At 69.3% G+C, this 55,184-nt stretch carries 51 protein-coding genes and 8 pseudogenes (2 of these 59 running past the window's edge); 37 read left to right on the top strand and 22 right to left on the bottom strand.

Features of this window, described 5'->3' with window-relative positions:
• A protein-coding gene (locus ACZ4WQ_RS36955) for a serine hydrolase domain-containing protein (protein ID WP_398375100.1) crosses the window boundary here: on the bottom strand, positions 1-1,111 show its 5' portion. The gene continues 8 nt to the left of window position 1, outside the view; only the first 1,111 of its 1,119 coding nucleotides appear in the window; it begins with the start codon at positions 1,109-1,111; the stop codon falls past the left edge of the window.
• Between the two features lie 237 nt (positions 1,112-1,348).
• Here ACZ4WQ_RS36955 and ACZ4WQ_RS36950 point away from each other — a divergent pair, with 237 nt between their 5' ends.
• Complete coding sequence (locus ACZ4WQ_RS36950; RefSeq protein ID WP_398375098.1) at positions 1,349-1,570, top strand: hypothetical protein; 222 nt, start codon at positions 1,349-1,351, stop codon at positions 1,568-1,570.
• A gap of 13 nt (positions 1,571-1,583) precedes the next feature.
• On the opposite strand, the gene ACZ4WQ_RS36945 is transcribed toward ACZ4WQ_RS36950, so the two are convergent.
• On the bottom strand, positions 1,584-2,426 hold the full coding sequence (locus ACZ4WQ_RS36945; protein WP_385338178.1) for a LysR family transcriptional regulator: 843 nt from the start codon (positions 2,424-2,426) through the stop codon (positions 1,584-1,586).
• A gap of 72 nt (positions 2,427-2,498) precedes the next feature.
• On the opposite strand from ACZ4WQ_RS36945, the gene ACZ4WQ_RS36940 reads away from it, so the two are divergent.
• Together ACZ4WQ_RS36940 and ACZ4WQ_RS36935 are read left to right on the top strand one after the other, a co-directional pair.
• Positions 2,499-3,722 (top strand): MFS transporter, encoded by a 1,224-nt coding sequence (locus ACZ4WQ_RS36940; RefSeq protein ID WP_385338181.1) that lies wholly within the window; start codon positions 2,499-2,501, stop codon positions 3,720-3,722.
• Positions 3,723-4,318: 596 nt separating this feature from the next.
• Positions 4,319-4,888 (top strand): hypothetical protein, encoded by a 570-nt coding sequence (locus ACZ4WQ_RS36935; RefSeq protein ID WP_385338184.1) that lies wholly within the window; start codon positions 4,319-4,321, stop codon positions 4,886-4,888.
• A gap of 113 nt (positions 4,889-5,001) precedes the next feature.
• On the opposite strand, the pseudogene ACZ4WQ_RS36930 reads toward ACZ4WQ_RS36935, so the two are convergent.
• Positions 5,002-5,124, bottom strand: a pseudogene (locus ACZ4WQ_RS36930) (DUF4097 family beta strand repeat-containing protein); the annotation flags it as partial.
• Positions 5,125-5,274: 150 nt separating this feature from the next.
• Between ACZ4WQ_RS36930 and ACZ4WQ_RS36925 the strand changes: the two are divergent.
• From ACZ4WQ_RS36925 to gap, 5 genes are all read left to right on the top strand, one after another.
• On the top strand, positions 5,275-5,805 hold the full coding sequence (locus tag ACZ4WQ_RS36925) for a pyridoxamine 5'-phosphate oxidase family protein (protein WP_385338187.1): 531 nt from the start codon (positions 5,275-5,277) through the stop codon (positions 5,803-5,805).
• 109 nt (positions 5,806-5,914) lie between these two features.
• The gene (locus ACZ4WQ_RS36920) at positions 5,915-6,619 is read left to right on the top strand and encodes a cytochrome P450 (protein WP_398375096.1); all 705 of its coding nucleotides are present in this window, start codon (positions 5,915-5,917) and stop codon (positions 6,617-6,619) included.
• Positions 6,620-6,696: 77 nt separating this feature from the next.
• Positions 6,697-7,665, top strand: coding sequence for a GlxA family transcriptional regulator (locus ACZ4WQ_RS36915; protein ID WP_398375095.1), 969 nt, complete (start codon positions 6,697-6,699; stop codon positions 7,663-7,665).
• 143 nt (positions 7,666-7,808) lie between these two features.
• Positions 7,809-8,729 carry a GlxA family transcriptional regulator gene (locus ACZ4WQ_RS36910; RefSeq protein ID WP_398375093.1) on the top strand — a complete coding sequence of 307 codons (921 nt, stop codon included), beginning with the start codon at positions 7,809-7,811 and terminating at the stop codon, positions 8,727-8,729.
• Between the two features lie 105 nt (positions 8,730-8,834).
• Positions 8,835-9,833: a type I glyceraldehyde-3-phosphate dehydrogenase gene (gene gap, locus ACZ4WQ_RS36905; protein ID WP_311724092.1), complete on the top strand. Its 999-nt coding sequence runs from the start codon at positions 8,835-8,837 to the stop codon at positions 9,831-9,833.
• A 92-nt stretch (positions 9,834-9,925) separates the two neighbouring features.
• Here gap and ACZ4WQ_RS36900 read toward each other — a convergent pair whose 3' ends face one another.
• Positions 9,926-10,849, bottom strand: a complete 924-nt coding sequence (locus ACZ4WQ_RS36900; protein ID WP_311724091.1) for an oxidoreductase — start codon at positions 10,847-10,849, stop codon at positions 9,926-9,928.
• 79 nt (positions 10,850-10,928) lie between these two features.
• Between ACZ4WQ_RS36900 and ACZ4WQ_RS36895 the strand changes: the two genes are divergently transcribed.
• A complete protein-coding gene (locus ACZ4WQ_RS36895) occupies positions 10,929-11,522 on the top strand; it encodes a TetR/AcrR family transcriptional regulator (RefSeq protein ID WP_311724090.1) in 594 nt (197 codons plus the stop codon).
• Between the two features lie 253 nt (positions 11,523-11,775).
• Positions 11,776-12,528, top strand: coding sequence for an SDR family NAD(P)-dependent oxidoreductase (locus ACZ4WQ_RS36890; protein ID WP_311724089.1), 753 nt, complete (start codon positions 11,776-11,778; stop codon positions 12,526-12,528).
• An 84-nt stretch (positions 12,529-12,612) separates the two neighbouring features.
• On the opposite strand, the gene ACZ4WQ_RS36885 is transcribed toward ACZ4WQ_RS36890, so the two are convergent.
• Both ACZ4WQ_RS36885 and ACZ4WQ_RS36880 read right to left on the bottom strand, forming a co-directional pair.
• Positions 12,613-13,791, bottom strand: a complete 1,179-nt coding sequence (locus tag ACZ4WQ_RS36885) for a GDSL-type esterase/lipase family protein (protein WP_385338201.1) — start codon at positions 13,789-13,791, stop codon at positions 12,613-12,615.
• A 445-nt stretch (positions 13,792-14,236) separates the two neighbouring features.
• A complete protein-coding gene (locus ACZ4WQ_RS36880) occupies positions 14,237-16,258 on the bottom strand; it encodes a family 20 glycosylhydrolase (protein WP_398375090.1) in 2,022 nt (673 codons plus the stop codon).
• Between the two features lie 97 nt (positions 16,259-16,355).
• Here ACZ4WQ_RS36880 and ACZ4WQ_RS36875 point away from each other — a divergent pair, with 97 nt between their 5' ends.
• The 6 genes and pseudogenes from ACZ4WQ_RS36875 to ACZ4WQ_RS36850 all read left to right on the top strand — a co-directional run bounded on the left by ACZ4WQ_RS36875 (position 16,356) and on the right by ACZ4WQ_RS36850 (position 21,756).
• Complete coding sequence (locus ACZ4WQ_RS36875; RefSeq protein ID WP_398375089.1) at positions 16,356-18,347, top strand: alpha-L-fucosidase; 1,992 nt, start codon at positions 16,356-16,358, stop codon at positions 18,345-18,347.
• A gap of 63 nt (positions 18,348-18,410) precedes the next feature.
• Positions 18,411-18,818 (top strand): YciI family protein, encoded by a 408-nt coding sequence (locus ACZ4WQ_RS36870; protein WP_311724086.1) that lies wholly within the window; start codon positions 18,411-18,413, stop codon positions 18,816-18,818.
• Between the two features lie 8 nt (positions 18,819-18,826).
• Positions 18,827-19,972, top strand: coding sequence for an RNA polymerase sigma factor (locus tag ACZ4WQ_RS36865; RefSeq protein ID WP_468022748.1), 1,146 nt, complete (start codon positions 18,827-18,829; stop codon positions 19,970-19,972).
• A 9-nt stretch (positions 19,973-19,981) separates the two neighbouring features.
• Positions 19,982-20,521: a GNAT family N-acetyltransferase gene (locus ACZ4WQ_RS36860; RefSeq protein WP_311724085.1), complete on the top strand. Its 540-nt coding sequence runs from the start codon at positions 19,982-19,984 to the stop codon at positions 20,519-20,521.
• A gap of 40 nt (positions 20,522-20,561) precedes the next feature.
• A pseudogene (locus ACZ4WQ_RS36855) lies at positions 20,562-20,861 on the top strand (transposase); the annotation flags it as partial.
• Positions 20,862-20,991: 130 nt separating this feature from the next.
• Positions 20,992-21,756 (top strand): class I SAM-dependent methyltransferase, encoded by a 765-nt coding sequence (locus ACZ4WQ_RS36850; RefSeq protein WP_398375088.1) that lies wholly within the window; start codon positions 20,992-20,994, stop codon positions 21,754-21,756.
• 84 nt (positions 21,757-21,840) lie between these two features.
• Here the strand turns inward: ACZ4WQ_RS36850 and ACZ4WQ_RS36845 are convergent.
• A pseudogene (locus ACZ4WQ_RS36845) lies at positions 21,841-22,077 on the bottom strand (GNAT family N-acetyltransferase); the annotation flags it as partial.
• Positions 22,078-23,581: 1,504 nt separating this feature from the next.
• Here ACZ4WQ_RS36845 and ACZ4WQ_RS36840 point away from each other — a divergent pair.
• Positions 23,582-24,159: pseudogene (locus ACZ4WQ_RS36840) on the top strand (helix-turn-helix domain-containing protein); the annotation flags it as partial.
• A gap of 282 nt (positions 24,160-24,441) precedes the next feature.
• Here ACZ4WQ_RS36840 and ACZ4WQ_RS36835 read toward each other — a convergent pair.
• On the bottom strand, positions 24,442-25,059 hold the full coding sequence (locus ACZ4WQ_RS36835) for a hypothetical protein (RefSeq protein ID WP_398375086.1): 618 nt from the start codon (positions 25,057-25,059) through the stop codon (positions 24,442-24,444).
• Between ACZ4WQ_RS36835 and ACZ4WQ_RS36830 the strand changes: the two genes are divergently transcribed.
• The gene (locus ACZ4WQ_RS36830) at positions 25,050-25,400 is read left to right on the top strand and encodes a hypothetical protein (protein ID WP_398375084.1); all 351 of its coding nucleotides are present in this window, start codon (positions 25,050-25,052) and stop codon (positions 25,398-25,400) included. The genes ACZ4WQ_RS36835 and ACZ4WQ_RS36830 overlap by 10 nt on opposite strands.
• A 38-nt stretch (positions 25,401-25,438) precedes the next feature.
• On the opposite strand, the gene ACZ4WQ_RS36825 is transcribed toward ACZ4WQ_RS36830, so the two are convergent.
• On the bottom strand, positions 25,439-26,065 hold the full coding sequence (locus tag ACZ4WQ_RS36825; protein WP_398375083.1) for a LysR substrate-binding domain-containing protein: 627 nt from the start codon (positions 26,063-26,065) through the stop codon (positions 25,439-25,441).
• 74 nt (positions 26,066-26,139) lie between these two features.
• On the opposite strand from ACZ4WQ_RS36825, the gene ACZ4WQ_RS36820 reads away from it, so the two are divergent.
• Positions 26,140-26,331 carry a hypothetical protein gene (locus ACZ4WQ_RS36820; protein ID WP_398375081.1) on the top strand — a complete coding sequence of 64 codons (192 nt, stop codon included), beginning with the start codon at positions 26,140-26,142 and terminating at the stop codon, positions 26,329-26,331.
• Complete coding sequence (locus tag ACZ4WQ_RS36815; RefSeq protein ID WP_398375080.1) at positions 26,324-27,910, top strand: multicopper oxidase family protein; 1,587 nt, start codon at positions 26,324-26,326, stop codon at positions 27,908-27,910. The genes ACZ4WQ_RS36820 and ACZ4WQ_RS36815 overlap by 8 nt, the downstream gene beginning before the upstream one ends.
• A gap of 289 nt (positions 27,911-28,199) precedes the next feature.
• Here ACZ4WQ_RS36815 and ACZ4WQ_RS36810 read toward each other — a convergent pair.
• Positions 28,200-28,406, bottom strand: a pseudogene (locus ACZ4WQ_RS36810) (VOC family protein); the annotation flags it as partial.
• Positions 28,407-28,522: 116 nt separating this feature from the next.
• Between ACZ4WQ_RS36810 and ACZ4WQ_RS36805 the strand changes: the two are divergent.
• From ACZ4WQ_RS36805 to ACZ4WQ_RS36795, 3 genes and pseudogenes are all read left to right on the top strand, one after another.
• Positions 28,523-29,089: a GNAT family N-acetyltransferase gene (locus tag ACZ4WQ_RS36805; protein ID WP_311724076.1), complete on the top strand. Its 567-nt coding sequence runs from the start codon at positions 28,523-28,525 to the stop codon at positions 29,087-29,089.
• Positions 29,090-29,306: 217 nt separating this feature from the next.
• Positions 29,307-29,399, top strand: a pseudogene (locus tag ACZ4WQ_RS36800) (SAM-dependent methyltransferase); the annotation flags it as partial.
• A 13-nt stretch (positions 29,400-29,412) separates the two neighbouring features.
• Complete coding sequence (locus ACZ4WQ_RS36795; protein ID WP_398375077.1) at positions 29,413-30,618, top strand: TDT family transporter; 1,206 nt, start codon at positions 29,413-29,415, stop codon at positions 30,616-30,618.
• Positions 30,619-31,520: 902 nt separating this feature from the next.
• On the opposite strand, the gene ACZ4WQ_RS36790 is transcribed toward ACZ4WQ_RS36795, so the two are convergent.
• A complete protein-coding gene (locus tag ACZ4WQ_RS36790) occupies positions 31,521-32,558 on the bottom strand; it encodes a GlxA family transcriptional regulator (protein ID WP_398375075.1) in 1,038 nt (345 codons plus the stop codon).
• A 392-nt stretch (positions 32,559-32,950) separates the two neighbouring features.
• Here ACZ4WQ_RS36790 and ACZ4WQ_RS36785 point away from each other — a divergent pair, with 392 nt between their 5' ends.
• The 4 genes from ACZ4WQ_RS36785 (at position 32,951) to ACZ4WQ_RS36770 (ending at position 35,476) form a co-directional block, all read left to right on the top strand.
• A complete protein-coding gene (locus tag ACZ4WQ_RS36785) occupies positions 32,951-33,088 on the top strand; it encodes a hypothetical protein (protein ID WP_398375074.1) in 138 nt (45 codons plus the stop codon).
• Between the two features lie 26 nt (positions 33,089-33,114).
• Positions 33,115-33,840, top strand: coding sequence for an SDR family NAD(P)-dependent oxidoreductase (locus ACZ4WQ_RS36780; protein WP_385338240.1), 726 nt, complete (start codon positions 33,115-33,117; stop codon positions 33,838-33,840).
• A 67-nt stretch (positions 33,841-33,907) separates the two neighbouring features.
• Entirely contained in the window at positions 33,908-34,789 is an 882-nt protein-coding gene (locus ACZ4WQ_RS36775; protein WP_398375072.1) for an ABC transporter substrate-binding protein, read from the top strand.
• Between the two features lie 204 nt (positions 34,790-34,993).
• Positions 34,994-35,476 carry a nitroreductase family deazaflavin-dependent oxidoreductase gene (locus ACZ4WQ_RS36770; RefSeq protein ID WP_311724071.1) on the top strand — a complete coding sequence of 161 codons (483 nt, stop codon included), beginning with the start codon at positions 34,994-34,996 and terminating at the stop codon, positions 35,474-35,476.
• 239 nt (positions 35,477-35,715) lie between these two features.
• Here the strand turns inward: ACZ4WQ_RS36770 and ACZ4WQ_RS36765 are convergent, their stop codons facing one another.
• On the bottom strand, positions 35,716-36,621 hold the full coding sequence (locus ACZ4WQ_RS36765) for a LysR family transcriptional regulator ArgP (protein ID WP_398375221.1): 906 nt from the start codon (positions 36,619-36,621) through the stop codon (positions 35,716-35,718).
• A 70-nt stretch (positions 36,622-36,691) separates the two neighbouring features.
• On the opposite strand from ACZ4WQ_RS36765, the gene ACZ4WQ_RS36760 reads away from it, so the two are divergent.
• Entirely contained in the window at positions 36,692-37,318 is a 627-nt protein-coding gene (locus tag ACZ4WQ_RS36760) for a LysE/ArgO family amino acid transporter (protein WP_311724070.1), read from the top strand.
• Positions 37,319-37,483: 165 nt separating this feature from the next.
• Here the strand turns inward: ACZ4WQ_RS36760 and ACZ4WQ_RS36755 are convergent, their stop codons facing one another.
• Together ACZ4WQ_RS36755 and ACZ4WQ_RS36750 are read right to left on the bottom strand one after the other, a co-directional pair.
• Positions 37,484-39,112, bottom strand: a complete 1,629-nt coding sequence (locus ACZ4WQ_RS36755) for a VWA domain-containing protein (RefSeq protein ID WP_398375068.1) — start codon at positions 39,110-39,112, stop codon at positions 37,484-37,486.
• Positions 39,113-39,167: 55 nt separating this feature from the next.
• Positions 39,168-39,314 (bottom strand): annotated as a pseudogene (locus tag ACZ4WQ_RS36750) (AAA family ATPase); the annotation flags it as partial.
• Positions 39,315-39,486: 172 nt separating this feature from the next.
• Between ACZ4WQ_RS36750 and ACZ4WQ_RS36745 the strand changes: the two are divergent.
• The 3 genes from ACZ4WQ_RS36745 (at position 39,487) to ACZ4WQ_RS36735 (ending at position 41,136) form a co-directional block, all read left to right on the top strand.
• Positions 39,487-39,918: an Rrf2 family transcriptional regulator gene (locus ACZ4WQ_RS36745; protein WP_398375067.1), complete on the top strand. Its 432-nt coding sequence runs from the start codon at positions 39,487-39,489 to the stop codon at positions 39,916-39,918.
• A gap of 106 nt (positions 39,919-40,024) precedes the next feature.
• Positions 40,025-40,441, top strand: a complete 417-nt coding sequence (locus ACZ4WQ_RS36740) for a nuclear transport factor 2 family protein (protein WP_385338249.1) — start codon at positions 40,025-40,027, stop codon at positions 40,439-40,441.
• A gap of 248 nt (positions 40,442-40,689) precedes the next feature.
• The gene (locus ACZ4WQ_RS36735; RefSeq protein WP_311724067.1) at positions 40,690-41,136 is read left to right on the top strand and encodes a nuclear transport factor 2 family protein; all 447 of its coding nucleotides are present in this window, start codon (positions 40,690-40,692) and stop codon (positions 41,134-41,136) included.
• A gap of 148 nt (positions 41,137-41,284) precedes the next feature.
• On the opposite strand, the gene ACZ4WQ_RS36730 is transcribed toward ACZ4WQ_RS36735, so the two are convergent.
• The 4 genes and pseudogenes from ACZ4WQ_RS36730 to ACZ4WQ_RS36715 all read right to left on the bottom strand — a co-directional run bounded on the left by ACZ4WQ_RS36730 (position 41,285) and on the right by ACZ4WQ_RS36715 (position 44,140).
• Entirely contained in the window at positions 41,285-41,692 is a 408-nt protein-coding gene (locus tag ACZ4WQ_RS36730) for a hypothetical protein (RefSeq protein ID WP_311724066.1), read from the bottom strand.
• The gene (locus ACZ4WQ_RS36725; protein ID WP_398375064.1) at positions 41,682-42,842 is read right to left on the bottom strand and encodes a hypothetical protein; all 1,161 of its coding nucleotides are present in this window, start codon (positions 42,840-42,842) and stop codon (positions 41,682-41,684) included. Before ACZ4WQ_RS36725 ends, ACZ4WQ_RS36730 begins: the two co-directional genes overlap by 11 nt.
• 32 nt (positions 42,843-42,874) lie before the next feature.
• Positions 42,875-43,090: pseudogene (locus ACZ4WQ_RS36720) on the bottom strand (AAA family ATPase); the annotation flags it as partial.
• A gap of 378 nt (positions 43,091-43,468) precedes the next feature.
• Positions 43,469-44,140 (bottom strand): hypothetical protein, encoded by a 672-nt coding sequence (locus ACZ4WQ_RS36715; RefSeq protein WP_385338255.1) that lies wholly within the window; start codon positions 44,138-44,140, stop codon positions 43,469-43,471.
• Positions 44,141-44,392: 252 nt separating this feature from the next.
• Here ACZ4WQ_RS36715 and uppS point away from each other — a divergent pair, with 252 nt between their 5' ends.
• Positions 44,393-46,018 carry a polyprenyl diphosphate synthase gene (uppS, locus tag ACZ4WQ_RS36710; protein WP_398375062.1) on the top strand — a complete coding sequence of 542 codons (1,626 nt, stop codon included), beginning with the start codon at positions 44,393-44,395 and terminating at the stop codon, positions 46,016-46,018.
• 21 nt (positions 46,019-46,039) lie between these two features.
• Here the strand turns inward: uppS and ACZ4WQ_RS36705 are convergent, their stop codons facing one another.
• The 3 genes from ACZ4WQ_RS36705 to ACZ4WQ_RS36695 all read right to left on the bottom strand — a co-directional run bounded on the left by ACZ4WQ_RS36705 (position 46,040) and on the right by ACZ4WQ_RS36695 (position 48,162).
• The gene (locus ACZ4WQ_RS36705; RefSeq protein ID WP_311724059.1) at positions 46,040-46,693 is read right to left on the bottom strand and encodes a hypothetical protein; all 654 of its coding nucleotides are present in this window, start codon (positions 46,691-46,693) and stop codon (positions 46,040-46,042) included.
• 255 nt (positions 46,694-46,948) lie between these two features.
• Entirely contained in the window at positions 46,949-47,236 is a 288-nt protein-coding gene (locus ACZ4WQ_RS36700; RefSeq protein ID WP_311724058.1) for a YiaA/YiaB family inner membrane protein, read from the bottom strand.
• 179 nt (positions 47,237-47,415) lie between these two features.
• Complete coding sequence (locus ACZ4WQ_RS36695; RefSeq protein WP_311724057.1) at positions 47,416-48,162, bottom strand: hypothetical protein; 747 nt, start codon at positions 48,160-48,162, stop codon at positions 47,416-47,418.
• A gap of 548 nt (positions 48,163-48,710) precedes the next feature.
• Here ACZ4WQ_RS36695 and ACZ4WQ_RS36690 point away from each other — a divergent pair.
• From ACZ4WQ_RS36690 to ACZ4WQ_RS36680, 3 genes are all read left to right on the top strand, one after another.
• On the top strand, positions 48,711-49,721 hold the full coding sequence (locus ACZ4WQ_RS36690; RefSeq protein WP_398375059.1) for a helix-turn-helix transcriptional regulator: 1,011 nt from the start codon (positions 48,711-48,713) through the stop codon (positions 49,719-49,721).
• Positions 49,722-49,891: 170 nt separating this feature from the next.
• A complete protein-coding gene (locus tag ACZ4WQ_RS36685) occupies positions 49,892-50,695 on the top strand; it encodes a DNA/RNA nuclease SfsA (protein ID WP_398375057.1) in 804 nt (267 codons plus the stop codon).
• Between the two features lie 435 nt (positions 50,696-51,130).
• Positions 51,131-52,672 (top strand): MFS transporter, encoded by a 1,542-nt coding sequence (locus ACZ4WQ_RS36680; RefSeq protein ID WP_358842734.1) that lies wholly within the window; start codon positions 51,131-51,133, stop codon positions 52,670-52,672.
• A 190-nt stretch (positions 52,673-52,862) separates the two neighbouring features.
• Here the strand turns inward: ACZ4WQ_RS36680 and ACZ4WQ_RS36675 are convergent, their stop codons facing one another.
• Entirely contained in the window at positions 52,863-53,315 is a 453-nt protein-coding gene (locus ACZ4WQ_RS36675; protein WP_311724051.1) for an Lrp/AsnC family transcriptional regulator, read from the bottom strand.
• A gap of 157 nt (positions 53,316-53,472) precedes the next feature.
• On the opposite strand from ACZ4WQ_RS36675, the gene ACZ4WQ_RS36670 reads away from it, so the two are divergent.
• Together ACZ4WQ_RS36670 and ACZ4WQ_RS36665 are read left to right on the top strand one after the other, a co-directional pair.
• Entirely contained in the window at positions 53,473-54,411 is a 939-nt protein-coding gene (locus ACZ4WQ_RS36670) for a DMT family transporter (protein ID WP_311724049.1), read from the top strand.
• A 262-nt stretch (positions 54,412-54,673) separates the two neighbouring features.
• Positions 54,674-55,184: the 5' portion of a PQQ-dependent sugar dehydrogenase gene (locus ACZ4WQ_RS36665; RefSeq protein WP_398375055.1), read on the top strand. 1,934 nt of this gene lie beyond the right edge of the window; only the first 511 of its 2,445 coding nucleotides appear in the window; it begins with the start codon at positions 54,674-54,676; its stop codon lies off the right edge, out of view.

Genomic DNA, 55,184 nt, shown 5'->3' with positions numbered 1-55,184 from the left:
ACATCGCCACGCGGTACAGAGTCGCAAGCGCGTCGTCGATGGGATGGGGCTGCGGCTTGCCGAAGGAGTCGAGCCTGTTCCACCTCTGCATGTTCACCGCGACTGCCATCTGCCGCGTGCCGTCGGCACGGGTCATGGCCAGGGCTCCACCGCCCCAGACCGTGCCGCCATGGCCCCAGAAGGTGCCCTGACCGGGACCCTCCATTAGGTGCAGGCCGAGGCCATAATCGATCGTCTTCCCCTCTTGGGAGACGACCGGGACAGTGCGCTGCATCTGCGCCAGCGATGACGGACTGACGATCTTCCCGGCCAGCAGCATGCCGTAGAAGCGGTTGAGGTCCGAGACGGTTGATATCAGCGAGGCCGACGGCCCCACCCACGACATGTCGTAAACGCTGTAGTCGCGCGGCGGGTCGATCATGCCGAACCAGGCCTCATAGAGCTGCGAGTGCGGCCCGTTGACGTGCGGTCCGGCGGGGAGTTCGGTGTCCCGGAGTCCGGCGCGCTCGATGACGTTCCGGGTGATGTACCGCTCCGCCGTGATGCCGGTCGCCTGTTCCAGCAGTTGGACGAGAAGCAGGTAGTTGGTGTTGGAGTACACCCCCGGAGTGCCGCCCGGGGCGCCGACGGCAGGTGCGGTGACCCCCATCTCGATCAGTTCAGTGGGGTCGAACCGCGTGAGCCGGTGGTCGTCCAGGCTCTGGGGTCCAGTGTCCGCGAGGACGGGGTACGCCTTGAGTGAGGGGTAGGCGTACGGGAGGTACTCGGCGAGGCCGCTGGTGTGGTTCATCAGCATCCGGACCGTGATCGCGTCACCGCGTTCTCCGGGAACCAGCTTCGGGAGGTATCGGCCGATCGGTGTGTCGAGCCCGATGTGGCCGCTCTCGACCTGCTGTAGGACCGCGGCGGCGGTGAAGGTCTTGGTGATGCTGCCGACGCGGTGCCGCATGTCGGCGGTGACGGGGCGGCCGGTGGCCACATCGGCGACCCCGGCGGCGCCGCGCCAGACCTGGTTGCCGTCTCGCACCTCGGCGAACAGGCCCGGCATCCTGGCGCGGTGGACGATTTCGATGGCCGCGTCCAGCGCCGCGGAATCCAGTGGGTTCTTCACGTCATGCGTCCTTTCGTAATCCCCGGGGTGAGCTACGCATCGGCCGCCTGACCCCCGGATAACAGGGCACGAGTGGCATGCCGGCCCACCTCCTGCCGGACTGTCCGGCATACTCATGCCTTCATGCCCTCATTATGCACGCGGTGCGTGCAACGCCAAGCGCATAGGTCAGGCTGAGAACCGTCGAAAGGAGCGAGATGGCAGGCCGAAGGTGCTGGTCGACCGAGGAGATCCTGGATGCGGCAGCGGAAGCTCGCCGTGATCGGGGGGCGTTACGCGTCAAGCGGCACCGGTTCCCGGCTGGTCAACGAAGAGGTGCTTCAGGCGCTGCGGGCGTCGGGCCTGCCCGACGAGGTCCGCCCCCTCGGGGCGGACCGCCGCGCCGCATTCGCAGAGATCCTCGCGGCCCGCACCTGGCCAGGTGCACGAGAAGGCGTCCCGCCACGGAACTGGTACTGAGAAGCCGCGAAACTCAGATCATGCGGCGTAGCGCGGTCTCCACGGCATCGATCAGCGGATCACCTTCGGATCGTGGGTGCCGTGCGAGACCGAGTTCGATGTCCGGCAGGGTGGGCAGGGCGTCCGCGTCGTGGCAGACCATGGCCGGTTCGAGGTTCGTCGGCAGGAGCGCCGCGACGCCGAGTCCGGCCCGTATCGCGGCGAGCACACCGACCAGGCTGTTGCTTTCGAATGCCACCCGCCAGGGCCGATCGGCACGTTCCAGCGTTTCCAGCACCGACGTACGCCAGGAGCACGTGTTCGAGAACAGCACCACCGGCAGCGGATCGGCAGCCACGTCCACACCCTGGCCGATCGCCCAGACCAGCGGGCGGCGTACCGTCCAGCGCGGCGGTCCGGGAACGGCCGGCACCTCGTTGAGCACCAGTTGGACGCGGCCCTCGTCGTAGGCCTCCCGCATCGCGGCGCTGGACATGCTGAGCACCTCCAGCGTCGCGCTGGGGTGCAGCCGGGCGAGGTCGGCGAGGGCCTGCGGAAGCTGGGACGCGGCGAGGTCTTCGAGCAACCCGACGCCGCAGCGGCCGCTGAGCGTGCGCCCGGTTTCGCTGAGTGCCTGTGCGGAGAGCGAGAGAATGCGTTCGGCGTACGGCAGGAGTTCCTCCCCCGCCCTGGTCAGCGAGACACCGGACGGTGATCGGTGAAGCAGCGGACGGCCGATGGCCCTCTCCAGCTTGCGCACTTGCTGGCTGAGCGCGGGCTGGGTATGTCCAAGCGTGGTCGCGGCGCGGCTGATGCTGCCCGCCTGCACGATGGTGACGAAGGACCGCAGCAATGCGGTTTCAAGATCCCTGGCCATAAACGTTCATTATGTCGGCTCCAGCAAATGAACCACTACCTATGGCATGACGGAGGATCTAGCGTCACGCAGGTGACCGGATACCGACAGATACTCGCCATGCCAGGGATGGCATCGCTGTTGGGCGTTTCCTTCCTCGCCCGTACCGCGATCACGGCTGTCGTGATGGCGCTGACGATGTATGTCGTGCTGGGCCTGAACATGAGCTACGCGGCAGCCGGCGGTGTCGCGGCAGCTCTGACCACCGGGCTGGCGCTGGGCGGGCCGCTGCTTGGCCGCATGATCGATCGGCGGGGCCTGCGCACGGTGCTGCTGGTCACTGTCGCAGTGCAGTTCGTGTGCTGGCTGAGCGTGCCGATCCTGCCGTACAAGGCCCTGCTGGGTGCCGCTTTTGCGGCGGGTCTGCTGATGGTGCCGACCCAGTCGGTGACCAGGCAGGCGATCGCCGCGATGACGACGGCGGGACAGCGCCGGGCGGCGTTCGCGCTGGAATCGGTGCAGGGCGAGCTGTCGTACATGGTGGGCCCGGCAGTCGTGATCCTGTGCGCCGCGACGGTGTCCCCCGGTGTGGTGGTGTGGGGGCTCGGCGCCGCGATCGTGGCCGGCGGAACCGGGGTCGCCTTGCTCAACCCGCCGCTGCGCGCCGAGGACGAGGCGGATGCCGGCACGGCCGGACGGCCCCCGCGACGGGAGTGGCTGGGCATCGACATGATTGCCGTACTGGCGATGGCGTTCGGTACCACGACGCTGCTCAGCGGCGTCGACCTCGCCATCGTCGCCACGCTCGAAGAAGCAGGTCAGGTGTCCTGGGCCGCTGTGGTCGTGGCCGTGCTCGGCGTGACCTCTGTCGTCGGCGGGCTGATCTACGGCGCGCTGTCCCGGTCGCTGCCCATGTGGTTGCTGCTCGGCTTGCTCGGGCTCGTGACGATTCCCGCCGGGCTTGCCCACGACTGGCCCTGGTTGTGTGTGGCCGTTGTCGGCACTGGGCTTTTCACCGCGCCGACCCTTTCCGCGGTGGCCGACGCGGTGAGCCGGCTGACGCCAGCCGGCGTGCGGGGTGAGGCGACAGGTCTGCAATCCTCAGCGCAGAGCGCGGGTTTCGCGCTCGGATCCCCGATCGTCGGGGTGGCGATCGACGCCTCCGTGCCGGCGGGCGGCTTCGCGGCAGCCGGGCTGGCCGGCCTCGCCGCCGCGCTGACTGGATGCCTGCTGTCCCGCCGCCGTCCCTCGCCCCGGCCGCCCACTCCGGCTCGTGGCGAGTCGGTGAGAAGAACAGAGGCGACTCACGTGCAGTGATCGGCCAAACGCCTCCTGCCGGGGCCCGGGGGCCGGATGGTCTTGGCAGCAGCGGCAATGCCGACAGCAGCCGTGAAGCGGGCCGCGAATCGCCACCTGGACGGTACGCGGGGCATTAAGTTCAAGAGTTCGTCTCTCCCCCTCGTGTGGGGCCTTGAGGGGTCGCGGGCGGCGCGTGAGGCCTCCGTGACGTGTACGCGCTGCCCGAACACCGTAGCCCCCACGAGCCCCAAGCACACCTGCCAGCCGCGCCCACTCGACCTCGTTCGCCTCCTCGTCCAGGTCGACGCCGGCATTGTCCGGCATCCAGCCCTTGAAGTCCAGGGAGGCGATCAGCTTCGAGATGAGCTGTCTTCTCCTCCATTCAGGTGCGCCGGTTCATCCGATGTATTGATGATCGGCGCGCTCCGGCCGTGCCCGACGGCGAATCCGGCCGTTCCCGCGCCAAGCTCCCCCTCGGAAGGAGCACGTACATGAGCCCTGAGTGCAGGTCAGCGTCCCGGCTGGGACCGCCGCCCCGTCGCCGCGCGTGGACGACCAGCGGGGCGCGAGCCTCGCTCGCGCTGGTTCTGGCGGCCGGGGTGGTCAGTCCGGCCATGGCGGCGGGGCAGGCCGTGGGCCACCACGCGAGGGCGGTGAGCCGCGTGGGTGACGAGGGCAAGCGGGGCCCGGTCGGCGCCACGGAGGCGACCAGGGCAATCGGGACCTTCGCCAATGTCGGCGCGAGCATCTTCGCCGATACCAGCCAGACGATCCCGACCAACATCCCCACCAAGATCAATTTCACCGGTGCGGACTTCGACACGGACATGATGTTCGATCCGATGAACTCGACCCTGGTGGTCCACACCGCCGGGCGGTATCTCCTCAAGGGAAGGATTCTCTGGGCCAACCTCATCCCGATCCCGACTGAGGGAGCGAATCGGGAACTCCTCATCAACCTCAATGGCAACGCCATCGCCGGAGACGCACAGAACACCGTGGACCCCGGCGGCTTCGAACTGTCGCAGGACGTGTCCACGATCGTTCAGCTGAACGTTGATGACGTGATCTCCCTCAGCGCCTTCCAGACCACCGGACACGACGCCACCTCGTTGCACTCCGGCGGAGGGATGTCGGGGAAAACACTGGCCCCGCAGCTCGTGGCGGAATGGCTCGCCCCATAGTCAGCGTCCCCTGAACCGAAGGCGAGCACCGGCCAAACGGCCAACGCCCCCTTCCATCACGTGCCATCAAGCCGCCTTCAGGGTGCACGGGACACGGCGAGGGCCGCCTTCGCCTCGATGCGCAGGACGCCGTCGCCGTGTGCAACCCGGGTCTGCTCCGCAGCCTTCACGTCGCGGTCCTACGAGGCGTCTTCGGACAGGATCTCGACCGTGGTGTCGGCCCGGTCGGCGGGGATGTCGAGGACAGCCGAGTTAACCCGGTGACATCCACACGACGGATGAAAAGAATACCGACACAGGATGTCGGGTTTCGGGTCGACCATGGCTTCACCGGTCGGCGCCGAGGGTGGACGCGGTCCGGGCCCCACAGACAGACAAGGACCTCCATGCGCGAAACGCCAGAAGATCTCAAAGAGCTCCAGGCCCTCCTTGACGCCTCCCTCTCCCGCTCCACTTCGCACCTCCGCTCGATCATCAACACCGCGAGCACACTGACCGCGGATCAACTCACCCGCGTCCTCACCGGCATGTGCACCCTCGCCCTGTCCACCGTGACAGCGAAGGGTGAACCGCGGATCAGCGGCGTGGACGGACACTTCCTGCATGGAAAGTGGCACTTCGGCACGGCGCGCGGCGCTGCCAAGGCCCGCCACCTCGCCGCGCGGCCCGCCGTCAGCGCCGCGCACATGCGCGGTGAGGACCTGGGCGTGTTCACGCACGGCACGGTGGAGATCCTCAACCCCCAGGGCGGTGAGCCAGCCGCGGACTGGCCGGACCTGCTCGCGTACTTCAAGGACTTCTACGGCGACGACCTCTTCGACTGGGACAACGACGTGGTCTACTACCGGCTGCATCCGCACTGGATGGCCGTCTACGCCCCCGACATCGCCAGGCTCACGCCTGCGTCTTCCTCCTGATCCACGGCACGGCCCGCACCGCGACCGGCCACGTGATGAGAGACCGGTGAAGCGGCCGCTGGGCGCCATTGATGACGAGCGGCCGCGGCACCGAGAGGGCGGACGAAGGTTGGCCGTAATCGTCCGGGGCCGACCGGGCGAGGGCATCCACGCGAAGTCGCTGGCAGGGATGAACTTCATGTTCGCCGAGACCGAGCGGTACGTGCGGGAGAAGCAGACCGCCGAGGAGCCGGGAAACGGGCTGGTCGATGAGCTGCTGGCGGCACACGAGCGCGGCGAGCTCACGTGGCGTGAGGTCCTGGAGACCACGGTGCTGCTGTACATGTCGGGCGGCCCGAATCCCGCCTACCTCATCGGTGCCGGGTTCAAGCTGTTCGCCGAGCGACCGGACCTGATGAAGCAGTTCAGGGAGAGGCCGGAGATCCGGGACGCGTTCACCAACGAACTGGCGCGCCTGAACCCGGTGGAACTCATCATCACGCGGTTCCCGAACCAGGACATCGAGATCCAGGGCGTGCACATCCCCGCAGGATCGTGCATCAAGTACCCGATCGGCGCCGCGAACCGGGACCCCGCGGTGTTCGAGAACCCGGACGCGTTCGACTACAACCGTCCGCCGGACGCGAGCCGCAACCTGACCTTTGGGCTCGGTACCCACGCGTGTGCCGGGCAGCTGCTGGCGCGGGCCGAGACGAACGTGATTCTCGGCCTCGTCGCCGAGCGGTACTCCTCGGTCGAGCTCGCCGGCGAGCCGCTCGAGGTCCGCACCGACCGCCTGGTCGCGTTCGACAAACTGCCGGTCCGGCTCTCCTGAGCCGGGCCGCCGGCCCTCCTTGCGCCGACCACTCCCCCACACGTGGCAGGAGTGCCTGCTTTCGTTAGAATACCGCCATGACCGTCCATCGAGTGGCTGTGCTGGCGCTGGACGGGATGGCCCCGCTCGACCTGGCCATCCCTTTGCAGATCTTCGGCCCGCGCACGGAGACCCCCTACGAGGTCTCCGTGTGCGGACCGAGCAGTCCCGCCTCCACCACCAGCGGCTTCCCGCTGGCCGTCACCAGCGGACTGGACGTCCTGAGCGGAGCCGACACGCTGATCGTGCCGGGGTTCGGTCCGGGGTTCCGGTCACACCCCGGGCCATTGCCGCCGGCGGTGCTCGACGCGCTGGCCACGGCCCGCGACCGGGGCCGGCGGGTGGTGTCCATTTGTACCGGCGCGTTCGCGCTGGCCGCGGCCGGCCTGCTCGACGGGCTGCACGCCACCACACACTGGCAGCACACGGACGAACTCGAACGGGACTACCCCTCCGTGCGCGTGGATCGTGACGTGCTCTACGTGGACGAGGGCAACGTCCTCACTTCGGCCGGGGTGTGCTGCGGCATCGACCTGTGCCTGCACATCGTGCGCCGCGACCTGGGTGCCGTCGTGGCCAACCGGATCGCCCGGGGCATAGTCGCCGCTCCCCACCGCGAGGGCGGCCAGGCCCAGTACGTACCCGCACCCGTCGCGGTCACCGGCGACACCGCGCTGGCCGACACCCGGGCCTGGGCTCTGGAACGCCTCGGGCAGTCGCTCACCGTGACCCAACTCGCCCGCCACGCCGGCATGTCCGAGCGCTCCTTCATGCGCCGTTTCGTCGAGGAGACGGGCACGACGCCGCTGCAATGGCTGGTGGGCGCCCGGCTCGGCCTGGCACGCGAACTCCTGGAGACCACCGACCGCTCCATCGACCTGGTGGCGCGCGACTCCGGCCTGGGCTCGGCCGCCAACCTGCGCCTGTATTTCCGGCGCGCGCTCAACACCACTCCGACCGCTTACCGGCGCGCTTTCACCCGCCACGTCCCGCACCCACCCACATGACGTCCGATCGAGCAGGCGAAGTGAGTCACGTGCCCCGGAACACCACCGTGGCCGGCACTGTCGGTGAGGACGAGCGGACCGGCCCATGCCCTCGTCCCCCGTTTCCCGTACCGTCCTCCCGCCTGCGTCGAGTCGCCGTCCTTGTGCTCGAGGGTGCGAAACCGCTCGACGTCGGCATTCCCGCGCAGGTGTTCACGACCCGGGCGAGTATGCCGTACGAGGTGCGGGTGTGCGGTGCGGCACCGGGGCTCGTGGCCGGCGGCGACGGCCTGGCGCACCACGTCGCCCACGGCCTCGACGCGCTCGCGTGGGCCGACATTGTCTTCGTCCCCGGCTATCGGTTCCCGGACCGCGACGACCCGCCCCAGGCCGTGGTCGATGCGCTGATCGCCGCACACGACCGGGGCGCACGGCTTGCCGCCATCTCGACGGGCGCCTTCGCGCTCGCCGCCACGGGCCTGCTCGACGGCAAGCGCGCCACGACGCACTGGCACTACACGCGGGCGCTCACGGCGAAGCATCCGCTCATCCGGGTCAACGAGAACGTTCTGTTCGTCGACGAGGGCAGCGTGCTGACGTCGGCCGGCGCCGCCTCGGGCATCGACCTGTGCCTGCACATTCTGCGCGGCGACCTCGGGGTGGCCGCGGCGAACCACGCGGCCCGGCGCCTGGTCGCGGCCCCCTACCGCAGCGGCGGCCAGGCGCAGTACGTGCCGCGCAGCGTGCCCGAGCCGCTCGGCGAACGGTTCGCCGCCACCCGCGAATGGGCCCTGCACCGGCTCGACGAACCCCTCAGCCTCGAGGCCCTCGCCCGGCACGCGGCGGTCTCGCCGCGCACGTTCTCGCGGCGCTTCGTCGAGGACACCGGGTATACGCCGATGCAGTGGGTCATGCGCGCCCGCATCGACCTGGCCCGTGAGCTGCTCGAGCGTTCGGAGCGCAGCATCGAGCAGATCGCGAACAACGTCGGCCTCGGCACCGGCGCGAATTTGCGCACGCACTTCCAGCGCATCCTGGGGACCACACCGAGCGAGTACCGGCGGACCTTCACCCGGGGAGAGTAGCCCGCCGCCCGGCCTGGCGCGATCCTTTCGAACCATGGCGCTCACGCCACAGCCGCGGCCGGATCGCGCACGCGAGGCTGGTGCCGAACCGAAGGGACACCACTCATGACTCGCATCGCCATCAACGGATTCGGCCGCATCGGGCGCAACGTGCTGCGCGCCCTGCTCGAGCGCGACAGCGACCTCGAGATCGTCGCCGTCAACGACCTCACCGAGCCGGCCACCCTCGCCCGGCTTCTCGCCTACGACACCACGGCCGGACGGCTCGGGCGTCCGGTGACCGTCGACGGCGACACCCTCGTCGTCGACGGCCGCCGCATCAAGGTGCTCGCCGAGCGCGAGCCGGCGCAGCTGCCGTGGGCCGAGCTCGGCGTCGACATCGTGCTGGAGGCGACAGGCCGCTTCACGTCGGCCAAGGCCGCCCGCGCCCACCTGGACGCGGGCGCGAAGAAGGTGCTGGTCAGTGCGCCGTCGGATGGCGCCGACGTCACGCTCGCGTACGGGGTCAACACGGAGACGTACGACCCGGCCGTGCACACGATCGTCTCGAACGCCTCCTGCACGACCAACGCGCTCGCGCCGCTGGCCGCGGTGCTCGACGAGCTCGCCGGCATCGAGCACGGCTTCATGACCACGGTGCACGCCTACACGCAGGAGCAGAACCTCCAGGACGGCCCGCACCGCGACGCCCGCCGCGCCCGCGCCGCCGCCGTCAACATCGTGCCGACCACGACGGGCGCCGCCAAGGCCATCGGCCTCGTGCTGCCCAACCTCGACGGCAAGCTGTCGGGCGACTCGATCCGCGTGCCGGTGCCGGTCGGCTCGATCGTCGAACTCAACACCACCGTCGCCCGCGACGTGACCCGCGACGACGTGCTGGCCGCGTACCGCGCCGCCGCGCAGGGCCCGCTCGCCGGCGTCCTCGAGTACTCCGACGACCCGCTCGTTTCGTCCGACATCGTCGGCAACCCCGCCTCGTCGATCTTCGACGCGGCCCTCACCCGCGTCGAGGGCCGCCACGTCAAGGTGGTCGCCTGGTACGACAACGAGTGGGGCTTCTCCAACCGCGTCATCGACACGCTGGAACTCCTCGCCGCACGCTGACCGGGCCCCGAGCCTGCCGGGGCGCGCCTACGGCGCAGGCGGTCTTGTGGGCTTCGTAGCCCACAAGACTGCCGTGATCCCGGCCCGGGTTTTCAGCCGCGCGCCGTGGTGGCGGGTTGAGGGAAGGTGACGCCGGTCAGTTCCTCGGAGACGGTCCACAGGCGACGGGCGGTGACGGGGGCGCTGGCAGCGGGCGAGCGGCCGACCAGGGTCGGGGCGCCACGCATTTCGAGCCTGCCGTCGGGGCCGACGTAGCTCCCACCGGGCAGATCCTGGACCGCGGCGTACAGCGTGGGCAGCGCACCGGCCTGGCTGTCCTGGGCGATGAGCCGGTTGCCCAGACGCATGAAGAGGCCGCGCAGGAGGCTGGCGTCGTGGCCCTGGAGGTTGGTGGCGGCCCAGCCGGGGTGCGCGGCCAGGGCGCGTACGGGCGAGCCCGCCTCGGTGAGCCGTCGCTGGAGCTCCAGTGTGAAGAGCAGGTTGGCGAGCTTGGACTGGCTGTAGGCGGCCATCGGGCTGTACTCGCCGGTCAGGTCGAGATTGTCGAAGTGGATGCGAGGGCTTCCCGGGGTTTTGTGCGCTGCGGAGGACAGCGTCACCACGCGGTCGGTGATGCGCGGCAGCAGCAGGTTGGTCAGGGCGAAGTGGCCCAGGTGGTTGGTGCCGAACTGCATCTCGAAGCCGTCCTTGGTGCGGCCCTCCGGGATGTTCATGACGCCGGCGTTGTTGATGAGCAGGTCCAGGTCGCCGTCCCAATCGGCGGCGAACTCGCGCACGGACGAGAGGTCGGCCAGGTCGAGGCGGCGTACCTCCACGCTGCCGTTCATGCTCGCGGCGGCGTCCTCGCCGCGCTTCGGGTCCCGTATGGCGAGCACCACGTGGGCACCAGCGCCGGCCAGTGCCTTGGCGGTGGCGAGGCCGAGCCCGCTGTTGGCGCCGGTCACGACGGCCGTACGGCCACTCTGGTCGGGAATGTCACTGATGGTCCAGGGCTGTGTATTCGCGTTCTTTGCCATGCCCTCAATGTATGCGGTGCCCACAATGTTTGCAACGACTACAATGTGGGCGTTGCTCACACCGGGCTAGGCTGAGGGCATGAAGAACCGCCGTTACCACCATGGAGACCTCCCTGCCGCCCTGCTCGCCCGCGCCGAACAGACCCTGCGCGAGCGGGGAGCGGGCGCGCTGTCCCTGCGGGAACTGGCCCGTGACATCGGGGTGAGCCCCGCCGCGCCCAGCCGCCATTTCAAGGCGAAGCAGGACCTCCTGGACGCCCTGGCGCGGACCGGCTTCGAGCGGCTCGCCGAGGCCATCGCGGACTCCCAGGAGGGTGCCGGCGAGTCGTTCCCCGAGAGGCTGGATGCCGCTGCTCGCGCCTACGTGGGCTTCGCAGTGGACAACGCCGCGCTGCTTGATCTGATGTTCTCCGTCAAGCACTGCCCGGAGGCATCAGAGGCGCTGGGGGCGACAGCCCACCGCTGGTCGGAGCGGCTCCTCGAACTGATCAGCTACGGGCAGCGCAGGGGCGAGGTGCGCGAGGGGCCCCTGGAGCGGGTCGCTCTGCCTCTCTTCGCGGGGCTGCACGGCTACGCCGGCCTGAGCGTGAGCGGCATGCTGCCACCACAGGTGGCCGAGCACGGACTGGACGACGTGATCGCCTCCCTCCTGCGCGGCTGCGAGCCGGATTAGAACCGTGCGGGACGAGCGGGTCGGCCCTGGTCAAGGTCGGCCCTGGTCAAGGTCGGCCTTGGCTGCGAAGGCCACGGCGGCGGAAAAGGGCGGCTGCGCTGATGGTCGCTCCAGGAATCGCCGATGGGGCGGCCGGAATCGCACAGTGGAAGGGGGCGGTTCCAGGCACGTCGGCTCGCGGAGGAGTTGACGGGCAAGCGGGTGCGGCACCGCCGCACCCGGCCCTCACCTCTCCGATACGGAGGACGACCTCATGGGTTCTCTTGATCTGACCGGACGCGTGGCCCTGGTCACCGGAGCGACCAGCGGCATCGGCGCCGCCACTGCGGCGCTGCTGGCCCGGCGGGGCGCGCATGTGCTGGTCGCCGGCCGGGACGCCTCCCGCGGCGAGTCCGTGGTCGCCGCCATACGCGACCGCGGCGGCAGGGCCGACTTCATCGCCGCCGAGCTGGGCCAGGCGCAGTCGGTACGGCAGCTGGCGCGCCGGGCCATGGAGCTCGGCGGCGGCCGGGTGGACATCCTGATCAACAACGCGGGCATCTACCCCTTCGGGCCCACCGAGCAGGCGACCGAGAGTGAGATCGACACCGTCTACGCGCTGAATGTGAAGGCGCCGTTCCACCTGGTGGCGGAACTCGCGCCCGCCATGGCCGAGCGCAACACAGGCGCTATCGTCAACGTGAGCACCCAGGTGGCCGCCTACGGGGCGCCGGGCATGGCCCTGTACGGGTCGAGCAAGGCGGCCGTGGAACTTCTGACCAAGGCGTGGGCCGCGGAGTACGGCCCGCGCGGGGTCCGTGTCAACGCCGTCCGGTCCGGGCCCGCCCGGACGGAAGGCACGGCGGGCATGGGCGAGGACCTCGGCGCGCTGGCCGCCCAAGCCCCGGCGGGCCGCCCGGCCGAGCCGGAGGAGATCGCCGAGGCGATCGCCTACCTGGCCGGCGACGCGGCAAGCTTCGTCCACGGCGCCGTACTGCCCGTCGACGGCGGCCGCACCGCCGTCTGACCTCCCGCCAGGACACCGCACGGCGGTCGGCTGGTCGAACCGGACCGGGCTGCCCGAGCGCGGGAACTGCGGGAACCCGTCTGGTCAGCCGGTTACGTTGGCGAAGGGGCGGCCATCGCCGAACGCGAGCCGCGCGAAGTTCTCGCCGATGCGGCGGTGTCCTGCGGGATCGGGGTGGACCTCGTCGGGCAGCGGGAATTCGGCATAGTCCCCCTCGCCGTACAGGTCGCGGCCGTCGAGGTAGTACAGGTTCGGGTCGTCGGCCGCACGCTGGTGGACGACCCGGGCGAGTTCGTCGCGGATGACGTTGAGCGTCAGGCGCCCGGCGGCGCGTTCGGCCGGATCGCCCGTCGCCCTGAACCGCAGAGTGCCCCCGTCGAAGTCGGGCGCGAGGGGGCCGGGGGTGTCCTCCTGGACCGGGCACAGGATGGCGGACACGAGCAGCAGCGGCGTGGCCGGATGTCCCTCGCGGAGGGTGTCGAGGAAGCCGTGGACCGCGGGGGCGAAGGCGCGCAGGCGCATGACGTCGGAGTTGACGATATTGATGCCGACCTTGACGCTGATCAGGTCCGCGGGGGTGTCCCGCATCGCGCGGGCGGTGAACGGGTCCAGCAACGCGCCGCCGCCGAACCCCATGTTGACCAGCTCCACTCCGCCCAAGGCGGCTGCCAGGGCCGGCCAGGTGGCGGTCGGATGCGTGGCGTTCGAGCCGTGGCTGATGGAACTGCCGTGGTGCAGCCACACCCTGCGCCCGCTGTCCGGCGCCCGCTCGACTGGGGCGTCGGTGCGCAGGGCGATCAGCTCGGTGATCTCCGTGTGCGGGAGCCAGATCTCGACATCCTTGTCACCCGCCGGCAGCCCGGTGAACCGGGCGGTGCGGGCCGGCCCCTCCGACAACTCGGAGGACTGGGTGACCATGTCGGTGATCATGCGCACATTACCGCCGGCCACCGTGGCCTGAGCAGCGAGACGGCCGTCGACCAGCAGGTCGTACACGCCGTCCGCCGGGGCCGGGAAACCTCGGTAGATCCGCTTGGTGGGCAGCGTGTCCAGTTCGATCGTGGTGGCCCGGGTACGGAAAACCAGCCGCACGCCGGAGGGCTGGGCCTCGGCCACGGCCAGTTGGTCGTCAGGGATCTGCCGACGCGCCCGGGCGGGCAGCCGATGCGGGAGCAGACCGTGCGCGGTCGCTTCCACGTCGAGATGACCGCGCAGGATGTCGGCGGTGACGGGTGTGGTGATCGTGTCGTGCTCGGTCTTCATCGCTTCAGCCTGTTGATCAAGATTTCCGGATTGTGCATGTGCGCCGCCGCGCGGCGCGGCGAACCTCCTCCGGCGGCCCTCCGGCCGGCTCCAGGCCGACGTAGCCGTGGAAGACGCTGCCCAAACAGCCGGACGGCGTGTGTCCCGTCAGACGGTCCGGGGTCGGCTCGGCTCTAACCATAACCCTCCCCCTATGCGGCGACAACCATAATGCAATCGCCTAATAGCTTTAGGCAAGGTTTACTCATCGCCGAGTTCACCGCCGCCGGAACGCTGGGAGTGGTGCGGGAGGCGGCGGTGGTGGCCGCGGGAGGCGGCGGTGGTGGCCGCGGGAGGGACGGATGAGGCGCGGTCCGTCCCTCCGGCGGCGAAAATCGTTGTTCACATCGCCTGTTGTCGGCGCTGGGGAGTCGGCGGGCAGTTCGCGTTCCCCGTATCCACGATGTCAGTGATCGTGGGCGGATTTCCGCTTTCCGGCCACCGGGCGCAGCGCGGTCGGGGTCCGGGTGTCCGGGGGCATCTGTACGGCCAGGCCGTCGGCGTTGTCGGCGAGGGCGAGTTGGGAGATGGCGTTGACCAAGGTGAGTGTTCCGTCTGTGGCGGTCAGCTGCCAGCGCTGTGTGCGGGTGTTGTCCGAGCAGGTCTGCTGGGTGATGGTGGCGCCTGCTTCCAGGGGCGCTCCGAGGTAGCGCCGGCCGGTGGCCATGTCCAGGCACTTGCCGGTGGTGGTGCCGCCGCGGACCGCGCGGATGCGGTAGTAGCCGTCGGGGGTCGCCGACAGGGCCCAAGCCGCGTCGGGGTCGGCCGCCAGCCTGGCCGGGGCACCTTCCGTGGTGCCCGCCGTGGTCAGGCGCTTGGCCGTGCCGGGGAGGGTGAGGGCGTAGGTGCCGTCCTTCAGCGGGAGGCGTGTCACGTTGTTCCAGCCGGGGGCGTGGCCGAGCCGGTCGGCGAGTTCGGCGAAACCGGTGTAGGTGGGGGCGGGTTTGGGGCTGCCCCAGGTGGTCTGGGCGACGAAGCGCAGCGGCATGAACGCGTCGGTCTCGACTTCGTTTTCGGTCTGTTCGGATGCGAAGTCGGGCCACATCGTGATCTTGGCGCCGGTGACCCGGGGCTGGGGGCCGGTGAGTGTCTCTCCTTCGAAGCGCAGGGGTGTCCAGTCGCTGTCGTACAGGGCCTGGGTTCTCATTTTCGAGCCGCCGCGGATCAGGTAGAGGGAGTAGGCGGAGTTCATGACCTGGTGGCCCTGGGCGAGAAGCGCGGAGGGCGGCTGCTTTGCCTCGGGGGTCCAGTGCTCGACGTCGATGTTCGAGTCGAGAGGGATGGTGTTGTCGCCGGTCAGTCCGTCGTTCCAGATCCGCAGGGTTCTCCCGCCGGCCCGCACGTGGGTGTTCACGCGGTTGACGAAGTCGATGAACGCGTCCTGAGGAGTGGCCGATGCTCCGTATTTGGCCTTCGCGTAGGCGGCGATCTGGGGGTAGGCGGCGTAGTCGGAGCCGAGCATGTACTCGTCGGCGCCCATGTGCCAGTAGGGGGTGTCCCAGACCGTGAGGGCCTCGTCGAGGAGCCGGGTGTAGAAGGTGTAGGCCTCGGGCCGGGTGATGTCCAGCCGCGAGGGCGAGGGGGTGCCGGAGGAGTCGGTGAGCTGGAGTTCGGGGTGGTTCTGGAGGTAGGGGTCGATGTGTCCCGGGGAGTTGATCTCGGGAATGAGGGTGATGTGGTATTTCTTCGCCATGGCCGAGAGCTGTCGTATCTCGTCCTTGGTGTAGTAGCCCCAGAACTTGGTCTTCGGATAGTCGTCGCTGGCGACTTTCGCCTCGATCCACAGCTGGTTGAGCTTGAGATAGGACATCTCCCGCATCAGCCGCTCGAACCAGGGCATCGAGATGTGGATATAGCAGGCGCACACTCCCACGCCGCGCTCTGCGTACCGGGGGACGTCGACGGTCCGGCCGCGCGGCAGCACGGTCTGGGTCTGGCCGTTGAGCATCTGTAGCACGGTGCGGGTGCCGAGGAAGACTCCGTCGGCGGTGGCTCCGGTGACCCGTACGGTGTCGGAGACGAGAAGTTCGTATCCCTGCGTGCCGAGGTCTCCGGCGCCGGGGTCCAGGCGCAGGACCACGTCGCCGGAGCGGGGCTCCTGTCCGGTGACCACGGGCAGTCTCAGTCCGGTCGCGCCGGCCAGGTCGTCGGCGAACGTGGCCGCATCGGCCTGGGCCTGCCCGGTCGCGGGCGCGAGGATGCGGGAGCCCTGGTGCAGTTGGAGGGTGCCGGTGCCGGCGGTCCACCCGGCAAGGGCCGGTATCACCTGGGGCGTGGCGGGGGTGCGGGCGGCAGCGGACGCGGGGGTGAGTGCCGACGCGGGCAGGGCCGGTGGCACGAACAAGGCCAGGGCCAGGGTGGCCAGGAGGCAGACGGCCCAGCGGGGGCGTCCGCGCGTGGAGCGCAGTCGTTGGATCACTGTGTCCATGGGCATGAGGGTTGTTACCCACTTCCCAGCCGTGGACACGGTTACTAGGCTCGTCGGCCGTGACCGGTGTCCAGGCATCGAGAGGCGAACACATCCGATGAATCTGTTCCCGTACTCGAGAAAAAGTTCCCTGCGCAGCGCTCTGACCGCCGCCGCGATCACGGCGTTGACCGGGTTAGCGGCCCTACCGCCCGCAGCCTCAGCAACCACCACGACCACCGCGACCACCGCGGCCACCGCGGCCACCGCGACCGAAACGGCGGCGGGCGGCGCCGCGGGGTGCCAGGAGCCGGTGACGCCGGCGCCGGTCATGGCCGTGGAGGAGTGCGACAGCCCCGCGCGCATCATTGAGAAGGCCGCGAACATCGTGCCGCGCCCCTCCCAGGTGGCCTGGCAGCAGCGCGGCATCATCGGCTTCACCCACTTCGGGATGAACACCTTCACCGACCGCGAGTGGGGCTCGGGCATGGAGAAGGAATCACGCTTCGCCCCGCCGGACGTCGACGTGGCCCAGTGGATGCGCGCGTACCGGGGGATGGGCGCCAAACAGGTCATCTTCACCGCCAAACACCACGACGGCTTCGTGCTCTACCCCACCCGCTACAGCGGCCATTCCGTGATCGCCAGCCCCTGGTGGGTCAGCACCACGGGCTGCGAACGGGCCGAGGAGGCCACCGCCGCCCGGACCGCGGCCGAACGCGAACGTGACACCGACCCCGCCGCGTACTGGCGGGCGCGGAAAGCGGGCTGCGAGCGGCAGGGCGGGGACATCCTCGGCACATACGTGAGCGCGGCCCGCGCCGCGGGACTGCGGGTCGGCGTCTACCTGTCCCCCTCCGACGGAGCCGAACTGCCTCCCGCATGGCACCGTGACACCTATATCCCGGCCATCGAGGCCAAACCGGCCGGCTCACGCTCGACCGCCGAGAAAGCCACGCTGGAAGACGCGCCCGCAAGCCCGGCCGGCCACGGCCGGTACGGCGACTCCAGCAAACCCACGGCACGCACGATCCCCACCCTGGTCCCCGGGGACGACCGCACCCGCGCCGTGGCACAGGGCACCCTGCCGGTCTTCGACGTCACCGCGGACGACTACAACGCCTACTACCTGAACCAGCTCTACGAACTGTTCACCCAGTACGGGCCGATCGACGAGTTGTGGCTGGACGGCGCCAACCCATGGGCGGGCTCAGGGATCAGCGAAACATACGACTTCACCACCTGGTTCAAGATGATCAAGGCGCTGTCGCCGGACACCGTGGTCTTCGCCGGCCCGCAGGGCACCCGGTGGGTGGGCAACGAGGCGGGGGTGGCGCGGACCAGCGAGTGGAGCGTCACACCGGCCACCGGTGACCCGGACACGGCACACAACGAAGGGCTGATCCCCGGCGGCGCATGGGCCCAGGACATCGGCTCCCGCACGGTCCTCGCCCGGCCCGATGTGCGCTATCTCCAGTGGTTCCCCGCCGAGGCGGACTCCTCGATCAGGCCCGGCTGGTTCTACCACCCCGGCGAACAGCCCCAGTCCGCGGCCGAGCTCGTCGGCAAATACCAGCAATCCGTCGGACGCAACGCCGTGATGCTGCTCAACGCGCCGCCCGGCACGAACGGGCGGATCGCCGACAGCGACCTCGCCCATCTCACTTCCTTCGGCACAGCCATCCGCGACACCTACCGCACCAACCTGCTCGCCCCCCAGCAGGATGCGACAGGCGCCGCGCTGACCGACGAGGACCTGTCCACCGGCTGGTCCCCCGCCGGCCAGGCCACCACCGGCAGCGTCACCCTGAATATCCCCCAGGCGCAGACCTTCGACCAGATCCTCCTCCGCGAGAACATCACCCGCGGCCAGCGCATCGAAGAATTCGCCATCGACACCTGGAACGGCACCACCTGGACCCAGGCAGCCAGCGGCACCACCATCGGGTACAGCCGCATCCTGCGACTGGACGCGTCCGTCCGCACCGACCGCATCCGCGTCCGTGTCCAGGCCGCACGCGCCACGCCACAGCTGGCAACCGTGGGCCTGTATCGCACGGTCACACCCACCACCCCAAAAAAATCGGGCGGCGATGTCGAGAATCCGTAGCCGGCTTCGTCCCCGGGGTGAAGGTGACCACAATGGGTGGCACCAGCACCAAGGAGTAACACGATGGCCAAGTACTTGCTGCTCAAGCACTACCGCGGCGCCCCGGCGCCGGTCAACGATGTGCCGATGGAGCGGTGGACGCCGGAGGAGGTCTCGGCGCATGTGCGGTACATGCGCAACTTCGCGGACCGGCTCGAGGAGACCGGTGAGTTCGTCGACAGCCAGGCGCTCGCCCCTGAGGGGACGTTCGTCCGGTATGACGGTGAAGGGCGCCCGCCGGTCACCGACGGCCCGTTCGCGGAGACGAAGGATCTCATCGCCGGCTGGATGGTGATCGACGTCGCCAGCTACGAACGCGCCGTCGAGCTGGCCGGGGAGCTGTCGGCGGCTCCCGGGGCGGGCGGGGAGCCGATCCACGAATGGCTGGAGGTTCGCCCGTTCCTGGCCGAGCCGCCCACCATCACGGAATGACCTCACCGATGGACGATGCCCTGCTGAGGAGCCTGACGCCGGGCGTGCTCGGAATCCTCGTCCGCCGCGGAGCAGACTTCGCGGCGGCCGAGGACGCCGTGCAGGACGCGCTCATCGAGGCGGTCCGCGTCTGGCCCACCGACCCCCCGCGCGATCCGAAGGGCTGGCTGGTCACCGTGGCCTGGCGCCGGTTCCTCGACACCGCCCGGGCGGACGCCGCCCGCCGCCGACGCGAGGACCGTATCGACGAGGAACCGGCGCCCGGGCCCGCGCCCACGGTGGACGACACACTCCAGCTCTACTTCCTGTGCGCCCACCCGTCGCTGACACCCGCGTCCGCGGTCGCGCTCACCCTGCGCGCCGTCGGCGGGCTGACCACCCGCCAGATCGCCCAGGCCTACCTGGTGCCAGAGGCGACCATGGCGCAGCGCATCAGCCGGGCCAAGCGCACCGTCGCCGGTGTGCGGTTCGACCGGCCCGGAGACGTCGCCACCGTGCTGCGCGTCCTCTACCTGGTCTTCAACGAGGGCTACTCGGGTGACGTCGACCTCGCCGCCGAGGCCATCCGGCTCACCCGTCAGCTCGCGGCCGCGATCGACCACCCCGAAGCCGCGGGGCTGCTCGCCCTCATGCTGCTCCACCACGCCCGGCGCGCCGCCCGGACCGCGCCCGACGGCAGCCTGGTGCCGCTCGCCGGGCAGGACCGCGGCCGGTGGGACACCGCCGCGATCGCCGAGGGGATCGAGATCCTCCAGGCGGCCCTGGCCCGCGACCGGCTGGGCGAGTTCCAGGCCCAGGCCGCCATCGCGGCACTCCACGCGGACGCGCCCACCGCCGAGGAGACCGACTGGGTACAGATCGTCGAGTGGTACGACGAGCTCACACGCCTGACCGACAGCCCGGTCGTCCGGCTCAACCGCGCAGTCGCCGTCGGCGAGGCCGACGGACCGCGCGACTCCACGATCACACGGGCGCACTCGGCATGCCGCCGGCGCCCGACGGGACAGCGCCGGGCAGAAGGAGCCGCCAGGGGTCGAGCCCGCCCTGTATGGGAGCAGGGGCAGAAGCTCATGGGGATGGTCGTCACCGCAGGGCAGCGGGCGCAGGCCGGGAAGCTGGGCGTTTCCCGTTCGGTCGGTTTGACCATCTGTTAGCGTGCGCGGATGGAGGATCTGGGACTCGTGGCTTGGCCGCCTGAGCCGATCAGGACCGAGCGGCTCGTGCTGCGTGAGCCCGAGGCGCGGGACCGTGCGGCGTTCATCGAGCTGCTCGCCTCGCCAGAGGTGAACACCTACGTCGGCGGTCCCCGCCCGCGTGACGAGCTTGAGCGCGAGACGCCTGAGGTGCCCGAGCGGTGGCCCGGGAGTTTCGTCGTTGATCTCGAAGGGGCGATGATCGGCCAGATCCTGCTCAGGAGAGCAACCGGGCACCGTCGCCCGGCTGCCGTGGGGAAGGCCGATCTCGGCTACCTGTTCCTGCCTCGGGCGTGGGGATTCGGGTACGCCGCCGAGGCGTGCGCGGCGGCACTCGGCTGGTTCGACGGCGTCCTTCCCGGCGAGCCGGTGGTGCTCACCACCCAGACCGCCAACGTCGGCTCGATGCGCCTCGCCGCGAAGCTAGGGTTCACCGAGGTAGAGCGGTTCGAGGCATGGGGCGCCGAGCAGTGGCTCGGCATGTGGTCCCCGGTCACGCCGTCCAGTTGAGTTCGTGACGGAACCCCCGGGGAGTACCCGCCCGTACGCGCCCAGGCTGCGGCCCTCTCATGTGCTGGGCGACAAGGGCTACAGCTCCCGCGCGATACGCACCTGGCTGCGGCGGCGCGGCATCGCCCACACCGTTCCCGAGCGGGCCGACCAGAAGCGCAACCGGGCCCGCCGCGGCAGCCGAGGCGGACGCCCGCCCCGCTTCGACAGGCAGCTCTACAGACGGCGCAACGTCGTGGAACCGTGCTCCAACCGCCTCAAGCAGTGGCGTGGTATCGCGACCCGCTACGACAAGACCTCCGAGTCCTACCAAGCGGCCGTCACCTTCGCCTCGCTCCTGAGGTTCGCTTCGGTACGGCCGTGCCCGGTGGGGGCGCCGGGATCAGCGGCGCAATTCGCCGCGCCCGCTTGGCGCCGTAACCCGAAAAAGCAGTGGCCGTACGGGCTCGGTGCCACATACGTTCGCCTCCATGGTTGACGCAATGTTCGGGCATCCGCGCCTCGCCGCCATCTACGACCCACTCGATCCGGACCGCAACGATCTCGACGCGTATCTCGCGATGGCGGAAGAGTTCGGCGCGCGGTCCGTGCTGGACATCGGGTGCGGTACGGGCGTGTTCGCGCTGCTGCTCGCCGAGCGCGGCATTACGGTCACCGGGATCGATCCCGCGCGAGCGTCCGTCGACGTCGCGCGTGGCAAGCCGGGCGCCGAGCGGGTGCGCTGGCTCGACGGCGACGCGGGGGACCTGCCGCCCATGCAAATCGACCTGGTGACGATGACCGGGAACGTCGCCCAGGCGATCGCCGATCCGCAGGCGTGGCGTACGACGCTGCGCGGCGCGTACGAGGCGCTGCGGCCCGGCGGGCGGCTTGTCTTCGAGACGCGCGATCCGGCGCAGCGCGTGTGGGAGGAATGGGCGGAGTGGACGCGCGAGACCACGTACCGCATGACGGACATCCCGGGCGTCGGTCACGTCGAGGCCTGGGCCGAGCTGACGGACGTGAGCCTGCCGCTGGTGAGCTTCCGGGGTACGCACGTGTTCGCTGCGGACGGGGACGTACTGACCTCGGAATCGACACTTCGCTTCCGCGAACGTACGGAGGTCGAGCGGGACTTGCACGAGCACGGCTTCGTCGTCGAAGACGTACGCGACGCACCCGACCGGCCGGGCAGCGAGTTCGTGTTCGTGGCGCGGCGCGGTACCGCGGAGCCCGTCCCTCCCGGAATGCCCTAGGGAGCGTGCGCACCACACAGCGCCGGGCAGACGGGACTTTGAAGACGCTCCCTTGGCCGAACTGCCGCACCCGCCTGGCCTTGCGACGCGCGCGACTCCCCAGTTCTCGAACGCGTGCCGAAACAACAAGTACTTTGCCTCAGTGTTCACGCCCGTGCCCTGGGCCGAGGCTGCGAGCCAGGTGAAAGCAACCTCGATCGCGCACAGGCCGTCTCCTGTAGGCCACAGTCGCGGATCCCAGTAGGCCGTGGCCCCGACCACCCGTCCCGACGCCTGTTCCACCTGCGCGTACGGGCCCAGTTTCCCAGCAGCGGCACGGGCGGTAGACGTGCTCCAGTGCCGCCGGCACGGCGAGTTTCATGGCGCGTCTGAGGGTGCTCCCCGCCGACCCGCAGGCAGGGCGGCGGGGAGCCCTGGTCCATGCCTTGGTTGAGTGAGCATGCGGATGGATTCAAGCTGTTCACACGGCATCGGCCAGCCTCGCGTTCGGCCAGCAGGACCTTGCCGTCTTCGCCCTGTCGCCCGAGGCCACCCCTCTCAGCCTCGCCCAGGACGAGGTGCGCTCCTTGCACCAACGCCTGTTCACCCGACACACAGCTCCGGTCGAGGCGCGCGGATGCACAGTTCCGATATGCGGTGAATACTGGAGGCGAGCGCTTTGGTTCCTCGAGTTCGTCACTCTGCAAGTGGCGTACGCACCAGAACCGGGCCCGGGCCCGGGCCGGGGCCGGGGCAGCACAACGTCCCTCACCACCATTACAGCAGGCCGATAGCGCGATGCTCACGCGACGGTTCAGCTTGTTGTTGTCTTCTTCCTCGCGGTGGTGCTGACGAACCTGACCCGTGGCTCGAGGAACGAGAAAGGACAGCGCCATGGGCTATGACAACTCGTGGTCCTTCAATGTGTGGGGCTGGGGCAATGCCGATCACACCACAGTCTTCAATGTACCTGACCAGCCGAGGCCGATTTTCACCTACGGGAATCTGAGTGGACTGATCGGCAGCGCGAAGGCAGGAATCGCGAATTTCACCAGCGATGGACATGTTCTACGGAACGACGGGAGCGAGGGGCATCCAGTCGGTCAAGTGCTGCGTCGTGTACCACCCGGCGACCGGGGTCATCGTTCATGTGCACCGCGTCGTTGACTCGGCAGGTAACCCGGTGACCCCCGACCACAAAGTCAGGGAGCAGGCACTCGATCTCGCCGCCCGAAACGGCCGCGACATAAGCCAGTTCGAGGCCGTTGTAGTACCCGCAAACGACATTGCGCCGGGCTACATCTACCAGGTAGACCCGAATACCAAGCATCTGCGACGAGGCGAGGCCGCCCCCGGCTTGCGCCCCCCTGCGGGTCCTTATGGCTAGTTCTCTGACCGGGGAGGTTTACCGGGTCGGCGGTTCCAGAGGTTGGGTGTCCGGTGACGTTCAATCGACTGAGTTGGCGAGCTCTATGTCTGCCCGGCATCTCCGGAGCATCCGCACACCGACCTGATCCAGTGAGTTGTCGCTGAGCCTTCTTTCGCGAGGCCGCACACACCGCAACAGCCCTGGGCGGGGCCCGGGTCCGGCCGACCGTGCGGCGGTCGGGGATTCAGACACTTCCCGAGTATCAAACCGGCCGGACTGGCCGCCCGACCACAGTCACTGGCGAAGTCCTTGGCCGTCGTGGAGCGCTGTGGCCAGCCGTTCGGCGTGGGCGTCGCGCAGCGGCTTGAGCGCTTGGTAGGTGGGGTGATCGTCGGGCGTCTTGATCGGTCCCATTCGCCACGTCATCCGGCTCTGCCGATGACAACTATTGAGCTTCGGCTCATCGCTGGAGGTGTGGTGGCTGAGCCTGTCCGTGTGCGCAGGTTGACCGACCAGGAAGGTCAGAAGCTGCAGCAGATCGTGCGCCGGGGAAGCACGAGTTCGGTGCGGTACCGGCGCGCGATGATGCTGCTGGCTTCGGCCGGCGGGAACCGGGTTCCGGTGATCGCCAAGTTGGTCCAGGCCGACGAGGACACCGTCCGGGACGTGATCCACCGGTTCAGCGAGATCGGCCTGGCCTGCCTGGACCCTCGGTGGGCAGGAGGCCGTCCCCGCCTGCTCAGTCCTGACGACGAGGGCTTCGTCGTCCAGACGGCCACCGCCCGACCGACCAAACTCGGCCAGCCCTTCACCTGCTGGTCCATCCGCAAGCTCGCCGCATACCTGCGCCGCCTCCACAGACACGTGATCCGGATCAACCGCGAGGCATTATGGTGCCTGCTCGCCCGCCGCGGCATCACCTTCCAGCGCACCAAGACCTGGAAAGAGTCACCCGACCCGGAGCGCGACACCAAGCTCGACCGCACCGAGGAGTCCCGGACCGCTTCCCGGACCGCGTGTTCGCCTTCGACGAGTTCGGCCCGCTCGGCATCCGCTGGGGCTGCCGGCCGCTGACCAGCGCCGCGTGAGCGGTGAGCCCGACCACGAGCAGTACCGTGCCCGCATGGCAGGCAAGCGGCAACCGCACTGGCCAACCCTTGGGACACCGACGGCCCCCGTCCCGTCCCGACCCACGGACAGATGGCGGTACGCCGTCTACTTCACCGAACCGGACGGCGTCGCCGACGGCGCACTCGGCGATCCCGCATCCACTGGCGGCCGGAAACAGCCCTGGCGTACTGCGGCGCGCCGGTCGACCCACGCAGTCAGCGGACCGGCTACGACTCCTCTTCAAGCTGTGCCCAAGTGTGGGTGTCCAGGCCGTCGTAAGGGCCGATGCGGGAGAGTTCGGAGCCGTCATGCCCGAGAGCCACAATGACGGGACGGGCTCCGCGGTCGGCGTGAGGAGACATCCAGGCGGCGATGAGCTTGCGCTGCTCGGGAGCCTTGATCCGGCGGTTGCCGATGAGGACGTGGCCGACGTCCTGCCCGAGGTGGACTTCGACACAGCTGATCCATGGGGCCGTCGCGATGGAGTGTGGTGGATCGTGGCGGCGAGTGAGGCTGCGCACGCCCCCGCCGCTGTGGATTTCGATGACGTCGACGTCGGCGGTGTCATTCACCGGGCCACTTCCGCCGCCCACGTACTGCCACTGATCGTCGTACCACTCCAGGAGTACGGTGTGCTCACGGGCCCGCGCGGACTTCGGACGCCACACGAACCAGACCGCCCCGACGCCGCCGGCGGCGTCGATATCGGCCGACACCACCGTCAGCGCGCGCCGCGGCACCCATCGCGGCTGCGGCTCTGCGCCCTCCAGCACGCGCCGTACCACCCGCCGCAGAAGAGTCTCCTCCCAGCGCCCCGCCCACAGAGCCTGTCCCCATGCCCGCATACGCTTGCGGTACCCGGTGCGCCAGGACATCAAGCCGCAGAGACGCTCGTTCAATAGCCCCCGGCGCCACCTTCACCGCAGACGGCGGCAGCCTGGTCCGTGCCGCGTTCCGCCCGATCGAAGGGGGCGAGCGGATCGCGCACAACATCGTCGTTGTCGCCGGCAGGACAGCCGACGGCGTGACGATTCCGGAGCATACGGTCAACGGCCGGCCCGGTCTGATGGTCCAGCGAGCCGGCGGCACCCAGGCGGCGTACGCGTTCGACGTCGCAGACGGCCGGATCAAGCACATCTGGGCCGTCCGCAACCCCGCCAAGCTCCGGCCGCGGGCGGCGGGCTGACCGCGACGTCGGGGTGATAGCCCCGGCCCATAAGCGCGTCATCCGCGGTTCTCTCGTGGTTCGGCGGTGCTCCAGTTCCAACCGGTGATCGTGGTGCGCATCAGGCGGGCGGCGGTCGACAGGTGGCTGTCGGCGCCCCAGTACAGGGTGATGGTGCGACGGCAGTCGGGACTGTCGACGGCGATCCAGGCGAGCGGGGCACGGGTGGCCGTACGCCGGGCGAAGGCGGGGACGAGACCGATGCCGAGCCCCGCGCCGATCAGGTCGGCGATGGCGCTGGGCTCGTCGCCTTCGCAGACGATCTTCGGCGTGAGGCCTCGTGCGGCGAAGAGCCGATCGAGCAGGCGCCGTTGCCAGTGCCCCTTGCGGGCGGTGATGAACGGCTGGTCGGCGAGTTCGTCGATGCTCACCGACGCACGGCCCGCCAGCGGGTGATCAAGTGGCGTGGCCACCCCGACGGCATCGTCGAGCAGTTGCACCCGCTCCAGGCCCCCGGCATCGATCGGCTGGGAGGCGACGCACAGATCGACGTCCTGGGCTCGTAGGCGGCGGGCCATGTCCTCAGCCGGCGACCAGTGGAGTTCGATCTCGATGGAGGGATGCGCGCGCTTGTAAGCCGCCAGCGGCCCGGTGAGGGTGAGGAAGGTCTCCGACGCCAGCCTCACGGTGCGCACACCCTCGCTGGTGGCTTCCGCGACGGCTCGCCTGCCCGCCTCGAGCTCTCCGAGGGAGCGTTCGATTGCGTCCGGCGTGGCCGTTCCTCGCCACGCTGGCCCTGGTGGCGGCCGAGACGGTGCAGTACTTCGCCGGGCTGGACGGGGCGCTGTGGCTGCACCTTCCGCTGGGCGTGCTGACCATCGTCGGGCTCGTCGTGCTGTTCATCGCCGTTTGGCGGCAGCCCGTCTCCCGTGAGGAGGCCAACGGTGCGTGAGCCAACCGTGGACAGGCGCCAGGTGCTGGGCCTCGGCGGGGCGCTCGGGCTGATGTCGGCCACCGGGCTGTCGGCCGCGGCCGTGCTGTCGCGCCGACCGCCGGCCACCGGTGCCGAGTTGCGCAGCGCGGTACCGCTGCCGCTCGCGTTCCGGGTGCCGTTGCCGCTTCCGTCCGTGCTGAAGCCGGTGAGCACCTCGGGCGGCGTCGATCGATACGAGATCACCCAGCGCGAGGCGGCCCTGGAGATCCTGCCCGGAGTCAGGACACCGATGTGGACGTACAACGGCACCTTCCCGGGCCCGACGATCGAGGCGCGCCGCGGCCGGCCGATCACCGTGACGCACCGCAACGAGCTGCCCGTACCGACCGTCGTGCACCTGCACGGTGGACGGAACACGCCGAGCTCCGACGGATACCCGACCGACCTCGTCCTGCCCAATGGCTGGCCGGACCCCGCCCACACGATGCACGGCATGCGCGGGATGCACGATCCGCGGGCGGTGGTGACCAGGCTGACGCGGGACTACACGTTTCCGATGGACCAACGGCCGACACTTCTCTGGTACCACGACCACCGGATGGACTTCACCGCCCCCGCGATCTGGCGGGGACTCGCCGGGCTTCAGTTCGTGCGCGACGACGCCGAGGAATCACTCGGCCTGCCCGCGGGGCGGCGCGAGCTGCCGCTCGTGATCGCGGACCGTGCCTTCGACGACCACGGCCACCTCCACTACCCCGCCCTCGACCCCACCCTGCGGAAGCAGCCGGGCGTCCGCGAGGCCAACGTCGCCGGAGTGCTCGGCGACGTGATCCTCGTCAACGGCGCCCCGTGGCCCATGCACGAGGTCGACGCGGCCCGATACCGGCTGCGCATCCTGAACGCCTCCAACGCCCGGCACTACGAACTCGAAGCGGTCACCGACGACGGCCGCCGGCTCGATCTCGTCCAGGTCGGCGCCGACCAGGGACTGCTCGCGGCGCCGGCCACCCACCGGTCCCTGCCGATCGCGCCGGCCGAACGCTACGACGTGGTCATCGACTTCTCCAGCGTCCCTGTCGGCAACCGTGTCAGGATCGTCAACCGGCTCGGCTCCGGCCGTACCCGCGACGTGATGGCCTTCCGGGTCGCGCGCAAGGCCGCCGACGGCAGCCGCATCCCGCGCGTCCTGTCGAACGATGTGCCGGCCTGGCGCCGGTCGGACGCCGCGCGGGTACGCGACTTCTCCTTCCGCGCGGGGCGGATGCACGGCGGTCACGGATGGCTGATCGGCGGGCGGCCGTTCGACCCCGCCCGCACCGATGTCACCGTCCCTCTCGGCGATGTCGAAGTGTGGCGGCTGATCGCCGACGTCCACCACCCCGTCCACCTGCACCTGGTCGGCTTCCGGGTGCTCTCGCGCAGCGGGAAGCAGCCACTCCCCCACGACGCGGGCCTCAAGGACACCGTCTCGCTGCGGCCGGGCGAATCGGCAGAGATCATCACCCGCTTCGACGGCTACCGCGGCCGCTACCTCTTCCACTGCCACAACGCCGAACACGAGGACATGGGAATGATGGCCAACCTCGAGATCATCTGAGGCGCTCCGCTTGCCCACATCATGGACACGAGCAGCACCCCACCCAGCCTGCCCTACGAGCGCCCCTCGCTCTCCAAGGACTACCTCCTGGGCACCACCGAGGCCGATGCGCTCGACGTCTGAAGCCGCGGATCCGTGCCGACCACGACATCACGCTCGCCTCGGCTCCCCCGCCGCCACCCGCGACCTCGACGTGCCCGGCGCCGACCTCACGGCGTCAGGGTCGGTCCGAAAGCAAGCAGGATCGCGCGGCGAGTCGTCGGCTTATGAGGTCGGTCAGGACTACGGCCTGGCGCCGGGGGCGCAGGAGGCAGAATTCGTTGCTTTCCGGGTCGGCGAGGACGTGCCAGCTCACGGTGCCGGTCTGGCCGACGTCGGTGGGCCTGGCGCCGAGAGCGAGCAGCCGCGCCGGCTCGGCGTCCTGGTCGCGGTCGGCCGCGTTGACATCGATGTGCAGTGGGAGCTTCCCGGTCCGTGGGTCGCTGCTGGGGCTGAGTTCGAACCCGGCCTGCCGGTCGAACGCCGCAGCCCCTCGCTCCGTGCACAATCACCCCACCGGCCTGCGGCGATATCCAGTGGCAGGCCCCTGCCCCGGGCAGTGAAGATCGAGGCATGCATACCTTCCTGGAAACCGAACGGCTCGTGCTGCGCCCGTTCACCGACGCCGACGCCGACGCCGACCACCTCTTCGCACTGGACGACGACCCCGAGGTCATGCGCTTCATCAACGGTGGCAAGCCGGCCAGCCGCGAGACGATCCAGCGGCAGACCCTGCCCCGGCTCCTCCACGACTACCCCTGCTGGGGCACCCGCGGCTACTGGGCCACTGAGGAAAAAGCCACCGGAGTGTTCCTCGGCTGGTTCGAGTTCTGCCCCCTGGACGAACACAGCGGCGCCGTGGTCGAACTCGGCTACCGACTGAACAAGACCGCCTGGGGCAAGGGGTATGCCACCGAGGGATCCCGGGCGCTGACCAGCAAGGGATTCACCGACCTGGGGGTCGAGCGGATCACCGCGAACACCATGGCGGTCAACACCCGATCCCGGCGGGTGATGGAGAAGTCGGGCCTGTCGTTCCTGCGGCACTTCACCGGGGACTGGCCCGAGGCGATCGAAGGCTCCGAGCACGGCGAAGTCGAGTACGGCCTCACCCGGACCGACTGGGAGCGGCCCCGGTAGCCGCCCCCTGCCCAGCCGACCGGCCCGTTCCCGCGACTCCGGGACCAACCGCACGTCCTGACCGTTGCTCCCGGAAGTCCCGGCGGGAGGGAGCGGCCCAGCGATGAGTTCCGGGGGGCGTACTGCGTCTACAGAGTGCAAGGACCGCTAAGGACCGCCGTAGAAGGGACCGGCCAAGTCCATCGCAGAGCCCCCGCACAACGCCGACACCACGACGGACCTGACCGCTCACGGCTACAGGGTGGAGGACGTCCGCGACGCGCCTGACCGGCCGGGCGCAGAGTTCGTCTTCCTTGCGCGACGTCCATAGGCCAGCCGTCCAGATGTGTGCCATGCAGCGCTTACATCAGGACATGATCGACAGCACTGCCGCAACCGAACATAGGGTTTGCGGAATGAGTTGTTCCCCGTGCGTCGGCCCTCTGGCGCCTACGGCAAACAGAACGAGGCGTCCGCTCCTCGGCCCCAGTTGGTTCGCGGCCGTGATGGGCACTGGCATCGTCGCCAACGCGGCGGTCACCCTGCCAAGGAGCTTCCACGGGCTGCGGACTGCCGCCATGGTGGTCTGGCTGGGCGCCGCGCTCCTGCTGCTCCTGCTGGCTGTCGCTTACCTCCGGCAGCGGGCGCTGCGGTTGCACTCCGGTGATCCGGTGACAGCCCAGTTCTTCGGCGCGCCGCCGATGGCGCTGCTCACGGTGGGCTCCGGGGCGCTGCTGCTCGGCCACCGGCTGATCGGGCTCGAGGCGGCGCTGGACGTGGGCTGGGTGCTGTGGTCGCTCGGTACCGTGCTCGGTCTTGTCACGGCCTGCACGGTGCCTTATCTGATGGTCACCCGGCACCGCTTCGCGCCGGACGCGGCGTTCGGGGGCTGGCTGATGCCGGTGGTGCCACCGATGGTCTCGGCCGCGACGGGCGCGCTGCTCGTCCCTCATGCGCCGGCTGGACAGGTACGGCTTGCCCTGCTGCTGGGCTGCTACGCGATGCTCGGGCTCGGCCTGGTCTCGGCGCTGCTGGTGCTGGCCATGATTTACGGCCGCCTGGTGCACCATGAGGCCCCCACGGGAACGGTGGTGCCTACGGTGTGGATCGGGGCGGGGGCGTTGGGCCAGTCGGTGACGGCGCTCGGAGCGCTGGCCGCGGTAGCTCCGAGCGCGCTGCCCGCGCCCTACGCGGGGGGCGCCGCGGTGTTCGCGCTGCTGGGCGGGATTGTGGTGTGGGGCTTCGCCATGCTGTGGCTGGTGCTGGCCACGGGGCTGACTGTACGGGCGATCCGGGCCGGGCTCCCTTTCGCGCCCACCTGGTGGTCGTTCATCTTCCCGGTCGGCGCCTGCGTGACGGCCACCGGCGCCCTTGCGGCGCGGACCGGTTCGGAAGTGTTCGTCTGGATGGCCGTGGTGTTCTACGGGCTGCTCGTCATCGCCTGGGTGGTGGTGGCCGGCCACTCCCTGCGCCATGCCGCCCGGCACGTGTGGCGCCGGCCCGTCGGCGGACACGCGCACCGGGGGACCGTCGAGCCGGAGGGACGGTGACGCGACCACTACACCACCGTCGCCGCGGGGTACCCGAGCAGTCGTCGATCGGCTGGGCCAACTGCGGACGGAAGTGGTCGCAGGCGCGCAGCGTCGCCTCGACGATCCCCAGCCCGGGTGAATCGCGGGACGGTTGTTCGCCGGTCCGGCTCCGCCGGGCGGCCTCGCCCAGTACTGAAAGCCGGGCCACTTGCCGGCCCATAGGGTCGCGACCGTCGCCTGCAACCACCATCCGGACAGCAGTGACCTCGGGCCGCGGGGACTCCACGGCGTCGGATCAAGACGCGCGGCGCCATGCCAGCATTCCACGCAAAGACCGCCGCCTTGATGCCATGTCCTCATCTGCCGCCGTTATGGCACATTCACATGTCTCTCTCATCTCCCACACTGTCATACCGTCGATGGCGTGACGGTCGGATGGGTTCGCTTCGTCAGCGGATACCAGGCGGAAGCAGCACCCTGGGCGGATGGGGATAATCAGCCAGACTGGCCGTGTCCGCCATTGGTCGCATGGAATGAGGAAAGAAGGCGATCCACATCGTGGCGTCGCAATCCCGCGCCGGACAGCCGGCGCTGTATGGGCTGGAATTCGGCCTCAATGAATGGCTTGTGTTCGTGGGGCCACACGTGCAGCGGCTGGCGAACCGTCCTGTCGGATGCGTCAGCCGACCCCCGGCGCCGACGCCGGCCGTGGGCTCTGCCCGGCGGCATGCCGGCGAGCAGAAGGATCTCGTGGCATCCGCTTTCCGCTGACCACGCCGCCTGCCGCAGTGCGGAAGGCGGGTTCCCGCGCCACAGCGCGATCCGCTGTTGCGGACCCCTCTCGGCCACACCCGAGGGGGTCCGCTCGTTCGGGACCACCACCACGTCTGTGACCTGGTCCACGGCCATGACCGCGAGGTCTACAGCGAGACGGATTCGGACTCCGAATCCTTCGTGCCCACGCCGGTCATGCGGAAACTGACCCGGTAGGCACCGGGCGTCACACCCAGGTGCTGTACAAATGCTCTGCGCATCGACTCAGGCGAGCCGAAGCCTGTACGCCGCGCCACCACCGGCAGGGAGTCATCACCCGTCTCCAGCAGCACTCGGGCAGCTTCCAACCGGACCTGCTCCACATACCGGGCCGGGGTGGTTCCCACCTCGTCGTAGAAGAGCCGGGTCACGTGACGGACGCTGATGCCTGCCCTGCGTGCCATGGCCGACACGGTGTGGTTGGCCCCGGGGTTCTGAGCGACCTCGTCCAGCATCCGGCGGAGCGTCTCCCGGCGGGAGTGCGGGACCTGGGAGCGGACACTGAATTGGGACTGGCCTCCCGGTCGCTGCATGAAGACGACCATGTCCTTGGCCACCGCTCGCGCAACCTCTGCACCGTAGTGATCTTCGACGAGCGCCAAGGCCAGGTCGATGCCGGCACTCACACCTGCCGAGGTCATCATTCGCCCGTCCCTCACGAAGATGGCGTCTGGTTCGACTCGCACGGACGGGAAACGCAGGGCCAGTTGCCGTGAGTGCCGCCAGTGCGTCGCTGCGCGACGCCCATCCAACAGTCCGGTCGCTGCCAGCAGAAACGCCCCCGTACACACCGATGCCGTGCAGCGGGCGTTGGCATGCAGCCGCCGAACGGCATCCAAGAGCGCGTCATCCTTGATCAGCGTTTCCCATTCCGGACCGCCCGGGATCACCAAAACGTCGGACGGCTCATGTACGTCGTCGACACGCAGGTCAGCGCTGAGGCGGGTCCCGGCGGAGGTGATCACCTCCGCCCCGCCCTCGGACGCAATCTGCACTCGATAGCGCCCGCCGAACTCGTTCGCCGAAGCGAATACCTCGATGGGGCCGGTCACATCGAGCAGCCGAACCCCCGGGAAGACGAACACTGTCACGGTGAGCGGCCCCGTTCCAGGGCGCTTGTGGTTCCCAGGGCGCTTGTGGTTCATCGGATGCCTCCGGGCCGATGCGCGGTGCGGAGACCAGCGACCCGTTGCGTGCTGGTCGGCGAGTGTTCCAAGGCGGATCAGGAAGCCGATCACAGCCGGGCCGGACCCCCGTTCGCCGGATTTCCCTGCGCCCATTCTGCGCCTTCGGCCAGAACCGAGACCATGACCGGCTTGCTCCCTGCTGGGAGGCAAATCCTCCGAGTCCGCTCTTCATACGCGTACATGCCGCGCACGACCTTTTCCTCGGCGCCGGACAAGATCACAGCATTTGGTCACGCCACATGCCCGGAAAGGGTGCCTTGGCAGCGCGGGAATGTGGAGCCACCCTGGGAACCATGGCGGCGGCCGAGGTGATGGGCGCGGCTCAGTGCGCGCCAGGGCGAGGCGGGGCCATGCCGCACCAGTACGTGGAGCAGCGTTCGGACGCGATGGTCTACCGGCGGCTCGCCGAGTTGCTCCGGGACGGGCACCGACGGGGACCGGTGGGCATACCGACAGCCAGCGGTGATGAGCAGGAGGTGGGCCCGTGAATGGGGTAACCGGCAGGGTGGCATTGGTGACGGGGGCCAGCAGCGGAATCGGGGCGACCACCGCGGGCCTGCTGGCCGAGCGGGGGATGCGCGTGGTGGTCGACTACCTGCGCAGCAGCAGCGCAGCCGAGAAGGTCGTGGCCGACATCAAGGCCGCAGGAGGCCGGGCCATGGCCGTGCAGGCCGATGTGCGCGAGGCAGCGGCGGTCGAGAGCATGGTCGAGCAGGTCAAGGCGGCATGGGGCGGCATTGACGTGCTGGTACACAACGCGCTCATCCCGTACGCGATCAAGTCGTTCCAGGACATGACATGGGAAGAACTGGGCGGCAAGCTCAACGACGAGATGCGTGCGGCGTTCACGGTCACCAAAGCCGTCCTGCCCGCCATGACCGAACAGGGCTGGGGGCGCATCGTCTACATCGGTACCGGCCTCAGCCGCCGGCCCCGGGAGTACATGATCGCGCTGGGCACGTCCAAGGCCGCCCTGGAGCAGTTTGCCCGGTACCTCGCCCAGGAACTGGGCCCGCAGGGCATCACGGTCAACATCGTCGCGCCGGGCCCGGTGGAGGACACCCGCATCGCGGATGTGCTCGACGATGCGCACAGGCAGCGCCAGCTGGCCGCCACCCCCCTGGGCCGCCTGGCACACCCTGCCGACGTCGCCCAAGCGGTCGCCTTCTACGTCGGCGAGGACAACACCTTCATGACCGGCACCACGGCCGCGGTCAACGGCGGGATGTCCATGTACTGACGTCCCGCTGTCCCGCGCACGGGGCACGCGCGGCCGCATGGCGGTGACACGACCAAGGGAAGCGATCATGTACACGATCGATCTCGCCTACGTCGGGCGGGGCCTGCACGAGGAACTGGTCGCCTACATCGCCGACCAGGAGGGCTACTACGCCGACGAGGGCGTCCACGTCGCACTGCGCGACGGCTGCTCCTGGGACGAGGAGCAGCTGCGCCACGGCGCCACCATCGGGCTGGGTCGGGCACTGCTGTCCCGACTGACCGATGGCATCCCCTGGGTCGCACTCAACGTGAACACCTACAGCCCGCTGTTCTGGTTCCTCGCTGCCCGCCCCGGCCTGACCTCCCTGGCCGACCTGGCCGGCCGGCGGCTGGCGGTGCACGCCCCGCACACCGCGCCCGGGTGCTTCGCCCGGATCGTGCTGCGCCAGGCCGGCCTCGACCCGGACCGCGACGTCCAGGCCATCGTCCGCCGCCCCGGCGACTACGGCATGGACCTGCGCCGACTACAGGACGGCAGCATCGATGCCGCCCTGGTCGGCAGCACCATGGCACCGGAGGCGGTAGCCGCCGAGCACGGCTGGCAGATGCTGGCCTGGGTCGGCGGCCACTTCAAGATCCCCACCGTAGGCGTGGCCGTCGACCCCACCCGCACCGACCCGGACGACCCCGCGGTCCAGGCCGTCGTACGAGCCCACCGGCGCGCCCTCCAGGTGATCCACAACGACCCCGACACCACGGTGCGGCACATGCAGACGTTCCTCGGCCGACATACCGAGGACGAAGTCCGAGCCCACTACGAGGCGTTCATCGCGCCGTCTTACACCACCGACGGCCGAGTCGACCTCGCGGTCGGCGCCACCGCGATCACCGCGGTCGCCGCCGAACTCGGGGTCCCCGCCACCGTCACCGCGGCCGAGTTCTACCGCACGGCAACCACCACACCGTAGGGGTGTCCGGCGGATCTTTCCCCACCCCTTCCCTCAGTGTTGATGTGCGGCTCCGCCGCGTGGCAGGGACCGCCGGGTGCGACACCGGAACCTTGCTGTCTCACTTGAAGTTGTCGGCAGAGCGGGAGTGGCAGTCTCCCCTTCACGCGAGGTTTGTGTTGGACTGTCGGGACATAATCCGTACACGACAATGGGGTGAATGCGATGCCTCTTGAGGGCGAGTACGAGCCGAGTCCGGCGCAGTGGGTGCGCGAACAGGTCGAGCTGTATGAGAGTTCGGGTGGCACACAGGGCACAACACTCTGGGACACGGGCCTGCCGGTCGTCATTGTCACGATGCGCGGCGCGAAGAGCGGCAGGATCCGCAAGATTCCACTGATGCGCGTGGAGCACGAGGGGCGGTACGCGGCGGTGGCCTCGAAGGGCGGCTTCCCGCGCCACCCGGTCTGGTACTTCAACCTCAAGGCCGACCCGCAGGTGGATCTCCAGGACGGCCCCGAACGCCAGGGCATGATGGCCCGTGAGCTCACCGGGGACGAGAAGGTCCAGTGGTGGCAGCGAGCGGTCGCCGTGTATCCGCCGTACGCCGAATACCAGGAGAAGACCGACCGCGTGATCCCAGTCTTCGTACTCGAACCCGAGCACCTGGCCGGGCCGGCGAAGGCCCCGGCGCCGACGAGGAACTGAGCTTCGGACCCCACTCGCTCGGCCCGGCAAGGCGCCGCGCGGCTGGGGATAGGAGCCCGGCGCCGGCCTGGACGGACTCACCTACCTTGTTCCCGGAATGCGAACTGAACAAGGTTCGGTGAGACAGAGGCGAGGCCTCGTGAGACGGGACAACACCCCTGCCTCCGCCGTCTGCCGACGTCCGCCAGGGCGGGCGCGCCTCCTCCCCTACCGTGCCGGTGGGGCGGCGGGGCGCGGCATCAGTCGCCGGTGTGCAGGGACTCGGCTGCCGCGGCGGCAATCGTCTCCGCCACGAGTGCGAGTGCCGGCACATCCAGCTTCCACTGCTGCCAGTAGAGCGGCACATCGACCCGCCGCCCCGGCGCCAGTTCCGTAAGAGCGCCCGACCGCAGCAGCGGTTCCGTTTGCGGCTCCGGGACCAGGCCCCAGCCGAGACCGGCGGCCACCGCGTCGCAGAAGCCTTCCGACGTGGGTACGTAGTGCCGGATCCGACTGGCGCCCGACCCGTCAGGTGTGAGGGACCGAACGAACCGGTCCTGGAGTTCGTCACGCCGATCGAAAACAATCACCGGGGCGTCGGGCAGACAGCGCTCCAGCGGCCCGGTCGACAGATGGCGCTCCGCAAACCGCGGGCTCGCCACCGCCAGGTACCGCGCCCGGCCCAGCGGGCGCACCATGCAGCCCGCCACCGGCTCCGCCGACGATGTCACGGCCGCCATCACCTGCCCCTCGCGCAGCAGCGCCGCGGTGTGTGCCTCGTCCTCGCGGTGCAGGTCGAAGCAGACCGGCGGGCTCTGCGGCACCCGCGTCAGGGCTGGCAGGAACCAGGTGGCCAGGGTGTCCGCGTTCACCGCGATGGGCAACCGGGCCGGACCGGCTCCGGCCGCGATCCCCAGCTCCGTCTGCGCCTCCCGTTCCAGGGCGGCCAGCTGGCGCGCAAACCGCACCACCACCTGCCCGGACTCCGTCGGCCGGACCGGTTTCGTACGCATCAGCAGCACCCGCCCGGTGCGCTGCTCCAGCGTCTTGATCCGCTGGCTGACCGCGGAAGGTGTCACGTGCAAAGCGGCGGCCGCGGCGTCGAAGGTGCCCTCGTCGACGACGGCCAGCAGCGTACGCACCTGATCGATGGGCAGCTCAGTCATCATAGCAACTAATGGTAGTTAAGAAACTTTAGCTGTACTAATGCCGTGGTGATCCATAACGTCGGAGGCCATGAACAGCGGCATTCTCTCGGCGGGCATCGCCGGATTCGGTACAGGCCTGTCCCTCATCGTCGCCATCGGCGCACAGAACGCGTTCGTCCTGCGCCAGGGCGCGCGCGGGCAGGCTGTACTCGCGGTGGTCGGCATCTGCGCCGCGTCCGACGCAGTCCTCATCGCCCTCGGCGTGGCCGGGCTCGGCGCCGTGGTCACCGCGTGGCCCGCCGCACTGACCGCGGTCGGCCTGGCCGGTGGCGCCTTCTTGATCTGTTACGGCATTCTGGCCGCCCGTCGCGCGCTGCGGCCCGCCACCGGGCAAGCGCTCACGACGCAGGGCGCCTCGGCGGGCTCCGTGCGCACCGCAGTGCTCACCTGCCTGGCCATGACCTGGCTCAACCCGCACGTGTACCTGGACACCGTGCTGCTGCTCGGCTCGGTCGCCGCCGACCGCGGCTCGCTGCGCTGGGTCTTCGGCCTCGGGGCGATGCTGGCAAGCCTGGTCTGGTTCGCCGGCCTCGGCTACGGCGCCCGACTCCTCAGCGGCGTCCTGTCCCGCCCCACCGCCTGGCGGGCGCTGGACACCCTCGTCGCGGCCACCATGCTCGTGATGGGCGCCATGCTCCTGGTCCGCACCCTCTGACCGCGCTTCCAGCGGATCTGCCGTGTTCTACGGGGTGCCGTGGCCGTCGAGGAAACGAAGCAGGGCGCTCACCGCGGTCTTGTCGCGGGCGCGCATCGCTTCCGGGAGGGCTTGACGTCGTCCCTTCCCTGGGCAAGACGGGCAAGATCCGTTTGAAGACGGCCCCTAGATCACGCGGAAGAGGTCGGCGGCGGCGTGGACGTCGGTGAGGTCCTCAATGGAGCGGAGGTTGTCGCACAGGGCCTCCAGGACCGAGTCGGTTTCGGCGGCGCGCGGGGCGCCGATGGCCACGCCGAAGACACGGAAGCCCAACAGGCGCTTGGCGTCATTCCAGCCGCGCATCCATTCCTCGGTGACACCACATTCGTCGTCGGTGATCATCACGATGTCGCCGCGTGTGCGGGCGGCGTCGTTGAACTCCTTCTCCAGCAGTTCACCGGCCGCTGTCAGCGGCGTCTGGTAGCTGGTTCCGCCGCCGAGGAAGGTCTCCGCGAAGTCGAGGATCCGGTCGATGCCGGCGGGCCGGCCGGCCGGGAAGCGGAAGACCTGGATCTTACCGGCGGCGGAGAACAGGATGCCGACGAAGTCACGCCCCGCGTGGCGGGCCTGGTCCAGCAGCGCCAGGGCGCACGCCTTGGCCCATGCCTCCCGGGTGACTCCGCCTGGCCCTGCCTCGTACATGGAGTGCGAGGTGTCCACGCACGCGATGATGGCGCCCTGGCCGGTGGCCTGCTCTCCCTGGCTGTCGTAGAGCATCAGCTCCCCGGCGGCGTAACGCACGGCGAACACCGCGCGCAGCTCGGGCAGGCCGAGGTTGGCCAGCTCGGAGGGGATGACGCGGGAGAGGTCGTTGCCGAGCGTGACGCCGACCAGTTCCCCGGCCGCGTTCTCCACCTTGCGGGCGCGCTCACCCCTGGCCATCGGCCGGAAGCGGCCAATCAGCTCGGCCCACTGCGCGAGGCGGCCGGTGCGCAGTCGCTCGGCGAGCCGTGCGCGCTGGTCGAACGGCATCCGCTCCAGCTCGCCGGGAGCAACACCCCACGCCTGCATCAGCGCGGCCTCCTGCCGCACGGCCTCGGCTGCCTGCGCCGCCGCGTTCCGCGCGGCGGCGCGAATGCCGGCGGCTGCCGCCGTCAGGGCCTGTGCGGCGTCCTGGGCGGCCTGCCGCGCCGCGGCCGCGGCGTCTGCGGCGGCCTCGATCGCCTGTTGTACGGCATCGGCGGCCGGGGCCGGCACGGTGCCGTCCCCATCGGCCTCGCCGGCCGCGTCGGCGGCCTGCTGGAGTGCCTCGCCCACGGCGGTCGCCGCGTCTTCGGCGTCCCGCTGTGTCTTCTTCGCCTGCTCGCCCTGTTCCTGGGCCTGACGGGAGTACTCCAGCATCCGGCGCAGCGCGGCGGCCTGGGCGAGCACGGCCATGGCGGCGGCGTAAGGGTCGCCGGCCGTCTCCCGGCGCAGCTCGGCGAACTCCAGTGACTCCATCAGTGAGGTGATGACCTGGTGGTTGACCAGCCGGGAAGGGGCCATCTCCGTGCGCTCGCGCAACCGCGGGCCGGCCTTGTAGGCAGCCAGGAACGCGTCGGTCAGGAGGTCGGCGGCGTAGTCGTAGCGCTCGTTCAACTCCTCGGCCAGATCGCGCAGTCCGGCCGACTGTTCATAGGTGTCGCGCCATGCGATCCGGTCGAACCGGTCCGCGACCACGGCCGCGGTGTGCTGCTCGGGAACGGCGGCGGACACGCCCAGCCGCTTCCGGGATCGGCTCGCCGACTCGTCGGGCTCGCTCGGTGTCCTGTCCATGGTCCCGTCCGTGGCCCTGTCCGTGGTCCTGTCCGTGGTCCTGTCCCGCCGGTGTTCAGAGGTGGGCCTGCACCATGCTCGCGTCCACGCCGAGGGCCTCGGTGAGAACGCGGGCGCGGACGGCGCGCTGGCGGCCGGTGACCCGATCGATGGCGGCGGTGGAGCGCCCGGCGCTCGCCGCCTCCTCACGCAGCTTCTCCAATTCGGGCATGACCCAGATACGCCAGAAACCCGCCACCGGGTGATCTTGAGGTCCTGTGGGTGGCGTGCTCCTTGACGAGGCGGGTCCAGCCAGCCCCGCAGGACTTGCCGCATGCAGTTGTAACAGATATAGTTACGATTAGAATCGAGGGGCACGGGAGGTGGAGTCCGACATGAGTGCCAACAGCAGGCTGACCATCGCGGCGCACGCCCTGACATGGATCGGGTTGTATCAGCGGCGTGGCCACGAGGTCGCCACCTCCGAGCAGATCGCGACGAGCGTCAACACCAACCCCGTGGTGATCCGCCGCCTGCTGGGTGAGCTGCGCAAGGCCGGCCTGGCCGATTCACGGCGAGGTGCGGGGGCGGGCTGGATGCTCGCGCGGGACCTGTCGGCGATCACTCTGCTCGACGTCTATCAGGCGATCGAACCGGGGCCGGTCTTCGCCCTGCATCGCGCGACACCGGACCCCGAGTGCGTCGTGGGCCACGGCATCGGGCCGGCAATGACCGCCGTGTACGACGACGTGGAGGCCGCCCTGTGCAGGGAGCTGGCCAAGACCACGCTGGAGGACGTACTGCGGGACGTCTTGAAAGCCCCCTGACCTCGGACCGCGCACTTCCCCTGACCGAGGGGAGTCGCATTCCACAGCCACCGATGTAACCAAAACGATTACGTCGACGAAGAGATAGAAGACAAGGACAAGGACGATGACAACAGACACTCAGACATCGCGGACCGTGGCCGAGAAGTTCCTGGAGCGCCTCGGCAGGCAGGACCCCGACGGCATCCAGGAACTGTTCTCCGAGGAGATCGACTGGCACGTCCCCGGCAGTGACGCGCTGCCCTGGACCGGGCGCCGTACCCGCCGGGAGGAGGTCGCGCCGTACTTCACCACGATGTGGCCGCACTTCGCGCACGGCCAGAGCAAGGTCGTGCTGGAGCGCTTCATCGTCGACGGTGGTGACGTGGTGCTGCTGGCGGTCTTCACGCACACCGCCGTGGCCAGCGGCAAGGAGTTCACCACACCGGTGGCCATACACCTGGCGGTCGAGGGCGGCCGGATCGCTCGCATGCGCCTGTACGAGGACACGCTGACCGTCGCCGAGGCGTTCAAGGCCGGCTGAGCGGAGGGCACTCAGGGGCCCCTGCGGCCCGGGGCAGCCGGGCATGTGCGCAGAGGGTCAGCCGAGACACGGCCGCAGCTGTCGGCGGATCTCTCTCCCCGGTCGCGTACAGGCGTCCCAGTCGTCAGATCAGGTGGTGCCAAGCCGCGCACTCCTCGGCGGGCCGACGCGACTCCTAAAACGAATCAGGTTGAAACGGTGCTCCTTGGAAACCACGAGCATCGGCAACACGGAAAGCGGAACGAACCATGAACGAAAACGACCTCCACGCGCAGCGCGAAGCAACAGCCATCCAGTACTTCCGCCTGGTCGATGCCGCCGATCCGGCACTCCTCGAACTCTTCACGGACGACGCGCAGATGTTCTTCCCGAAGTTCGGAACCGCCAAGGGCCTGGCGCAGATCGGGGCCTTCGCCCAAGGCTTCGCCCGGGGCATCGCTGACATCGAGCACGACATCGCGCACTTCAACGTCCTCACGTCCGGCGACTACGTCGTCGTCGAAGGGGCCGTCAAGGGAGAGACGACATCCGGTGTGAAGTTCCCCGACGGATCCTCATCCTTCGGACTCTTCTGCAACGTGTTCGAGTTCCAGGGCGAAAAGATCAAAAGGCTCCACATCTACGAAGACCCCGACTTCGCAGGCACCCACACCGACGGAGCGTCCTGGGGTCAGTCCGTACGCGACAGCATGTAGCCGGCACGACCTGTTCGTAACTGCACCAAGGGGACCGATGGGCTCCGCTCTCCCCCCGCGCATCAGCGGCCAGCCAGATTCCCCCGCTCGGGCCACTTAAGTACCGCTCAATGGCAATCGATCACGGTTCACCTGCCGTTCCCGCGCATCAGGTGATGCTGGTGGGGAGGCTCCGGACGGGACTGCGCTGGGTGTTGTTGTCGGTGCGCCGGTCCAGCTCGGTGCGGAGTTCGTGGATGACCTGGGCATAGACGGCAACGCGCTCGCGAAGCCGGCCGTTGTCCTCCCGCAGGGCCTGGGCGGCGGCTTCGGCGTCGATGGCGCGGGCGTGCAGATGCTGGAACGCGGGTGGGATGCCGTTCGCTTTGGACTTTCGGCGGGCGAATTCTTCTTTGAGGTCAACGTGCTTGTGCGTGAGGACCCAGCGCTTGACGCCTGCCTCGGCGGCGAGTTGCAGCGTGGTGAGCGCCCCGGTGGACCGGGTTGGACAGCCGTCGAGGAGCCGTTGGATCGCTGCGGTGATGGCGGCGCGTTCGTCGTCGTGGTCAGTGGCCATCGTGGGGTTCTCCGGTCGAGCCGTGGGCGGTGACGATTCGTTCCAGGCGGTCGAGTTCGTGCTGTTCGCGGGCGTGCCGGAAGGCGGGAGCCAGCGGGTCGTCGACGAGCGGTCGTAGCCGCTCGATCTGGACGAGGACGTGTTCGATGTCGCGATCTGTCCGCGCGATGTTGATGCAGTTCGGGCGGCAGTCGTCGAGGTCGGGGGTGCGACGGGTGCTGTCCTCCTCGCTGCGCAGGCGGCAGGCTGCCCGCTTGGGGTCCAGGACGCAGGTCATGCCCTTGCCGGGGAAGATCTGCAGGTCGGGGTTGGCGAGCATGGTGTTGGCGTGCCGCTTGGTGCGCAGGACCCGGCCGGCGAAGCGAGTGGCGGCCTGGACGCGGTGCCGGTAGGTCTCGGCTGCTGGGCCGCTGACCTGCTCGCCTTCACGTAGGCGCTGGTGTGCGTCGGCGAGGGTGTCCAGCCGGGCCAGCCAGTCTTCGAAGGCGAGGTCGTCGGGGAAGCCCGAGGCGTAGTTTCCGGCGTAGCCGAGGGTCATCTGGACGCGGAGGTGTCCGTATTGGATGGCGGCGGCAACCAGGCCCCGTGGCCGGCGGACGATGAACCAGGCCAGGGTGCGGCGCAAGCGAGCGGAATAGATGACCGGGTGGACCGGGTCGGGCGGGATGTGATCGCCGCGGCCGTGCTCGGTGCAGTAGGTCTCGACCCAAGCCAGGAATTCGGCGATGTCGTGGTTGATTCGGATCTCCGACCGGGAGCCGCCGACGCGGCTGCGCAGGATGGTCGCGCCGTCGCGGCCGTCGGTGAACAACGTCGCCGGGAACAGCCAGGTGCTCGTGTGCAGCCGTTCCAGGACGGCGACGGCGGTGGCGACGGCCTCGGTGACGACCCACGGATCGGCCCGGATCTCGCCCTCGGGCATCTTGTCGCCGGCAGCGTCGCGGACACCCTTCCAGTGTCTGCCGCGCAGGAGGACCAGGTGGTGGGCGTGGTCTCGTTCGACGCAGCCACGTTCAAGGCTGAGGACTTCGCCTGCCCGCATCCCCGACAGGTAGCTGATCACGATGAAGCAGGCCGTGCTCAGGTGCCGGGCCAGAAAGCCGGCATCGCTGTAGTCGATGGCCCCGTCGTGCCGGGGCTGGCCGTCCAACCGCCCGTTGACCGGCGCGTCCAGCGGCGCGCCTCCCAGTACGCCGCCCCCTCGACTCTGCCCGTGAGCTCCCGGGCCATCTCGGACTTCGCCGTTCCGGGCGGGCCGAGTACTAACGAGTGCTGCCCGACCAGCAGCGTCACCACCAGCGTCCGCACCACGTCGGCCCGCTCGTAGAAACGGTCCGACAGCTCGCCGCTGATCGCCCGCAGCCTCTTGGAGGTGTCCTGCGCGTCCTGTGAGCTCACACTCAAGTCCTTGCCTGTAACGCCCTGTCGGGCTGACGAGACGGCCCTGGTCCCCGAAGCCACGACGAAGTGACAAGCAGCTGAGGGTGATAGAGGCTACCGGGGCTGTGCTCGAAAACGATCCTCCATCCGAGCAAGGTCACAGAGAGCCGCGCGGGTAGCGCGGATCTCCAGCGGCGATACCGGCCGGGCCGCGCCGGAACGGACGGCGGGAACGACCCCATCAAGCGGCTCCAGCTACCCCGCCCCGGCGACTACCGGCTGCGCGTCCATGGGCACAACCGTGACGACGGCGACCCGTGCGAGGCCCACGACCCGTAGAGCAATACCCGCTCCAGGTGGCCCGCCCCGCCGGACAAGCCCACCGCCCCCTGTGTTTCACAGCAGCAGTTCGCCATCGACAGGAAAGCCGATCCCGGCGGCGGCAGCTGCCACGGCCGACAGCGACACCGTGCTGTTCAGAGCGCGAACCGTCTGCCGGTTGAGCGGACGGAGTTCATACACGTGGCGCACCGCGTCGATATCCACCGCGGTCTCGTAGTAATCCTCGGCGAACCTCTGGAACGCTTCCGGCGTCGGGTCGGTCAGCAACTGAAACAGCCAGTCGGCACCGTCGGGGTCCGCGTACCCCTCGGGGAAGTGGATCTCTCCTGTCTGCCACCGGTCGCTCGCGGCCTCACGCCACATGCAGGCAGTCACGCAGGGCACGCCATCGTCGCCGAAGGCCGGCTCCAAGACGTGCCCACGAAACACATCGGGGACCGAGTCCACAACCCCGGGCCACAGCCCATCGTCGACGTAAGGACTCATTGGCGACTCGTGATCGAAGCCCCGGACATACGTGCCCGCCGGGGAGAACACGACATCGAACTCGTCACCGGAGCCGTTGCGCATCGAGGCGATCTCCTCCGTCGGTGACCACGTCGCGCTGAACGAGTAGTACCGCTCACCATCCGGGCTCAACACCGCCTCCGCCATGGCCATCGACCGGCACAGATCCCGAAGGGCGGGAATGTCAGGAAGAGCTCGCGCAACATCATGAACCGTCATGCGGACATCCAAGCCGACACCACTGACACTCCAGAGCCCTCGTCTCCGCCCAGGCATACGAGGTGGACGACGCACATATCAAAGGTCGCCGACCAGGCCGAACGCCAGGCCCGCCGCCAGCCTGTCCGAAAACACCGCCCACCGCGAGATCCCGTCGGGGCCGCGGTGAACAGTTCGCCACCGAGGGGCCGGTGGATCGTTAGCGCTGGCGGAGGCTGCCGACCCTGGCGGCCCGGGAGGGGAGGTCCGGAAGTGGTGTGGAGCGAGGGGGCGTTCGGCGACTCGCCGGAGCTGCGCGAGGCGTACGAGGCGTGCGAGACCGAGGTGCGGCAGTCCCTGGCCGCGCTGTGGACGGCAACCGACACGCTGCCCGCAGCGGTCAGGCCGTTCGTCCACGCGATTCACGGATGGACTGTGCAAACGGACCGGATCGCCGACGAGGGCTCGCCGGAGGGCCGCCAGGAGCGTTTCGCCCGCTGGCAGGCCGACACCCTGGCCGAGCTGCGATCCGGGCGCAGCACGCATCCGGTGCGGCGGGCGTTCGTGGACACGGTGCACAGGTGGGATCTCGACCAGGCGCTGATCGAGGAGTATCTCGACACCGTGCGGGCCGACTGCGCGGCTGTGCCGGTGTTCGAGACCTTCGCGGACCTCCGGCGCGACTACCTGCGCGGAATCGCGGGTGCCGTGGCCGAGCTGTGGGTCGCCCTGCTGGAGCCGCGCGGCCCCGAGGCCCTGCGGCTGGTGTCGGCGCTGTTCGAAGCGTGCCAGGTGGCGGACATTTTCGAGGACCTGCCGGCCGACCTCGCGGCGGGCCGCTGCTACCTGCCGAGGGAGGACCTGCGCCGGCTCGGGCTGGAGGTCGGTGACCTGCGAAGCGGCGTACACCGGCAGGCGTTGGACGCGTTCGTGGACGTCCAACTCGCCCACTGGCGCGAACTGTTGGATGAGGCCGCACCGGTCACCGGGATGGTAGGGGTGCAGTACCAGCCGTTCCTGCACACCCTCCTGCTCGGCGCGCAGCTGCCCTACGACGAGGCGACGCTGCTGCGCTCCCAGGTGCTGGCGGACGGAGTGGATCCGATGAGCCTGGACGGCAGTGCGCGCCGCCGCCCGGCGCGGCCGGATCAGGGACCGGTGCCCGGCCATGTCGCAGTGATCATGGACGGAAACCGGCGCTGGGCCGAGGCCCGCGGCCTGCCGGTGCCGCAGGGCCACCGCGCGGGTGAGCGAGCGGCCCTGCGGCTGGTCAACGCGGCTTTGCGGCTGGGCATCCGGCATCTGAGCGTCTACACGTTCTCCACGGAGAACTGGGGCCGCTCGCCGGAGGAGCTGGCAGCCCTGTTCGACACCCTCGCCGACGGGATCACCCAGGGTGCGCAGTGGCTGCACAGGCTCGGCGTGCAGGTGCGCTGGTGCGGGCGGCGCGACAGGATCGACACCTCGCTGGCGTCCGCGCTCACGCTGATGGAGAGCATGACCTGCCACAACGACGTGCTCACGTTCACTGTCTGCGTGGACTACGGCGGGCGGGAGGAACTCACCGCCGCCGCACGTGCGCTGGCCGCCGAAGCGGTGGCGGGCACGATCCGCCCCGAGGACATCGGCCCCGCCGACCTCACCCGGCATCTGTATGTGCCGGAACTCCCCGACGTCGATCTGCTGGTCCGCACCTCCGGTGAGCAGCGGATCAGCAACTTCCTGCCCTGGCACCTCTCCTATGCGGAGCTGGTCTTCGACCCCACCCTGTGGCCCGACTACGACCTGGCCCGGCTACGCGACGCCGTCACCGCCTACGCGGCGCGCGAGCGCCGCTTTGGCAGTCGTAGTGGCCTGCCCGCTCAGGCCGGCCGTGAAGAGCCGGCCCGGACCGGCTGAGCAGTCCGGGCCGACGATCCCTCACGCCTTCGGCGGCGGCGTGTACACGCCCTCGGCGGTCACGTGCGCCAGCACTGTGTCGGTGGTGAAGCCGGCGTCGCCGAAGGTGTTGCTGAACGTTTCCACCAGCTCGGGCGTGGGCCGCAGCGGCACATCGGTCATCCGGACTTTCATCGGCTTGCCCAGCGGCACGCTCTCCGTCTTCAGCACTCCCTTGTCCAGGCCCGGCCGGACCACCGCCTGGTGTCCGAGATCGACTCCGTTGACCACACACTTCCCGGACGCGAGCCCGTCCTGAAGAGCACCTTCCAGGCCGGTCACCCGCACGTTGCCATCCGGTGTGCGGATGTCGACTCCGCCGTCGAGCCGACCGTCGCCGTGAGCCCTCGGCGGGTCGGCCGCGGACGGGTCGCCCTGCCCGGACCGCACCGGGAAGCGGATCGCCCCACCCTGGGCGTCCCGCACCAGCTGAGCCGGGGCCACCGCCTCCACCACCGCCTGGAAACGGTCCAGAAGCACCTGGGCCTGCTCGGTCCAGCGGACCTCGACCCAGCCCTCGGAGACCGTGCCCAGCGTGCCCGGCTCGGCGGTGGCGGCGGATGCCGCCCCTGTGAACTGGGCCAGTAACGGCCCGGCCATGGCCGCGCCCAACACCGAACGTCGCGTTGCGCTCATCGATGTGCCTCCATCCCTTCTCGGGCCGCAGGCCACGGCCCGGGGGTTGGGATCATCGGGCCACGCGGGCACCCCCGGGATCGCAACGAAGAACAAACCACTCGAAAGCGCGACAGCCAAGGCCAACACGCTTCACCCCCGCCACGGCGACCTCAGCCGGCCCCCTTGCGTCGCGCCTCGCCCGGCGCCTTCGCCAAACGGCACGGTCGCAGCGGTTCCCAAGCCAGGGGTCTCATGGAGGGGATACGGAAGTGCTCACAGCTTTTCGAAGGGGTCGTGCTCGGCGAGCAGCTTCTCCATCCGCGCCTGGTCGACCCGGCTGACGATCTGCCCGGCCTCCTGCCGGTCCCGAATCACCTTGGCCAGGGTGAAAGCGGAAGTCACCAGGTAGAGCACGGCGATGGCCAGAAAGCCGCGCACCCAGGCGTCGGCGTTCAGCCGGAAGATGCCGATGGCGGTGGCCGCCATGGCGACAGCGAACGAGGCGACCGCCTGGCCGTAGAACGCGGCCGTACTCTGCTGCTTGACCGGTGTCTCACTCATGCGGGCAAGAATCGCTGAACGTGGCCGACTCCGCATCCGACCAGATACTCAGGAGGTACTCAGAAGACGGGCGCCCTCCGCAGAACCTCGTGGTGCACCGCGCAAGAACCAGGTACCGCCGCCGCGGTCTCCGCGATCCGCTCCGGCCACGCCCGGCTTGCTCACTGAGAAGGCGTGGTTCACTCCTGACTCCGCTCTCCCAGCTCAGCCAACATGGGGCCGAGCCTTGTGGCGAGTTGGGAGTCGGCACGCTCGAGTTCGTCTGTCAGCACCGTAACCGCTGCCTTCAAGGCCCGTCGTAGCTCCGGTTCTGTGACCGAGCGGACGAGCGTTGCTTCAAGTGGCACAGTCATTGTCATCGGGAGCAGGTGGGCGCCTTTCGCGTGGACGGCTGTATGGCCGAGGCGTAGGCACGCCAGTGCCACAACATGATCACGTAAGGCGCTGATCCAGTATTCAGCCTGCCATGCCCGGCCTCGCTGGACGGAGATGTGGGCATGCAAAGCGTGGTGCCAGGCGAGGCCGATCAGGGCGTCACGGTCGGGCCGCGGGAAGGGGGCCAGGGATCGTTCCTCACCGAAGATGGTCCGCCACTGCGGGCCTCGTGGGCCGAACTCCTCTTCGGGACAGAAGCTGATGTCGACTTCCAGCCAGCCGGGCAAGAGGAACACGCGGATGATCCTGCGATCGGCCGGCAGGTCCCAGTGATGCAGGGCGCCGAACTCGTCGTGGAGCCACTGTGTCCAGCGGCTCGAGGACACAGCGAGTTCGTCGCGGATCGCGAGAACCAGGTCGGTGTCCGACCATTCGTCGCTGTGCCCGTTGGCTTGTGACCCGGTGAGAGCCGCTCCAGTGACCGCCTCGTCAGCTTCGGCAAACTGGATGAGACGTTCTCGGAGGCGGTCCCGATCTTCGACAGAGAACATGGCACGGATCCCTTCCGCTGCTGCCACGGCGGCTCTCGCCTGCCGGTTGATCGTGGCATACGCCCAAGGAGCGCTACGGGTACGGCTACCACAGCCAGGCCCACACCCGAGCCACGGACCTGTACCGGTCAATCCCAGCCCAGCACCGCCGGGAGCCCGCCGTACGTGACCCGCGAAGCGCGGGACGGATCTTCAGACGGCGGCCAACCCGGTGTTCGCGCGTTCCGTGATCAGTGGAGAGCCCTGTGTGGTCGGCGAGCGCTCGACTGGACGGTCGGGCATCGCCGCGTCGACGGAAAAGATCTCTCTTCTATATATGACGCTAGATGTCATAAATGCAGCTTTACGGTGGGAGTGTTCCCATCGAGTGATGACCCCGAGGAGAAGCGCGATGACTGACAACCGTTCGCCCGAGACGTCGACGCGCTGGAGAACCTGCCGGCCGGTGAGGTGACCGGCAAGTAAGGCTACCGGGAGTTCTGGAAGGACTTCGCCCCGATGGTCGCCGCCCGGTGGCCGAATCATCGGAGACAACAAGGAGGTGGGCTGTGCGTTCGGAGCGGCTACTGGCCCTCCTGCTCCTGCTGCAAACGCACGGGCAGACGTCCGCCAGGGAACTGGCCGAGCGCCTTGAGGTGTCCGTGCGGACGGTGATGCGTGACATCGAGGCCCTGTCAGCGGCCGGCGTCCCCGTCTACACGGAGCGCGGGCCGCACGGCGGCATCGCGCTGGTACCCGGTTACCGTACGGACGTCAGCGGCCTCACGGCGGACGAGACACGGGCGCTGTTCGTGCTCCTGTCCGACAGTGCCCACGCCGATCTCGGGCTGGGCCAGGCCATGGGGTCCGCCCTCCGCAAGATCATGGCAGTGCTCCCCGAGGTCCACCGCCCGGAAGCCGACCTGGCCAGCCGCCGAGTGCTCATCGAGCCCGACCGGTGGCACACCGGCGCCACTCCCGCTCCGGTCCCGGGGCTGGCCTGCCTACAGGACGCGGTGTTCGGCGACCAGCGGCTGCGCGTCCGTTACCGCCACGGCCGTGACGGAAGCGAACGCTCCTACACGTTGGATGCCTACGGGCTCGTGAACAAGGCCGGCGTCTGGTACCTGGTAGCCGACCACCAGACGCGGCCGAAGCTCTTCCGCGCCGATCGGGTCGTGACCGCGAGCGTCCTGTCCGAGCAAGCCCGTCTCCGCCCTGGCGTGGAGCTACAACACGTGTGGCGGGACCTGCGACGCGAGGTGGAGAACGTGGAGCGACCGGTAAAAGTCACGGTCCGCGTGGCCCCTGACACCCTCGCCCGGTTCCTGCGGGTCCACCACACCGAACTCGCAGCCCCCGCAGGCACACACAGCCGCCCGGACACCGAGGCGACCGAACTGACGTTGCAGTTCCGTTCCCTCGGCCACGCCACCACCCTGCTGTCCTTCGGTCCGAAGGTCGAGGTCGTCGATCCACCCGAGCTCCAGGACGCACTCCGGGCGACGGCCCAGGCAACGGCGGCCCTCTACCCCCCAACCGCCCCGGCCACCCTCGCTCGTCCACCGGACGGTTCCTGAATGGTCTGCGCACAGGCATCCGCACCGCTGCTCACAGCCCGTCGCCGGGCACCTGTTGCCGCAGGTCAGGGGCCGATCCCGACACCGGAGGCCGCGTTCTCGGACATGCCGGTGAACCACGCCGGCGCTGCCCGTGGAGTCAGGACACAGGAAAGGAGAAGAAGACCGCCATGCCCGCCGAGGACATCCATGTGACCGACGGCATGATCCACTTCGCCGCGCCACTACAGCCCGCGACGATCATCCGCCGCCCCAACCGGTTCATCATCGAGGCCGACATCACGGGCACATCCGTGGCCTGCCACTGCCCCACCACCGGCCGGATTGGCAACTTCGTCCTCGACGGCCTGCCGTGCCTGCTGTCCCGCAGCGACAACCCTGCCCGCAAAACCACCCACACCGTCGAGGCCATCTCCCTCGACCCACCCGACGCCCCCGAGCCCACCTGGATCGGCATCAACCAGAACGCCGCCAACCGCTCTATCGAGACCGCCCTGCGCCACAACCTCCTGACCGACATGATTACCGCCCGGACCGTGCTGTGCGAGCAGGCCCTGGGCCACTCCCGCCTCGACTTCCTCGTCAACGACGACACCTATATCGAGGTCAAGACGCCGCTCCAGCACGTCCAGGCCCCGCTGGGCAGACACATCAGGACACGCAGGCAGGCTCCCTTCGATTCCACCGACCGCATGATCCGGCACATCGGCGAACTCGGCGACAGCCTCGGCGGCCACCAGCGCGCGATCCTTATCGTCTGCTTCCTCTACGACAACCCTGGCTTCCAGGTCGGACCCAACCCCAGCACCCGACAGGCCGCCGTCCGGACGAAGGTCGCCGCGGCCGTCGACCAGGGCGTCGAGATCTGGCAGGTGAACTTCCTCCTCGACGCCAACGGCGTCCGCGTCGGCCGTCAGACCGAACTCACCGCCCAGTTCACCCAACGACCCGCGAGGCCCGCCGACCGACACTGATCCCTCACAAAGCCGGAGGCGACGGGGAAGAAGTGGTCTCCGCCTTCGGGGCACGGCGATGCCGCGGCGAGAAGCATCGGCCGGAATAACGCGGCAGTTCAACAATTCCGCTTACGGCACCGCACCCCGGCCAAACTCCCCACCTGAAGACTTTCATTTCTCCTCAATTTACAGGCCATCCGATATCCGAGTCGGGTGGCCATTTGGCGTGCATTATTCCCCGGGGCGATCCGGTAGATTTTCAGTGCCCACACAGCAACTCACCTTGTCAAGCCGGACTTTCGTCATATCCGTCTCGGTCCGAACCAAGCAGCGGACGATGCTAGGGTCTTTCTCATTCGCATCCGCGATGCCGCTTTCCGCCGCTGCCGCAGACTTCCACAACGAAGCGTTTGCGCGGCAGTGCCAATTCACTCTCCTCTGGAGCCCTCTTTCATGTCTACCGGCATGTCCACCGACCGCGCGGCCGCAGCCGTCGCACCGGCCGATACGCCCACCGCGCCGCCGGGGCGGGGCCGTCACCTCGGGCTGGCCCTGATCGTCATCGCGGCCGCCCAGCTGATGGTGGTCCTCGACGCCACCATCACCAACATCGCGCTGCCCGCCATCCAGACCGACCTGAACGTCACCGACGCGAACCTCGCCTGGATCGTCAACTCCTACGCGCTGGCCTTCGGCGGACTGCTGCTGCTCGGTGGACGGGCCGGTGACCTCTTCGGACGACGGCGCATGTTCCGGGCCGGCATCGCCGTCTTCACCCTGGCCTCGCTGCTTGGCGGCCTGGCCCCGGGCGAGGGCCTGCTGATCGCCGCCCGCGTCCTACAGGGCGTCGGCGCCGCGCTCGCCGCACCCAGCGCCCTGGCTCTGATCACCACCACGTTCCCCCAGGGCAAGTCGCGCAACACCGCGATGGGCGTGTACGCGGCGATGGGCGGCGTCGGCGCCACGGTCGGCCTGCTGCTCGGCGGCACGCTCACCGATCTCCTGGACTGGCGCTGGGTGTTCTTCGTCAACATCCCCATCGGCCTGGCCGTGCTCGTCGGCACGAACACCCTCGTCGAGGCGGAGCGCCACCCCGGCCGCCTGGACATACCCGGCGCCGTCACCGGCACCGGCGGTCTGATCGCCCTGGTCTACGGCATCACCCGGGGTGGCGAGCACGGCTGGACCAACGCACTGACCCTGACCTCCTTCGTCGGAGCGGCCGTACTGCTCAGCGCGTTCCTGCTGCTCCAGGCCCGCACCGCAGACCCGATGATGCCGCTGCGCCTGCTCAAGGACCGCAGCCGCTCCGGCAGCTACGCCACGATGCTGTTTATCGGCGCGGGCATGTTCGCCACGTTCTACTTCCTGACGCTGTACATGCAGTTGATCCTCGGCTACAGCCCGGTGAGGACCGGCTTCGCCTACCTCCCCTTCAGCTTCGGGATGGCCACAGCAGCCGGCATCAGCTCCAAGCTGGTCACGCACTTCGCACCCCGGCTGATCGCCGGCCCGGGGTTGCTGGTCGGGGCCGCCGGCATGTTCTGGTTCGCCACTCTGGAGCCCGGCTCCTCCTATGCCGCGCACCTCATGCCCGCGATGTTCGTCACCGCCCTCGGCCTGGGCATGAGCTTCGTACCGATGACCCTCGGCGCGGTCAGCGACGTCGCCCACCACGACACGGGCATCGCGTCGGCGCTGCTGAACACCGCCCAGCAGATCGGCGGCGCTCTCGGCCTCGCCGTGCTGTCGACGATCGCCACCTCGGCCGCCAACGACAAGCTCCCCGACGCGGCGACCACTCTCTACCGAGCGCTCGCCACCAAGGACGTCGGCCTGGCGAGCCGCGCCGGCGAGGCTCTGACCCACGGCTACACCATGGCTTTCGCCGCCGCGGGCGCCATGTTCCTCGCGGGGCTTGCCATCACCGTGCTGGCCATCAACGCCGAACGGCAGCACACCGAGGACGGAGCCCCCGCCGTTCACATGGGCTGACCCCTCGGGCTGAGCACTCCCGAAACCGCGCGCGGTGCGCCGACTCCCCCTCGCAAGACCCCGAGGACCTCAGCGGGACCTGCCTGCCCGCGCACCGCGCGCCCCTCCAAGAGCAGGGACTGGCCGCCGAACATCGTGTTGCGTCGTGTTGCGGGCTGACCCCACACTCCTGTCACCATCAAGCCGGGCCTCACATCGGCTCGATGACGTTCTTGCGCAGGTGCCCGTAGACCACCGAGGTGCGTACGTCCGCGAGCTCCTTTCGCTCGGTCAGCTTGTCCAGGACCACCGAGTGCAGATGGTCGGCGTCGCGAACCGCCACATGGATGAGGAAGTCGTCGGTGCCCGTCAGCACGAAGACCGCGATCACCTCGGGCATCCGAGCCACGAAGGCCTGGAACTGCTCGATGACCGCACGCGTCGGCGGCCGTACCCGCACGGCGATGATCGCCTGCAACCCCCGGCCGATCGAAGGGAGGTCCGCCTCGGCGTGGAATCCGAGCAGTACGCCGCGCTCACGGAGGGAGCGCACCCGCTCCAGACAGGTGGAGGGGGCGATTCCCAACTCCTGTGCCAGATCCCGGTTGGTGCGCCGACCATCTTGCTGAAGAAGCCGCAGCAGCGCCGAATCTAGTTCGTCCATATTCCGCCAAGCCCCCAGAACGCCGAATTATGTTCGGCCAGCGTGCCATATCCACGGACCGATTGCTAGCATCCCCGCGATGTTTCCGTCCATGATTCGCATCTACGCCATGCGGTCGGGCGGAATCGGAGAGTTCGGACGGGAAGGGGCATCAGGGGTGGACGAGCGGAAGACCAGGATCTTGGCGATCGGTTCCGTCGTGGCGGCCGCGCTGTTCTGGAGCAGCTCGTACGCGGTGACCAAGGAGGTGCTGGCGGACGTCGGGCCGCTGACCATCGGGGCCATCCGCTTCACGATCGCCGCCGCGCTGCTCGCGATCATGGTGCGTATGCGCCGCAACCCGGTAGCCCGGCCGGATGCCCGCCAGCGACGGCTGATCTACCTGAGCGGCCTGCTCGGCATTCTGGTCTACTTCGTGCTGGAGAACATCGGCGTCGAGCTGTCGACCGCCTCCGACGCCTCCCTGATCGTGGCCTCGTATCCGCTGATGACCATGCTCCTGGAACTGGTGGTCTTCCGGACCAGGATGCCGCTGCTCCGGGTCAGCGGTGTGCTGCTCGCCACGGCGGGAGCCTTCCTGGTCGTACGCAACGGGGCGGAAGTCGGAGGCACCGCACGCTGGTTCGGCGATGTCCTGCTGCTGCTCGGCGGGCTGGTGTGGGCCGGGTACAACGTGCTGGGCAAGTACGCGGGTCGCGGGCAGGACGCGGTGAACCTCACCTACTACCAGACCGTGGCGGGCGCCGCCGGCTTCCTGCTCGCCTCGCTCCTGGAGATCGGGGACTGGCGGGTGCCGGATGCCACGGCCTCTGCGCTGCTCGCCTATCTGGCCGTGGCGTGTTCCGTCGGCGGCTTCCTCCTCTACAACTACGGTCTGCGCCGGATGACCTCGAGCGTCGCGGTCAACATCCTCAACTTGGTGCCGGTGTTCGGTGTGCTCGGTGCCGTGGTGATCAACGGAGAGACGGTCCGGCTCGCGCAGGTCTTCGGCGGCGTGATCATCGTCGCGGGAGTGGCGCTCGGGTTGGTCGAGCGCCGAACGGCCATCGTGGAACCCGAAGCTCCCGAACCGACTCTGGTCGGCGAGCGCACCTGAAGGAGTCCCTCCACCGGGCGCCCCCGGTCGGGGAAGACAACCGCGCCCCCGGCTTTATCCTGCCTGTGGATGAAGCTCGGCCCGCTTGCGTCAAAGGGGTTTCCGAACCGGACAAACACCGCTACGGTCCTTGAGATGTACCGGTCACATAGGGGGTCCCCTCTCCCCGGACCGGTCACCCCGGCGCGACGGCGCGCGCCTGTGCCAGCCACAGTGGCCTGACGGCCCGCCCGTACACCCCCTCTTTCCACGGAGGATCAGCGTGCACAGGAAAAGGCTTCGACTGCGCGGGCCCCTCGCGCTCGTCACGAGCGGACTGCTCGTCGGCGCGGGGCTCGCGTTCAGCGCTCCGCCGGCGGTCGCGGACCAACCAGCCCCGGCCGCCGAGGAGTTCCAGCAGGTCACCCTCGCCAAGGGGGCCGAGGAGACCGGTGAGCCGATGTCGCTCGCCGTACTGCCGGACCGCTCGGTGCTGCACACCTCGCGCGACGGCACCCTGCGGCTGACCGACGCGGCGGGCGACACCATGGTGTCCGGCAAGCTCCCGGTCTACTCCCATGACGAGGAGGGGCTCCAGGGCGTCGGCATCGACCCGCAGTTCAGCGAGAACCGCACCATCTACCTCTACTACGCGCCGCCGCTCGACACCCCCTCGGGCGACGCCCCCAACGAGGGCACGGACGCCGACTTCGCCAGGTTCGACGGGGTCAACCGGCTCTCCCGCTTCACCTTGAAGACCGATGGCGTCCTGGACCTGAGCAGTGAGAAGAAGG

The sequence above is a fragment of the Streptomyces sp. NPDC028305 genome, from assembly GCF_055569495.1.
Note: the sequence above shows the minus strand (reverse complement) of the source record. Positions and strands in the feature narration are given on the sequence as shown.

Bases quoted from the DNA above. Each gene is read 5' to 3' on its own strand.
- ACZ4WQ_RS36685 (WP_398375057.1), top strand. From the start codon at position 49,892: ATGCCCGCCGAGGACATCCATGTGACCGACGGCATGATCCACTTCGCC.
- ACZ4WQ_RS36935 (WP_385338184.1), top strand. From the start codon at position 4,319: ATGGCGGCGGGGCAGGCCGTGGGCCACCACGCGAGGGCGGTGAGCCGC.
- ACZ4WQ_RS36895 (WP_311724090.1), top strand. From the start codon at position 10,929: ATGAAGAACCGCCGTTACCACCATGGAGACCTCCCTGCCGCCCTGCTC.
- ACZ4WQ_RS36760 (WP_311724070.1), top strand. From the start codon at position 36,692: ATGAACAGCGGCATTCTCTCGGCGGGCATCGCCGGATTCGGTACAGGC.
- gap (WP_311724092.1), top strand. From the start codon at position 8,835: ATGACTCGCATCGCCATCAACGGATTCGGCCGCATCGGGCGCAACGTG.
- ACZ4WQ_RS36770 (WP_311724071.1), top strand. From the start codon at position 34,994: ATGCCTCTTGAGGGCGAGTACGAGCCGAGTCCGGCGCAGTGGGTGCGC.
- ACZ4WQ_RS36705 (WP_311724059.1), bottom strand. From the start codon at position 46,693: ATGAGCGCAACGCGACGTTCGGTGTTGGGCGCGGCCATGGCCGGGCCG.
- ACZ4WQ_RS36700 (WP_311724058.1), bottom strand. From the start codon at position 47,236: ATGAGTGAGACACCGGTCAAGCAGCAGAGTACGGCCGCGTTCTACGGC.
- ACZ4WQ_RS36755 (WP_398375068.1), bottom strand. From the start codon at position 39,112: ATGGACAGGACACCGAGCGAGCCCGACGAGTCGGCGAGCCGATCCCGG.
- ACZ4WQ_RS36860 (WP_311724085.1), top strand. From the start codon at position 19,982: ATGGAGGATCTGGGACTCGTGGCTTGGCCGCCTGAGCCGATCAGGACC.
- ACZ4WQ_RS36870 (WP_311724086.1), top strand. From the start codon at position 18,411: ATGGCCAAGTACTTGCTGCTCAAGCACTACCGCGGCGCCCCGGCGCCG.
- ACZ4WQ_RS36850 (WP_398375088.1), top strand. From the start codon at position 20,992: ATGGTTGACGCAATGTTCGGGCATCCGCGCCTCGCCGCCATCTACGAC.
- ACZ4WQ_RS36715 (WP_385338255.1), bottom strand. From the start codon at position 44,140: ATGACGGTTCATGATGTTGCGCGAGCTCTTCCTGACATTCCCGCCCTT.
- ACZ4WQ_RS36795 (WP_398375077.1), top strand. From the start codon at position 29,413: ATGTGTGCCATGCAGCGCTTACATCAGGACATGATCGACAGCACTGCC.
- ACZ4WQ_RS36900 (WP_311724091.1), bottom strand. From the start codon at position 10,849: ATGGCAAAGAACGCGAATACACAGCCCTGGACCATCAGTGACATTCCC.
- ACZ4WQ_RS36740 (WP_385338249.1), top strand. From the start codon at position 40,025: ATGACAACAGACACTCAGACATCGCGGACCGTGGCCGAGAAGTTCCTG.
- ACZ4WQ_RS36950 (WP_398375098.1), top strand. From the start codon at position 1,349: ATGCGGCAGCGGAAGCTCGCCGTGATCGGGGGGCGTTACGCGTCAAGC.
- ACZ4WQ_RS36880 (WP_398375090.1), bottom strand. From the start codon at position 16,258: ATGGACACAGTGATCCAACGACTGCGCTCCACGCGCGGACGCCCCCGC.
- ACZ4WQ_RS36865 (WP_468022748.1), top strand. From the start codon at position 18,827: ATGGACGATGCCCTGCTGAGGAGCCTGACGCCGGGCGTGCTCGGAATC.
- ACZ4WQ_RS36885 (WP_385338201.1), bottom strand. From the start codon at position 13,791: ATGAAGACCGAGCACGACACGATCACCACACCCGTCACCGCCGACATC.
- ACZ4WQ_RS36730 (WP_311724066.1), bottom strand. From the start codon at position 41,692: ATGGCCACTGACCACGACGACGAACGCGCCGCCATCACCGCAGCGATC.
- ACZ4WQ_RS36890 (WP_311724089.1), top strand. From the start codon at position 11,776: ATGGGTTCTCTTGATCTGACCGGACGCGTGGCCCTGGTCACCGGAGCG.
- ACZ4WQ_RS36785 (WP_398375074.1), top strand. From the start codon at position 32,951: ATGCCGCACCAGTACGTGGAGCAGCGTTCGGACGCGATGGTCTACCGG.
- ACZ4WQ_RS36745 (WP_398375067.1), top strand. From the start codon at position 39,487: ATGAGTGCCAACAGCAGGCTGACCATCGCGGCGCACGCCCTGACATGG.
- ACZ4WQ_RS36765 (WP_398375221.1), bottom strand. From the start codon at position 36,621: ATGACTGAGCTGCCCATCGATCAGGTGCGTACGCTGCTGGCCGTCGTC.
- ACZ4WQ_RS36945 (WP_385338178.1), bottom strand. From the start codon at position 2,426: ATGGCCAGGGATCTTGAAACCGCATTGCTGCGGTCCTTCGTCACCATC.
- ACZ4WQ_RS36675 (WP_311724051.1), bottom strand. From the start codon at position 53,315: ATGGACGAACTAGATTCGGCGCTGCTGCGGCTTCTTCAGCAAGATGGT.
- ACZ4WQ_RS36805 (WP_311724076.1), top strand. From the start codon at position 28,523: ATGCATACCTTCCTGGAAACCGAACGGCTCGTGCTGCGCCCGTTCACC.
- ACZ4WQ_RS36790 (WP_398375075.1), bottom strand. From the start codon at position 32,558: ATGAACCACAAGCGCCCTGGGAACCACAAGCGCCCTGGAACGGGGCCG.
- ACZ4WQ_RS36830 (WP_398375084.1), top strand. From the start codon at position 25,050: ATGCCCGCATACGCTTGCGGTACCCGGTGCGCCAGGACATCAAGCCGC.
- ACZ4WQ_RS36680 (WP_358842734.1), top strand. From the start codon at position 51,131: ATGTCTACCGGCATGTCCACCGACCGCGCGGCCGCAGCCGTCGCACCG.
- ACZ4WQ_RS36915 (WP_398375095.1), top strand. From the start codon at position 6,697: ATGACCGTCCATCGAGTGGCTGTGCTGGCGCTGGACGGGATGGCCCCG.
- ACZ4WQ_RS36735 (WP_311724067.1), top strand. From the start codon at position 40,690: ATGAACGAAAACGACCTCCACGCGCAGCGCGAAGCAACAGCCATCCAG.
- ACZ4WQ_RS36925 (WP_385338187.1), top strand. From the start codon at position 5,275: ATGCGCGAAACGCCAGAAGATCTCAAAGAGCTCCAGGCCCTCCTTGAC.
- ACZ4WQ_RS36835 (WP_398375086.1), bottom strand. From the start codon at position 25,059: ATGCGGGCATGGGGACAGGCTCTGTGGGCGGGGCGCTGGGAGGAGACT.
- ACZ4WQ_RS36775 (WP_398375072.1), top strand. From the start codon at position 33,908: ATGTACACGATCGATCTCGCCTACGTCGGGCGGGGCCTGCACGAGGAA.
- ACZ4WQ_RS36695 (WP_311724057.1), bottom strand. From the start codon at position 48,162: ATGTTCTCTGTCGAAGATCGGGACCGCCTCCGAGAACGTCTCATCCAG.
- ACZ4WQ_RS36875 (WP_398375089.1), top strand. From the start codon at position 16,356: ATGAATCTGTTCCCGTACTCGAGAAAAAGTTCCCTGCGCAGCGCTCTG.